The sequence below is a fragment of the Micromonospora sp. CPCC 206171 genome (assembly GCF_036906755.1).
Taxonomy (GTDB): Bacteria; Actinomycetota; Actinomycetes; order Mycobacteriales; family Micromonosporaceae; genus Micromonospora; species Micromonospora purpureochromogenes.
Genome location: NZ_JBAKHT010000032.1, coordinates 1 through 57,671, shown reverse-complemented (window position 1 = coordinate 57,671; position 57,671 = coordinate 1). Strand labels below are relative to the sequence as shown.

General features: G+C 75.9%; 29 protein-coding genes (1 of these 29 running past the window's edge). 15 read left to right on the top strand and 14 right to left on the bottom strand.

What is annotated here, in order from left to right:
• The 7 genes from V6U89_RS26470 to V6U89_RS26440 form a co-directional block, all read left to right on the top strand.
• On the top strand, nt 1-468 hold the 3' portion of the coding sequence (locus V6U89_RS26470; RefSeq protein ID WP_334574711.1) for a D-sedoheptulose-7-phosphate isomerase. Its footprint begins 351 nt before the window's first position; only the last 468 of its 819 coding nucleotides appear in the window; its start codon lies beyond the left edge, outside the window; it ends in the stop codon at nt 466-468.
• On the top strand, nt 465-1,880 hold the full coding sequence (locus tag V6U89_RS26465) for a PfkB family carbohydrate kinase (protein WP_334574709.1): 1,416 nt from the start codon (nt 465-467) through the stop codon (nt 1,878-1,880). The genes V6U89_RS26470 and V6U89_RS26465 overlap by 4 nt, the downstream gene beginning before the upstream one ends.
• Nucleotides 1,877-2,572 carry an SDR family oxidoreductase gene (locus V6U89_RS26460; protein WP_442933992.1) on the top strand — a complete coding sequence of 232 codons (696 nt, stop codon included), beginning with the start codon at nt 1,877-1,879 and terminating at the stop codon, nt 2,570-2,572. The genes V6U89_RS26465 and V6U89_RS26460 overlap by 4 nt, the downstream gene beginning before the upstream one ends.
• A complete protein-coding gene (locus tag V6U89_RS26455; RefSeq protein WP_334574707.1) occupies nt 2,569-3,510 on the top strand; it encodes a glycosyltransferase family 9 protein in 942 nt (313 codons plus the stop codon). The genes V6U89_RS26460 and V6U89_RS26455 overlap by 4 nt, the downstream gene beginning before the upstream one ends.
• A 20-nt stretch (nt 3,511-3,530) precedes the next feature.
• The gene (locus tag V6U89_RS26450) at nt 3,531-4,394 is read left to right on the top strand and encodes an alpha/beta hydrolase family protein (protein ID WP_334574705.1); all 864 of its coding nucleotides are present in this window, start codon (nt 3,531-3,533) and stop codon (nt 4,392-4,394) included.
• A 174-nt stretch (nt 4,395-4,568) separates the two neighbouring features.
• Nucleotides 4,569-5,201 carry a hypothetical protein gene (locus V6U89_RS26445; RefSeq protein WP_334574703.1) on the top strand — a complete coding sequence of 211 codons (633 nt, stop codon included), beginning with the start codon at nt 4,569-4,571 and terminating at the stop codon, nt 5,199-5,201.
• 108 nt (nt 5,202-5,309) lie between these two features.
• Nucleotides 5,310-5,699: a hypothetical protein gene (locus tag V6U89_RS26440; RefSeq protein ID WP_088964735.1), complete on the top strand. Its 390-nt coding sequence runs from the start codon at nt 5,310-5,312 to the stop codon at nt 5,697-5,699.
• 161 nt (nt 5,700-5,860) lie between these two features.
• Here the strand turns inward: V6U89_RS26440 and V6U89_RS26435 are convergent, their stop codons facing one another.
• Both V6U89_RS26435 and V6U89_RS26430 read right to left on the bottom strand, forming a co-directional pair.
• Entirely contained in the window at nt 5,861-6,091 is a 231-nt protein-coding gene (locus V6U89_RS26435) for a GTPase activator (RefSeq protein ID WP_334574700.1), read from the bottom strand.
• 58 nt (nt 6,092-6,149) lie between these two features.
• Nucleotides 6,150-7,046 carry a DUF72 domain-containing protein gene (locus tag V6U89_RS26430; RefSeq protein WP_334574698.1) on the bottom strand — a complete coding sequence of 299 codons (897 nt, stop codon included), beginning with the start codon at nt 7,044-7,046 and terminating at the stop codon, nt 6,150-6,152.
• A gap of 119 nt (nt 7,047-7,165) precedes the next feature.
• Here V6U89_RS26430 and V6U89_RS26425 point away from each other — a divergent pair, with 119 nt between their 5' ends.
• The 3 genes from V6U89_RS26425 to V6U89_RS26415 all read left to right on the top strand — a co-directional run bounded on the left by V6U89_RS26425 (nt 7,166) and on the right by V6U89_RS26415 (nt 9,403).
• Nucleotides 7,166-7,672, top strand: a complete 507-nt coding sequence (locus V6U89_RS26425; protein WP_334574696.1) for a DinB family protein — start codon at nt 7,166-7,168, stop codon at nt 7,670-7,672.
• 191 nt (nt 7,673-7,863) lie between these two features.
• On the top strand, nt 7,864-8,622 hold the full coding sequence (locus V6U89_RS26420) for a hypothetical protein (RefSeq protein WP_334574694.1): 759 nt from the start codon (nt 7,864-7,866) through the stop codon (nt 8,620-8,622).
• Between the two features lie 58 nt (nt 8,623-8,680).
• Nucleotides 8,681-9,403, top strand: a complete 723-nt coding sequence (locus V6U89_RS26415) for a Pr6Pr family membrane protein (RefSeq protein ID WP_334574692.1) — start codon at nt 8,681-8,683, stop codon at nt 9,401-9,403.
• Between the two features lie 50 nt (nt 9,404-9,453).
• Here V6U89_RS26415 and V6U89_RS26410 read toward each other — a convergent pair whose 3' ends face one another.
• Nucleotides 9,454-11,520, bottom strand: coding sequence for an amylo-alpha-1,6-glucosidase (locus V6U89_RS26410; RefSeq protein WP_334574690.1), 2,067 nt, complete (start codon nt 11,518-11,520; stop codon nt 9,454-9,456).
• Nucleotides 11,517-11,891 carry an SCP2 sterol-binding domain-containing protein gene (locus tag V6U89_RS26405; protein WP_334574688.1) on the bottom strand — a complete coding sequence of 125 codons (375 nt, stop codon included), beginning with the start codon at nt 11,889-11,891 and terminating at the stop codon, nt 11,517-11,519. Before V6U89_RS26405 ends, V6U89_RS26410 begins: the two co-directional genes overlap by 4 nt.
• Nucleotides 11,892-12,053: 162 nt before the next feature.
• Here V6U89_RS26405 and V6U89_RS26400 point away from each other — a divergent pair, with 162 nt between their 5' ends.
• Nucleotides 12,054-13,013 (top strand): glycoside hydrolase family 88 protein, encoded by a 960-nt coding sequence (locus V6U89_RS26400; RefSeq protein WP_334574686.1) that lies wholly within the window; start codon nt 12,054-12,056, stop codon nt 13,011-13,013.
• 7 nt (nt 13,014-13,020) lie between these two features.
• Here V6U89_RS26400 and V6U89_RS26395 read toward each other — a convergent pair whose 3' ends face one another.
• Entirely contained in the window at nt 13,021-13,530 is a 510-nt protein-coding gene (locus V6U89_RS26395) for a mycothiol transferase (protein WP_334574684.1), read from the bottom strand.
• A gap of 80 nt (nt 13,531-13,610) precedes the next feature.
• On the opposite strand from V6U89_RS26395, the gene V6U89_RS26390 reads away from it, so the two are divergent.
• On the top strand, nt 13,611-14,126 hold the full coding sequence (locus tag V6U89_RS26390) for a 2'-5' RNA ligase family protein (RefSeq protein ID WP_334574682.1): 516 nt from the start codon (nt 13,611-13,613) through the stop codon (nt 14,124-14,126).
• A gap of 131 nt (nt 14,127-14,257) precedes the next feature.
• Here V6U89_RS26390 and V6U89_RS26385 read toward each other — a convergent pair whose 3' ends face one another.
• Complete coding sequence (locus V6U89_RS26385; RefSeq protein WP_334574680.1) at nt 14,258-14,791, bottom strand: GNAT family N-acetyltransferase; 534 nt, start codon at nt 14,789-14,791, stop codon at nt 14,258-14,260.
• Between the two features lie 108 nt (nt 14,792-14,899).
• On the opposite strand from V6U89_RS26385, the gene V6U89_RS26380 reads away from it, so the two are divergent.
• Complete coding sequence (locus V6U89_RS26380; protein WP_334574678.1) at nt 14,900-15,292, top strand: MmcQ/YjbR family DNA-binding protein; 393 nt, start codon at nt 14,900-14,902, stop codon at nt 15,290-15,292.
• Between the two features lie 16 nt (nt 15,293-15,308).
• On the opposite strand, the gene V6U89_RS26375 is transcribed toward V6U89_RS26380, so the two are convergent.
• A complete protein-coding gene (locus tag V6U89_RS26375) occupies nt 15,309-15,764 on the bottom strand; it encodes an SRPBCC family protein (protein WP_334574676.1) in 456 nt (151 codons plus the stop codon).
• Nucleotides 15,765-16,439: 675 nt separating this feature from the next.
• Here V6U89_RS26375 and V6U89_RS26370 point away from each other — a divergent pair.
• Both V6U89_RS26370 and V6U89_RS26365 read left to right on the top strand, forming a co-directional pair.
• On the top strand, nt 16,440-18,011 hold the full coding sequence (locus V6U89_RS26370) for a phenylalanine aminomutase (D-beta-phenylalanine forming) (protein WP_334574674.1): 1,572 nt from the start codon (nt 16,440-16,442) through the stop codon (nt 18,009-18,011).
• Nucleotides 18,008-18,988 carry an ACP S-malonyltransferase gene (locus V6U89_RS26365; protein ID WP_334574673.1) on the top strand — a complete coding sequence of 327 codons (981 nt, stop codon included), beginning with the start codon at nt 18,008-18,010 and terminating at the stop codon, nt 18,986-18,988. The genes V6U89_RS26370 and V6U89_RS26365 overlap by 4 nt, the downstream gene beginning before the upstream one ends.
• A gap of 9 nt (nt 18,989-18,997) precedes the next feature.
• On the opposite strand, the gene V6U89_RS26360 is transcribed toward V6U89_RS26365, so the two are convergent.
• The 7 genes from V6U89_RS26360 to V6U89_RS26330 form a co-directional block, all read right to left on the bottom strand.
• A complete protein-coding gene (locus tag V6U89_RS26360; protein WP_334574672.1) occupies nt 18,998-20,569 on the bottom strand; it encodes an amino acid adenylation domain-containing protein in 1,572 nt (523 codons plus the stop codon).
• A gap of 16 nt (nt 20,570-20,585) precedes the next feature.
• Nucleotides 20,586-21,488 carry a proline iminopeptidase-family hydrolase gene (locus tag V6U89_RS26355; RefSeq protein ID WP_334574671.1) on the bottom strand — a complete coding sequence of 301 codons (903 nt, stop codon included), beginning with the start codon at nt 21,486-21,488 and terminating at the stop codon, nt 20,586-20,588.
• Nucleotides 21,488-21,790: a hypothetical protein gene (locus V6U89_RS26350; protein ID WP_179804074.1), complete on the bottom strand. Its 303-nt coding sequence runs from the start codon at nt 21,788-21,790 to the stop codon at nt 21,488-21,490. Before V6U89_RS26350 ends, V6U89_RS26355 begins: the two co-directional genes overlap by 1 nt.
• A 75-nt stretch (nt 21,791-21,865) precedes the next feature.
• On the bottom strand, nt 21,866-33,634 hold the full coding sequence (locus V6U89_RS26345; RefSeq protein ID WP_334574668.1) for a type I polyketide synthase: 11,769 nt from the start codon (nt 33,632-33,634) through the stop codon (nt 21,866-21,868).
• Nucleotides 33,631-49,641: a type I polyketide synthase gene (locus V6U89_RS26340; RefSeq protein ID WP_334574666.1), complete on the bottom strand. Its 16,011-nt coding sequence runs from the start codon at nt 49,639-49,641 to the stop codon at nt 33,631-33,633. The genes V6U89_RS26345 and V6U89_RS26340 overlap by 4 nt, the downstream gene beginning before the upstream one ends.
• A gap of 23 nt (nt 49,642-49,664) precedes the next feature.
• Nucleotides 49,665-54,503: a type I polyketide synthase gene (locus tag V6U89_RS26335; protein WP_334574664.1), complete on the bottom strand. Its 4,839-nt coding sequence runs from the start codon at nt 54,501-54,503 to the stop codon at nt 49,665-49,667.
• Nucleotides 54,504-54,509: 6 nt separating this feature from the next.
• Nucleotides 54,510-57,671 (bottom strand): type I polyketide synthase (locus V6U89_RS26330; protein ID WP_334574662.1); only part of this gene is annotated, 3,162 nt, incomplete at its 5' end.

The window sequence follows — 57,671 nt, the reverse complement described above, 5'->3', positions numbered from 1 at the left end:
ATGTCGACCAGCGGCACCAGCACCAACCTGCTGCGGGCGGTGGAGGCGGCCCGAGAGGTCGGGGTGCGCTGCTGGGCGTTCACCGGTCCCGCGCCGAACCCGCTGGCCGAGGTCTGCGACGACGTGCTCGCGGTGCCCTCGCCGGACAGCCAGGTGGTGCAGGAGCTGCACCTGGTCTCGCTGCACCTGCTCTGCGAGTACGTCGACGAGGCGCTGCCGCTGGTCCGCCGGCTGCCGCGCACGGCGGCCCCGCGGCAACGGACCGTCGAGTTCACCGGCCGGCTCCCCGGCGGCGCCGACGCACCCGCCCTCGCCGCCGCCGGCAGCGGCCCCGGGATCAACCGGCACGCCCTCAACGGCCACCCCACCAACGGACACGGCGCCAACGGACACAGCGCCAACGGACACGGCGCCAACGGACACGGGCCGAACGGACACGGGTCGAGCCGCCGCGGGTGCCCGTCGTGAGCCGGCCGCTGGTGGTCGTCGGCGACGCCCTGCTCGACCGGGACGTCGAGGGCGCGGTCAACCGGGTCTGCCCGGACGCGCCGGTGCCGGTGCTCGACGAGCGGACCAGCACCGACCGGCCCGGCGGCGCCGGGCTCGCCGCGCTGCTCGCCGCCGCCCAGGGCACCGAGGTGGCGCTGGTGACGGCACTCGCCGACGACGCCGCCGGAGCCCGCATCGCCGAACTGCTCACCACCGCCGGGGTACGCCTGTACCCGCTGCGGCTGCCCGGGGCGACGCCGGAGAAGATCCGGCTCCGGGCGGGCGGGCAGACCCTGCTGCGGCTGGACCGCGGCGGCGAGTCACGGCCCCCCGGCGAGCCGCCCGAGGCGGCGCTGGAGGTGCTCGCCTCGGCCGGCGCCATCCTGGTCAGCGACTACGGCCGGGGCCTGGTCCGGCAGCCCGCGCTGCGGGCCGCGCTCGCCGACGCGAGCGCCCCGGTGGTCTGGGACCCGCACCCCTGGGGCCCGGTCGCCGTGCCGGGCGCCCGGCTGACCACCCCCAACCTGGCCGAGCTGCGGCAGCTCACCGGCGACGCCGGTGCGGGATCGCCACTGTCCACCGCCACCCGCGCCGGGCACGAGCTGCGCCGGCGCTGGCGGGTCGGGGCGGTGGCGGTGACGATGGGCGCCGACGGCGCGGTGCTCTGCCACTCCGGCAGCACTCCGCTGGTGGTGCCGCCACCGTCCGACGTGGAACGGGCCGAGGACACCTGCGGCGCCGGGGACCGCTTCGCCGCCACCGCCGCCACCGCGCTGGCCGCCGGGGCGGTCACCTCGGAGGCGGTGCAGGAGGCGGTCGCCGCCGCGTCCGCGTACGTCGCCGCCGGCGGGGCGGCCGGCCTGGCCCGCCGGGAGCCCGACCCGGCCGGGTCGCGCCGCCCGGCGTCCGCCGCCGCGGAGCTGGTGGCCCGGGTACGCGCCGACGGCGGCACCGTGGTGGCCACCGGCGGCTGCTTCGACATCCTGCACGCCGGGCACGTCGGCACCCTCCAGGCGGCCCGCCGGCTGGGCGACTGCCTGGTGGTCTGCCTCAACTCCGACCGCAGCGTCCGCGTCCTCAAGGGTGCGGACCGCCCGGTCAACCCGGAGGCCGACCGGGCCCGGCTGCTGGCCGCGCTGGACTGCGTCGACGCCGTCGTGGTGTTCGACGAGCCCACCCCGGCCACCGCGCTGGCCCGGCTGCGCCCCGACGTCTGGGTCAAGGGCGGCGACTACGCCGGCGACGGCGCCCCCGAACTGCCCGAGGCCGAGCTGGTACGCGGCTGGGGCGGCCGGGTGGTGACCGTGCCCTACCTGGCGGGCCGGTCCACCACCGCGACGATCAGCGCCGCGCGCTCGCGCGGCGCCCGACTGGTCAAGGGAGCGAGATGAGCAGGGATCTGAACGGATCGGCGGTGCTGGTCACCGGCGGGTCGAGCGGCCTCGGCGCGGCGGTGGTGACCGCCGTGACGAAGGCCGGCGGGCGGCCGTACGTGCTGGACCGGCAGCCGCCGGCCGACGGGGTGCCGTGGGTCGAGTGCGACCTGGGCGACACCCGCGCCGCCGAGGAGGCCACCCGGCGCGCCGCCGAGCAGGCCGGCGGGCTGACCGGCCTGGTCACCGCCGCCGGGATGGACGTGCCCGGCAAGCTCGCCGACATCGACGGCGCGACCTGGGACCGGATCGTCGGGATCAACCTGCTCGGCACCGCCGCCGTCGTCCGGGCGGCCCTGCCGCACCTGGAGCGCGCGCACGGCACGGTGGTGACGGTCGCCTCGACGCTCGGGATCAAGGCGGTCAGCGACGCCACCGCGTACTGCGCGGCGAAGTTCGGGGTGGTCGGCTTCACCCGGGCGCTCGCCGCCGAGCTGGCCGGCCGGGTCGGGGTGACCCTGCTGATCCCGGGCGGCATGCGGACGGCCTTCTTCGACGACCGCGACGAGCAGTACAAGCCGGGTCCGGACGCGATCCTCAACGACCCGGCCGACACCGCCGCCGCCGTCATGTTCGCCCTCTCCCAGCCGCCCGGCTGCGCGGTACGCGAGCTGGTGGTCTGCGCCGAACAGGAGTCGTCGTACCCGTGATCCTGGTGTTACGGGCGCTCGGCGTCGGCGACCTCGCGACCGGGGTGCCGGCGCTGCGCGCGCTGCGGGCCGCGTACCCGGACGAGGAGCTGGCGCTGGTCGCGCCGCGCTGGCTGGCCCCGCTGGTCGACCTGGTCGGCGGGGTCGACCGGCTGGTCGAGGCGGACGGGCTGGGCCACCTGGGGTGGCCCGGCCCGCCGCCGGAGCTGGCGGTCAACCTGCACGGTCGCGGCCCGCAGTCGCACCGGATGCTCGCCGGGGTCCGGCCGGGCCGGCTGCTCGCCTTCGCCAACGCCGAGGCCGGGCACCGCGACGGACCGGACTGGCGGGCCGAGGAGCACGAGATCGACCGCTGGTGCCGGATGCTGGCCTGGTATGGCATCCCCGCCGACCGCACCGACCTGGCCCTGCGCCGCCCGGAACCGGGGCGGACGCCGACCGGGGTGAGCATCGTCCACCCGGGAGCGAAGGCGGCGCAGCGGCGCTGGCCGCCGGCGCGGTTCGCCGAGGTGGCCCGGGCGCTCACCGACCGGGGACACCGGGTGGTGGTCACCGGCACCGCCGGCGAGCGGAGCATCGCCGAGCAGGTGCGCGCCCTGGCCGGGCTGCCGGCCGGCGCGGTGCTCGCCGGGGCGACCGGCCTCGGGGAGCTGGCCGCGCTGGTCGCCCACGCCCGCCTGGTGGTCAGCGGCGACACCGGCATCGGTCACCTGGCCACCGCCTACGCCACCCCGTCGGTGCTGCTCTTCGGCCCGGTGCCGCCGGCGCAGTGGGGTCCCCCGCCGGACCGGCCCTGGCACCAGGCGCTCTGGGTGGGGCAGCGGCGACCGGTCGACGCCGCCGCCGTGCACCCGGCGCTGGCCGCGCTGGACGTGCCGGCGGTGCTGGCCGCCGTGGAGCGGGTGGAGCGGGGCACACCCCTTGCTACCCGCCGGTAGCTTCCGCTTAGGCTGGGGCGGTGAGCGGGGACATCGAGTACAGCCAGGAGTTCGTCGACGTCGACGGCGCGCGCATCGGGGTGCAGGTCTACCCCGAACCGGACGGGCCGGCCGGCGCGCCGGTGGTGGTGCTCTGGCCGGCGATGGGTGTCCGGGCCCGCTACTACCGCCCGTTCGCCGCCGCGCTGCGCGACGCCGGCCTGGCCGTGGTCGTGGCCGACCTGCGCGGCACCGGCGCCAGCACCCCCGCACCGAGCCGCGCCTGCCGCTACGGCTACGCCGAGCTGGCCGGTGACGTCGGCGCGGTGCTCGACGCGCTCAAGCCCCGGCTGGACGGGCGTACCCGGCTGCTGCTCGGGCACTCCCTCGGCGGGCAGGCGGCCCTGCTGCACCTCGCCCTGCACGGCGCGGACGCGGTCGACGGGCTCGCCCTGCTCGCCGTCGGCGTGCCGTACTGGCGCAGCTACCCGGGCGCCCGGCGGTACGGGGTGCTGCCGTACACCCAGGGCATCGCGGCGACCGCGGCGGCGCTCGGCGTCTGGCCGGGCTGGGGCTTCGGCGGCCGGCAGGCGCGCGGGGTGATCCGGGACTGGGCGTACACCGCCCGGACCGGGCGTTTCCCGCTGCTGGACGGGGTGGACGCCGAGGCTGCCGTGGGCCGGATCGGCACGCCCGTGCTCGCGGTGAGCGTCGACGACGACCAGTACACCCCGCACGGCAGCCTGGACCACCTCTGCGCCAAGCTGACCGCCGCGCCGGTCACCCGGGACCGCTACACGACCGCCGAGGCCGGCGCCCGGCTGGACCACTTCACCTGGGTCCGCGCCGGGCGGCCGCTGGCCGCCCGGGTGGCGGCCTTCGCGGCGGGCCTGCCCCGCCGCTGAGCGGCCCTCCCAGCCCGCGCCACCCCCGGATTCCCGGCGTCACCCCTGGATTCCGGCGTCACCGCCGGGACGAACGGCGCGTGCGGGGACGTCCCGACCGCCGGTGAGATCGGGTGCGTAGCCGCGCGTCGGGCGGGTATGCCGCTGCGCCCGAATACGGTGGAGGGGGATCAGATGTCCGAACGGCACACCGCACTGCGCTCGATGCACGATCTGGGCCTGGCAGCCTGGTTCGGTGGCTCCCTGATGGGAGCGCTCGGCGTCAACGGGGCGGCGGCGCGGATCAGCGACTCGACTCAGCGACTCCCGATCGCCTCGGCGGGGTGGTCCCGCTGGACGCCGGTGAACGCGGCGGCGATCGGCGCCCACCTGGCCGGGGCGGTCGGCGAACTGGCCACGGAGAGCCCGCGGGTGTTCGGCCAGCGGGGGGTGGGGAGGATCAGCGCGGTCAAGACGGCGCTGACCATCGGCGCGCTCGCGGTGACCGGATACAGCCGGTTGCTCGGCATGCGGTTGGAGAAGGCCGGCAACCCGCCGGTCCAGGGGACCACCGAGCCCAACTACCAGACCCCGTCCGACGTGGCCTCCTGCCAACGGCAGATGAAGCTGCTCCAGTGGGCCGTGCCGGCGCTGACCGGGGCGCTGGTCGTGGTCACGTCGTACATGGGCGAGCAGCAGAAGCCCGGCCAGGTGTTCCGCGGGATGCTGGGACGGGCCGGCGGGATCATGAGCGCGCCGACGTCGATCGGGAAGCTCGCGGCGATGGGTACGGCCAACCGTCAGCGCCGGATGGCGATGGCCGGCTGAACGCCGGGCCCGACCGGTGCGCCGGTGGCCGTCCGCGACGGCGGCCGTCGTACCGGTCGGGAGGGGGCGCGACAACGGCCGGTCGGGAAATCGAGCTGCGAGGTGGCCATGACGGCGAACAAGGGACCGAGGCGGGGCGCGGGGCGGGGACCGGAGTCGGCCGCCCCCTGGGGCACCACCGACGGCTTCGACGCGGACCCGCCCTGGGGCGCGGGCAAGCACGACCCGATGGACGAGGGCAGCGAGGAGACCGCCGTGCCGGAGGGCCGGCGCGGTGAGCGCCGCGCCGGCGCGCCGAGCGGGCCGTCCGGGCGGGAGGGCCGGCACGGCTTCGGTTCGGTGGAGCCGACCCGCTACACGGACGCGGGGCCGGGCGCGCCGCCCGATCCCGCGCCGTCGCGGCGTACCTTCCCGGACGACGTCGCCGACGGGGACCTGCCCGACAACCCGCTCGAGCGGGACACCGGCATGCACCCGGAGGGGATCACCCGGGACTGAGGTCGGGGCGACGGGCCGTGCCCGGGACAGGTGTCCCCGGCACGGCCCGACCGCACCTCGGCCCGATCACCGCCGGGTACGCGGACGGGACCGGCCACGGCGACCCGTGGCCGGTCCCGCCGGCGTGCGTCCCGGACCGGCCCAGCGGTCCGTCATCCGCCTCAGGAGCCGGTGCCGTCCTCCTCAGCGGCCGGTGGCGGCGGCGGCTCGGCGACGGGCCGCCCGGTCTCGTCCACCAGCCCCGGCGCCATGCTGCCACCGTGCGCCTCCTCCGCCTCGCGGACCCGGCGGGCCTCGGCGTCGTCCGGTACGGCCCTCATTCGGTCCGGAGCGCCGCCTAGCGGCGCGGAGGACGAATTATGGCCGTCGCCCGGCTGTTGTTCCTGCGTCATCGCGGCACCTTTCTGTCGTTGCCGGCGCGGTACCCGTGCCCCGGGACGACAAACCGCCTCACACGCCGGCGCGCTCCGGCGCGGGGGTCACGCCGAGCAGCTCGGCAAGCCGGGCGGCGTCGCGCTGGGCCTGCCCCTCGCAGCAGTTGTTGAACAGCACGTGCAGCTCGCCGGCGCTCTCCGCCAGGTCGGTCAGCAGCTCCGCCCAGCGGCGCAGCTCCCCGTCGGAGTAGGCGTAGCGGAACCGGTCCTCCTTGCTGCCGCCCTCCCAGTGGGCGCTGTGGCCGTGGAACCGGACCACCGCCGGCTCGGCCGTGGCGACCATGATCGGTGGCACCGAGGACGGGTGGCCCTGGGGCATGTCCACGCAGACCATGCCGAGGTCGTGGTCGCGCAGGAAGGTCACCGTCTCGGCGGCCGCCGTGTCCTCGAACCAGGAGGCGTGCCGCAGCTCCACCGTGACCGGCCAGGGCCGGCAGCGCCCCGCCAGTTCCACGATCCGTCGCCGGGCGGCCTCGCCCCGGGTCAGCCACGGCGGGAACTGCAACAGCACCGCGCCGAGCCGGTCGTCCGCCGCGAGCGGCTCCAGCGCCGCCCGGAACCGGCGCCACAGTTCCTCGTACGCCCGCTCGGGCAGCTCGCGGCGGCGGATCCGGGCCGGGCCGCCGGCCGGCCGCAGCTCCTTCGGCAGCATCGACACCGGCGTCGGGTGGCCGGTGAAGAGGCTGAACGCCTTGATGTCGAAGGTGAACCCGGGCGGGGTGGCCGCTACCCAGCCGGCGGTGGTCTCCGGTGCCGGTACCGCGTAGTACGAGGTGTCCACCTCGACCAGTCCGAAGTGGCGGGCGTAGAAGCCGAGCCGGTCGGCGGGGGTCTTCACCGACCGCGGGTACCAGCCGGAGCGCAGCAGGGTCTGGTCCGCCCAGGAGGACGTGCCTACCAAAATGTCACCCATGTAGTTCAGTGGACCGCCGAAGCGCCGGATCGGCAACCGCTGGCATCGCGTGGCGGGCGCGGAACTGTCGGTGCACCCGCCTAGCCTGAGCCTCGACGACATCGACGGAAGGTGCAGCGATGACCACTTCGGAGCGGGTTCTCACCGGCGAGCGGGCCGACCTGACCCAGACCCTCGGCCGGCACCGGGGTTTCCTGCGGCAGACGGTGCGCGGGCTGACCGACGAGCAGGCCGCGGCGCGCACCACGGTCAGTGAGCTCTGCCTCGGCGGGCTGATCAAGCATGTGGCGGTCACCGAGGATCGCTGGATGCGGTTCGCGGTCGGCGGCGCGGAGGCGATGCAGAGCGAGCCGCTGGACTGGGCGAACGGGTTCCGGATGGTCGAGGGCGAGACCCTCGCCGGCCTGCTCGACCACTACACCCAGGTCGCCGCCCGCACCGACGAGCTGATCACCACCCTCGACCTGGACGCCGCGCAGGCGCTGCCGGTGGCGCCCTGGTTCGAGCCGGGGGCGAGCTGGTCGGTGCGCCGGGTCCTGCTGCACCTCATCGCGGAGACCTCGCAGCACGCCGGGCACGCCGACATCCTCCGCGAGGCGATCGACGGCGCCAAGACGATGGGCTGACCCGTTCCGGATCCCGCCGGTCTCGCTGGCCTGCCGCTGCGGCGAATCCGGCAGCGCAACACCCTCATTGTCACGCACCGTAGGGGTGCTGGCGCGTCGCGGTTGACCTGACGGGTGTCGCCGCGTGATCAGCGCCACCCTCACGGCGGAGATGTGACGTCGGGGGGGTGCCCGGCGCTGAGGGACACGAGATGAACGCACATCGGATGGACCAGGAAACCGTCGAGCGGCTGCTCGTCGGTCCGGTCGTCGACCCGCACGACGGCCCGGAGCCGCTCGTCCGGCTGCTGACGGCGGTGCGTGCTGAGCCGCGCCCCGGCGAGCTGCGCGGGGAGAGCGCCGCGATGCACGCGTTCCGCAGCGCCCGCGCCGGGGCTCCGCTGCCGGCTCCGTCGCCCGCCCGCTCGTTCTCCCTGGCCCGACTGGCCGGGCTGAAGGTCGCGCTCGCCGGCCTCGCCGTGGCCGCCACCGGGGGCGTCGCCTTCGCCGCCGCCACCGGCACGTTGCCCGGACCGCTGCACCGCGACGCGCCGGTCACCCCGCCGTCCGCCGGGCCGGCGTCCGCCTCGCCCACCACCGCCGGGCCCGGCGGGTCCGCCGCTCCGTCCGGCGTGCCGACGCCGGAACCGAACAGGCCGACACCGGCCGCGTCGATCCTCGGGCTGTGCCGCTCCTACCGCGCCGCGATCGGGGAGAACCCCGGTCGGGCCCTGGACAACCCGGCCTTCGCCGGCCTCGTCACCAAGGCCGGTGGCCGGGACGAGGTGGCCGGCTACTGCGAGCGCGTGGTCCGCGACAGCGCGGTCCCGGCACCGCCCTCCGCATCCCCCTCGGCCGCCCGTTCGACGCCCACCGAGCGGCCGACCGGCCGGCCCTCGGCCGCGCCCTCCACCGCGGGCGGCAAGCCGGACGCCCCCGCCCGGAGCGCCCCGCCCCGCCCGGAGCGCTGACCATCGCCGGCAGCCGGCTCCCCCGGCTGGTGAGCGGCGGGGCTGGTAGCTTGCGCCGATGAGTGTGCGGCGTCGACGCGTGGCGGTGGCCTTCCGCCTGGCGATCGTCATCAGCGTGCTGGCCGGGATCGTGCTCACCGCGCTCGGTCCGGCCACGGTCACCGGTCTCCTGCCGTACTTCACCATCCAGAGCAACGTCGCGGTCGGGCTCTTCGCCGGCCACGCGGGCTGGCGGGCCCGGCGGGCCCGGCCCGAGCCGCCGTCGGCGCTCAAGGGCGCGGTCACCCTCTACATCACCATCACCGGGGTGGTCTACCACCTGGTGCTGGCCAACCCTGCCAGCCCCTTCGCGATGCCCCAGCCGGACCGCGCGCTCGGCGAGGCGCTGGGCAACCAGTTCCTGCACACCGTCGTGCCGCTGCTGGCGATCGCCGACTGGGCGCTGTTCGACCAGCGCGGCCGGCTACGGCTGCGCTACGCCGCCTGGTGGCTGGCCTTCCCGCTGGCGTACCTGGGCTTCGCGCTGGTGCGCGGGCTCGTCGTGCACCGGTACCCGTACCCGTTCATCGACGCCGGGCAGCTCGGCTACGGAGGGGTGTCGGTCAGCGCGGTCCTCTTCGCCTTCGCGTTCTGGCTGCTCGGCCTGCTCTTCGTCGGCGTCGACCGCGGACTCTCCCGGCGGGTCGCCGCCCGCCCGGCCGACGCCCCGGCACCCGCCGTTGCCGCGCCGGACCCGGTACCCGACGACGCCGCGACGGAGACAACCGCCGCCCAGCGGTGACCGCGCCGCGGCGACGGTCGAGGGCGGGTACGCGCGACGCGGTCGCGCGGTCAGCGCAGCCGGGGACGCCGCCCGTTCGCGAGGGCCGAGCGGTCCCGGCCGTACGCGTCGGCGTGGCCCCAGCGCCCGGGGACGTCCAACAGCTCCAGCCGGCCGAAGCCCTGCGGCACGGCCGGGGTGACCAGCAGTTCGTCCCCGCAGGGCCGCAGCCCGAGGATGGTGCCCAGCAGCATCAGCAGCGCCCCGGAGGCCCAGGACTGCGGGCGGCCCGCCATCGGCAACTGGACGGGATACCGGGTGATCTCACGTGGGTAGCCGGCGATCACCTCGGGCACCGGGCCGCCGAGCAGTTCCGCGACCGCGAGGACGCCGGCCGCGACCCGGGCCGCCTCGTCGTCGTGATGGTAGCGGCGCAGGCCGGCGGCGATCAGCGAGTTGTCCGACGGCCAGACGGCGCCGACGTGCGCCCCCACCGGGTTGTACGGCAGCTGCCCCTCGGCCAGCGTCCGCACGCCCCACCCGGTGAACATCTCCGGCCCGAGCAGGTGCTCCGCGACCTGCGCGGAGCGCTCCTCCTCGACGATCCCGCTCCACAGCAGGTGGCCGATGTTGGAGGTGAGCGTCTCGACCGGGGTGCCGTCCGGTTCCAACGCCAGCGCGTAGTGCCCGCGCCGGGGCAGCCAGAAGTCCCGGTTGAACCGCTCCTTGAGCGCCGCCGCCTCCCGCTCCAGCCGGTGGGCGTACGCCGGGTCGCCCCAGAACTCCCGCGCCAGCCGGGCGCCCCGCAGCTTCGCGTCGTACGCGTACCCCTGGAGTTCGCAGGTCGCCCGTGGGTGGCCGGGCTCGCGGCCGTCGCGGTGCACGATCGCGTCGGGCGAGTTCTTCCAGGTCTGGTTGACCAGCCCGTTGCGCGAGTTGCGCCGCTGGTAGCGCAGGTAGCCGTCGCCGGTCAGGTTCCCGTACGCGTCGATCCAGTCCAGCGCCATCCGCGCCGGGTGCTGCAGCTCCCGGGCCAGCGCGGCGTCGCCGGACCAGCGCTCGTACTCGTCGAGCAGCACGATGAAGAGCGGCGTGGTGTCGGCGGCGCCGTAGTAGAGCGCCGTCGGTTCCTCGCCGAAGCCGGCGGACTCGCCGTAGCGCAGCTCGCCGAGGATCTTGCCGGGCTCCTCGTCGTGGTAGTCGTCGAGTCGCCCGCCCTGGAGCAGGGCCAGCAGCCGCAGGGTGGCCGGGGCCAGTTCGGGGGTGAACGGCAGCGTCTGCAAGCAGGTGATCATGGCGTCCCGGCCGTAGAGCGCCATCGCCCACGGCAGGCCGCCCACCGGCACCGGCGCGGGGTAGGACAACGGTGTGTAGCGCAGCGCGGCCACGTCGGTCAGCGCGCCCTCGTAGACGTCGGACAGGACGTCGCGCTCGGCCACCAGGCGCGGTGCCCGACCCAGCCAGTCCCGCAGGTCATGACGCATGTCGTGGTCGACCCGCTGCCGGTGCGTTGCCAGGCTGGCCCGCACGTCCCGGCCGCCCGCGCCGCGGATGATCATGTTGACGTGCAGGTCGGTGACCCACCGCCCGTTCGGGGGCACGGTGATCCGATAGGTGAAGCCACCCTGGTCGACGTGGCCCGGGGCGGTCGTGGAGACCGCCGCCTCCCGGCAGAACCGGTCCCGCTGGTACCGCAACCGAAGCACTCCCTCGTCGGGGAAGGCGGTCGCGGTCGTCCGGCGGGGCCGGGGACTGCGGATCTCCGAGGTGTCCGCGAAGTCGGCGTCGATGTCCATCCGGACGACGAACTCAGCCGGGCCGGCGGAGTGGTTGAGCACCGTGATCCGCTCGTTGAAGCTGTCGTCGATGGAGCGGTACCGGATGATCGAGACGTCCGCGTCGACGTAGTGGCTGGCCGCACCGGGGACCAGGAAGAACTGGGTCTCGAAGTGGCTGATGTCGTCCCGGGACAGGGCGTCCAGCCGCTGACCGTCGACGGTGAGCACCCAGCGGGACAGGAACCGGGTGTCGAACGAGAAGAGCCCGACCGGCGCCCGCGGATCGACCTCCATGTCGCCCTGGGCGTCACTGGCCGCGAAGGCGTTGCCGGCGACGACGTGGACCCGTTCCTGCCTCACCGGCGCAGGCTCTCTCGGGCGACGTCGCGGGGGTGCCGGGCGTCGGCCGGGCCCGGGAAGATCCGCCGCAGGATCAGTAGTAGCCGCATCTCGCCCTGCACGGTCAGCTCGTTGCGCATCAGCGACTGCACCACCTCCGTCCTGCCGTCGGCGAGCCGGCCGAAGACCTCCCGGTCGGCCCGCACCACCAGGTCGGCGTCGTCGGGCGAGCGGGTCACGTCGACACGCTGGTCGTGCACGGTGAGGTACCAGTGCTCTGTGCTGCCCCCGTCGTGCAGGTCGAGCCGGATCGTGCCGGTGAGGGTCTCGGGCAGTTGCGGGCGGCGGCGCGACGTCAGCCGCTCCAGGAAGTCCGCCCCCGACGTCGCCATGGCACCCTCCCCCGTCTGGTCCGCAGCCCGGTGAGCACGATCGCAGCCGTCGGGGTGAGGCCGCCTCACCCGCACCGGGTGAACCGGTCCCTCCCCTCGGAAGCCGGGCAGCCCGGGGGTGCGCCGCCGGATCCCGGGTAGCAGAAGCAGAGGGAGGCGACAATGCGGGAACTGGACGACCCCCGGGTGGGTCGGGTGCTCGCGGCGCTGCTGGCCATGCAGCGGCAGTCGTGGGAGCAGGGGGTGACCGGCCAGGCGCTGCTCGACCTCGGGCTCGACCAGCAGGCGGTGCTGGTCGCCGACGCGGCGGTGACCCGTCAGCACCCCGACGGTCGCCTCGGTGACGTGTCCGGGGAGGACGGCGCGGTCAACGGCGCGGCCTGCGGGGAGGCGCTGCGGCACGCCGTCCGGGCGCACCCCGACGAGCACTGGGCGGCGGCGCTGGACCGGCAGCTCGACTGGCTGCTGACCCGGGCGCCCCGGGCCGGCGACGGCACCCTGTTCCACCTGCTCGGCAACCGGCAGGTCTGGGCGGACACGGTGTACATGGTGGTGCCGTTGCTCGCCCTCTGCGGGCATCCCGGACCGGCGGCGGCCCAGGTCGACGGTCACCGTCGCCGACTGTGCGACGAGCGCAGCGGGCTCTACGCGGCGCGCTGGGACGCCGACCGGGCACGGCTGGACCACCCGCAGCACTGGGGCACCGGCAACGGCTGGGTGGTCGCCGGCATCGCCCGCGCGCTGCGGCTGCGGCCCGACTGGCCGACCGGGCAACGCGAGGAGCTGGCCGGACACGCGCGGACGGTGCTCGACGCCTGCCTGACCCATCGCCGGCCGGACGGGCTCTTCCACGACGTGCTCGACGACCCCGGCAGTTTCGTCGAGGTCAACGTCGCGCAGATGCTGGCGTACGCGGCGCTGACCGGGGTCGCCGACGGCTGGCTGCCGGCCGCGTACCGGGACGTCGGGCGGGACCTGTTGGCCGCCGCGACCCGGCAGGTCGACCGGCACGGGTTGGTCCGGCCGGTCAGCGGTGCGCCGGACTTCACGCGCCCCGGCACCTCCCCGGAGGCGCAGGCGTTCCACCTGCTCGCGTACGCCGCCCTGCGCCGGGCCGGGTGACGGGGGCTCAGCCGGCGCGGAGCAGGCCCCGGACGTAGCCGGCCTGGCCGGCGTGCTGAAGGCCGTCGTCGGCCACGCTGACCAGCCGTACCCCGAGGGTCACCGGCGGGTCCCACGCCTCGTCCACCACCCGGTCCAGGTCCGCCGGCCGCAGCCCGGCCAGGAACGTCCGGGTACGCCCCGCGACCGCGTCGTAGTAGTCGACCAGGGCGCGGGCGCTCTCCGGGCGTACCGAGGCGACCCGCTGCGCGGTGTGGCCGTAGCCGGTGTCGTCGGGGTCGGGGTCCAGCCCGAACCGGGCGGCCCAGTCACCGGCGGTCCACACCTGCTCCGTGCCGAGCAGGTCGGCGACATGGTGGTCCTGGATCCGGGTCAGGTGCCACACCAGCCAGCCGACCGGGTTGGCGCCGGGCGTCGGCGACCGGTGCAGCTCCGCCGGGCTCAGGCCGTCCACCGCCGCGCGCACCAGGTCGGGCAGCCGGTCGTAGATCTCGGTCAGCAGGTCGTTCACGTCCACCGGGCACTCCTTCGCGGGCCGCTGTCTCCCGTCGGGTACCGCCGGCCGGGGCCGGTAAACCCGGCATCTAGGGTGATCACGTGGTCGCGGCGTTGGAGCTGTATCTGGACACCGACGCCACCCGTCGTATCCGGGTCCTCTGGGAGGCGCTGGAGGCCGAGGGCGTACAGAGCATGCGCTCGCTGCTGGAGCAGCGACACCGGCCGCACGTGTCCCTCGCCGTGGCGCCCCGCCTCGACCCGGAGCGGGTGGCCGACGCGCTGCGCGGGACGGTGGTCGCCGCGCCGCTGCGGCTGGGGTTCGACCACGCCGGCCAGTTCGTCGGCCGGGTGCTCTGGCTCGGTGTCACCCCCACCGTCGAGCTCCTGGCCCACCACGCCCTGGTGCACGAGCGGTTGACCCGGGCCGGGATCACCCTGTCCGAGCAGTACCGCCCGGGGCGCTGGGTGCCGCACTGCACCCTGTCCATGCGGGTGCCGAACGTGCTGATGGCCGCCGCCGTCCGGCGGTGCCTGGAGATGCTGCCCCTGGCGGGGACGGTGGTCGCCGCCGCCGTCGCCGACCACGCCCGCAACATCTCCCACCCCCTCCCCTGACCCCCTCCCCGCCGCCCTCCCCCGCCTCCCCGGCGAGTTGATCAAGAGGTTCGCGTCGGGATTCCGCCTCGGGAAGACCAAAACTTCTTGATCACGAGGGGGAGAGGCCGGGCGAGGGGGCGGGGAGGGGGTCAGGAGGGTGGGTCGAAGTGGATCTGGAAGGTGGGGTGGTCGGGTTGGGGGCACGGGTCGCCCCGGTGGCCCAGGCGCTCGTAGAAGGGGGCGGCCCGCTCGTGGTGCGCCTGCCATTCCAGGTGACGTACCCGGCCGGCGGCCCACTCGCGTACCGCCGCCAGCAGTGACCGGCCCACCCCGCCTCGCCGCAGCTCCGGGCGGACGTACAGGTCGTGCAGCCGGGCCGTCCGGTGCTCGTCGCCGCCGCGCAGGTGCGGGCCATGGTCCTGGACGGCGGCGTAGCCGAGCAGGTCACCGCCGGCCTCCGCGCCGAGGATCACCCAGCGCGGGTCGGCGAGCAGACACAGGTACCGGGCCCGGTGCGCCTCGGGCGGCTCGTCAGTGACCCCCATGTCGCGCAGCATCGGCCACAGCGCCGGCCAGTCCGCCGGGGCCAGCGACCGTACGGTGACCGGCACACCCGGCCGTGCCCCGTCGGCCTCGCCGTCCAAGGTGGAGGCCGCCGGCCGTTCCCGCCGCTCACCGTGCACTGTCTCCCCCGTCCGTCGGAGCCGTGGCCGACCGGCAGCACAACACATCGGGACGACAACGCGATGACCCCCTGCCCCCCCGGCCCGCGAAGGTCGTATGGTCGGACCGTGGCCACCTGGGACGAGGTACGTCGGCTCGCGCTCGCCCTGCCGGAGACGACGGAGCGGCCGTCGTACGACGGCGCGCCGGCCTGGCGGGTACGCGACAAGCCGTTCGTGTGGGAGCGGCCGCTGCGCCGGGCGGACCGGGAAGCCCTTGGCGACGCCGCTCCTGACGGTCCGATCCTCGGCGCCCAGCTGCCCGACCTGGGCGCCAAGGAGGCGTTGCTCGCCGACGACCCGGCGATCTACTTCACCACCCCGCACTTCGACGGCTACCCGGCGGTGCTGGTCCGGTTGGACCGGATCACCGTGCCGGAGCTGACCGAGCTGGTCCTGGACGCCTGGTACGCCCGCGCGCCGAAACGCCTCGCCGCGGCCCACCGCGCCGGCGAGGCGTAGGCACACCGGGGAAAGGTCAGCGGCGCCAGTCGCGGAACACGAACCGGTGCACCGCCTTGAGCCCGATCCCGACGGCCAGGGCCCGGGCCCACCGGAACCGACCGCGTACCTCGACCCGGGTGCTGCGGGTGAGCCGGGTCGCCCGGCCGCCGGCCGCCGGTGTCAGCTCGAAGGTGTCGCTCAACGCGCTGACGCACGAGTCGAACGGCAGGTCGGTGCGCTCCATCCGGAACGCCAGCCGGGTCGGCGGCGACCACTCGGTGATCCGCTGGTACACCACACCCTGGTCGGAGACGCACTGCCGGGGCGCGCCCACCGCACCGGGCCCCGCCGGCAGGATGCACTCGACCGGGGTGGGCGTGCCGAGCCGGAACACCGGGCAGCGGGGCGTCGAGGTGATCCGCGAGTCGCAGAGCAGCGGCCAGACCGCCTCCGGCGGCCGGCGTACCAGGGTGGTGGTCCGCACCAGCATCAGCGTCCACCCCCGTCGGTGAGCGGGGCGGGCGCGGCGGCACCTGTCGTATCCATGCCGGTGACGCTACGAACCCGCCGCCGCCGGGGCCTCCCCCGGCGGAGGGAACCGACTCCCCCCAGGCCGGTGTCGCCGCGGTCGTTCGGCGCCATGGTCTTTCACTCGCCGGTCGGCCGGCGTGGCGCGTTGCAGGCACCGCCAAGGTCGGCGCCCGGACCAGTAGGGGTTTCTGCGCCTTTCGAGCTGATGTCGTAGACGACTCAGTCCGATTGGACCGTAGTCGCCGTCACACAAAGGTGATGCTCATCCGCCTGGTGGTGGCCCGCAGCGGCCGAGCGACACCACTTCCAGAACGGAGCGCAACCTCTGCCCGTCGCGGCGTCCACCCCGACAGCGGCTGGTTCGGTTACGTCATCAGCTCTGAAGGGCCGCATGACACCACCCCGCTCCCGCAGCGACTGCGCGGTCTCGCCGGACGCGGGTTAGGGGCCGGTCGCGCCCTTCTAGGGGTACGCCCGGTCTGTTCCAGCCGCGACGGAGGCGGCTTGACTGACCCTGCGCACCCGTCGGGTTCCACGGGACACCTGCTCAGAGGCAGTGCGACACCGCGCTGCCCGATGGTCCCGCCCGACGCGGACAACGCTGACATCCGTCCCGCGGAGGGGGTTCGATCTCGTGGAATTCACTGTGGCAGCCGACCAGTGGGTCCGGCTGGAGCAACTGGAGGCGGCGGCCACGCACTCGGTGCCGGTCGGCCTCGACGACAAGGTCTGGCAGCGCGTGCAGACCTCCCGGGAGACGCTGCAGCGTTTCGTCGACGAGGGCCGGGTCATCTACGGCGTCAACACCAGCATGGGCGGCTTCGTCGACTGGCTGGTGCCGGTCACCATGGCCCAGCAGCTCCAGGAGAACCTGATCAACGCGGTGGCCACCAACGTCGGGCCGCACCTGGACGACCGGACGGTCCGGGCGATCATGCTGTCCCGGATCGTCTCGCTGGCCCGGGGCAATTCGGCGATCTCGCCGGCGAACCTGGAGAAGCTGATCGCCGTGTACAACGCCGGGATCATCCCGTGCGTGCCGGAGAAGGGGTCGCTGGGCACCAGCGGGGACCTCGGCCCGCTCGCCGCGATCGCGCTGGCCTGCGTCGGCCAGTGGCGGGCCCGCTACCGGGGCGAGACCATGCCCGCCGCGGAGGCGCTGCGGCTGGCCGGCATCGCGCCGATGACGCTCAGCTTCAAGGAGGGGCTGGCGCTGATCAACGGCACCTCCGGCATGGTCGGCCTGGGCGGCCTGGTCTTCTCGCAGGCCAGCCGGCTGCTGGAGACGTACCTGACGGTCTCGGCGCTGTCCGTGGAGGGGCTGCGCGGGATGACCAAGCCGTTCGACCCGCGGGTGCACGAGCTGAAGCCGCACAAGGGTCAGCGCGAGATCGCCGCCCGGCTCTGGCGCACCCTGCAGGAGTCCACCCTGGCGGTCAACGAGCAGGAGACCGAGGCGGCGCTGGCCGCCGAGATGGGCTCCTCGGCCAAGGCCGGCTCGCAGCCCATCGAGGACGCGTACTCGATCCGGTGCACGCCGCAGATCCTCGGTCCGGTGCTGGACAGCTTCGTCCGGATCGGCGAGACGCTGGAGGCCGAACTCAACTCGTCCAACGACAACCCGCTGGTGGTGCCGGACGAGAACGACGTCTTCCACAACGGCCACTTCCACGGCCAGTACGTGGCGATGGCGATGGACCACCTGGTCATCTCGCTGACCACCCTGACCAACCTGGCCAACCGGCGGATCGACCGGTTCCTCGACAAGAGCAACAGCAACGGGCTGCCGGCGTTCCTGTGCCGGGAGAACCCCGGCCTGCGGCTCGGCCTGATGGGCGGGCAGTTCATGACCGCCTCGCTGACCGCCGAGACGCGGGCGCTGGCGGTGCCGATGTCCGTGCAGTCGCTGACCAGCACCGGCGACTTCCAGGACATCGTCTCGTTCGGCTTCGTGGCCGCCCGGCGGGCCCGGGAGGTGCTCGCCAACGCCACCTACGTGGTCGCCTTCGAGCTGCTCTGCGCCGCCCAGGCGGTCGACATCCGGGGCAACGAGGGGCTCTCCCCGGTCACCCGTGAGCTCTACGAGCGGACCCGCGAGCTGGTCCCCTACCTCGACCGGGACGTCACCATCACCGACTACGTCGAGGCGATCGCCACCCAGATCCTGGCCGCGCCGCCGGCGTACCGGTCGGAGGTCCTGCTGTGACCGGCCCCGCTCCCGACGGCACCCTGGCCGAGCCCGGCGGTGGGGCCACGGCGGTGGTCTTCCCCGGGATCAGCCCCAGCTCGTTCGCGCAGGTCGGGCGCTTCCTGCTGATCAACCCGGAGGCCCGCCGGCTGACCGCGCAGGCCGACGAGGCCCTCGGCTGGTCGCTGGTGGACCGGTACCGGCAGGCCGAGGGGGGCTACTCGGAGAGCGAGCGGGTGGCGTTCCTGGTGGTCTGCCTGGCGCTGGCGTACTGGGCCGAGGACGCGCTGGACGTCCGGCCCGACATCGTCGTCGGGCCGAGCTTCGGCGGCACGCCGGCGGCCGTCTACGCCGGGGCGCTCAGCTTCCCCGACGCGGTACGGCTCACCGTCGGCTGGAACCGGCACCTGGACGAGTACTTCGCCCACGCGCACAGCGACGTGGTCACCCAGTCCTTCGCCCGGACGCCCCGGGCCCGGCTGGCGGAGATCCTCGGCGAGTTGGACGAGGCCGGCGAGTGGTACGAGACGGCCTGCCACGTCGACGACGACTTCTGGATGCTCTCGGTGCGCCGGCGCCGGCTGGAGTGGCTCCAGGCGGCCGTGCGGGCGCGCGGCGGGCTGCCGCTGTACACGATGAGCCCGCCGATGCACTCGGCCGCGTTCGCCCCGCTGCGGGCCACGGTGGAGCGGGAGCTGGTGGCCGGGCTGCCGTTCACCGACCCGCGACTGCCGATGGTCTCCGACCACGACGGCGCGGTGCTGACCCGGGGCGAGCAGGTGCGCCGGCTGCTGCTGGACGGGATCGTCCGGCAGGTGCGCTGGCCCGGGGCGCTGGGGACGCTGCGCGCCCACGGGGTGTCCCGGCTCTGCGTCTCCGGTCCGGACGGGCTCTGGGGCCGGGTGGACGCGGCGCGGCGGCCGTTCGACGTGCTGACCCTGACCCCGGCGCTCGCGCTGCGGCCCCGGCCGCGGCAGCGGAGCCTGGTGGGATGATCCGGCGGCCTACCGGGCCGCGCGGGCCAGTTCGGCCAGCGCGGTCCGGTTCGCCTTTCCGTTGGCGGTCAGCGGCAGCTCGGTGAGGAAGTGGAACCGCGCCGGGACCATGTACGCCGGCATGGTGCGCCGGCACCGCTCCACCAGCTCGGCCGCGCCGACGGTGGCTCCCGGCCGGGGCACCACGAAGGCGTGCAGGCTCGGCTCGCCGTCGGTCACCGGGGCCGCCACCGCCACCGCCGCGCCGACCGTCGGATGGTCCAGCAGCCGGCGTTCCACCTCGCCCAGCTCGATCCGGTTGCCCCGGATCTTCACCATCGAGTCGGTCCGGCCGCAGAAGTACAGCTCCCCGTCGGCCCCCCGGTACGCCAGGTCGCCGGAGCGGTAGACGAGCTGCCCGGAGCGGGGCTCCAGGGGGTCGGGCACCAGCACCTGCCGGGTGGCCGCCGGGTCGTCCCAGTAGCCGCTGAACAGCGACGGGCAGCGGACGTGGATCTCGCCGACCGCGCCCGGGGCGTCGACCACGCCGCCGTCGGAGTCGACCAGCAGCAGCTCGGCGCCCGGGTAGCCGTCGCCGATGGAGAGCCGCTCGGCGTCGACGGGCAGCGGGTCGGGCACCTCGGCGAAGGAGCAGGCCACCGTCTCGGTGGCGCCGAACGCGTTGACCACCCGCAGTCGCGGGTGCAGCTCGCGCAGCCGGCGCAGCTCCGCGAGGGGGAAGTTCTCGCCGGCGAAGAGGATGCCGCGCAACCGGCCCAGGGCGGCAAGGCCGTCGGGCTCGTGGCGCAGCAACGGCCGCCACAGCGACGGCACGCCGTGCACCACGGTCGCGCCGGCGTCGCGGAGGAAGCCGAGCAGCCGGCGCGGGAAGCTCAGGAACTCGCGGGGCACCGGCGCGAGGGTCGCCCCGCTGCCCAGCGTGACCCCGAGGTCGAACAGCGAGACGTCGAAGGCCAGCGGCGAGGTGCTGGCCACCACGTCGTCGGCGGCCACCACGCCGAAGCGCTGGGCGCCCCGGTAGAAGGCCAGCGCGGCGTGGTGACTGAGCACCACACCCTTGGGCTGCCCGGTGGTCCCGGAGGTGAAGATCAGGTACGCCGGGTCGGTGCCCACCACCGCGCGGCGGCGGCGCTGCCGGGGCTTGCCGGCGGGGGCGACCAGCCCGTCCGGGCTGAACTCGGCGACGGCGGTGCTCGGTGGTAGTTCCCGGGCCGGGCGGCCGGCGGGCCGGAGGTGCAGCACCGGGTCGGTCGCCTCGACGATGGCGCGTACCCGCAGGTCCGGGGTGTCCGGGTCGACCGGCACGAACGCCGCGCCGAGCCGGGAGCAGGCGAGCAGCAGCGCGATGGCGGCGGCGGAGGTCTGCGACTCGATGACGACGCGGTCGCCGGTGCCGACGCCCGCCTCGGCCAGCGCGGTGGCCCGCGCGTCGACCGCGCGGGCCAGCTCGCCGTACGTGACCGTCACCAGCGCACCGCCGGCCCGCTCGATCACCGCCGGCTTGTCCGGAGTGCGGGCGGCGGGGCCGAGTACGAACTGGTCCAGGGTGTCGGCGGGGAACCGCCCGACCGCGTCGGTCATCGATGTCCGTCCTTCGTCACACCTGCGCGACGGTCTTGAGGTAGTCGCCCACCGTCTGGCGGAACCGCTCCGGCTCCTCCAGGTGCGGCACGTGGCTGGAGTCGTCGAACAACTCCCAGCGCGCGTCCGGGATGAGGTCGACGAAGGGCCGGACGGTGGCCGGGGTGGCCTCGTCGTGGCGGCCCGAGATGACCAGGGTGGGCACCGCGATGTCGGCGAGACAGTCGGTGACGCCCCAGTCCTTCAGCGACCCGATGACGTGGAACTCGCTCGGTCCGTTCATCGCGAGGTACACCGTCGGGTCGTTGTAGAGCTCGTAGAAGGAGGCCTGGTAGTCGCGGGGCCACGGGTCGAGCCGGCACAGGTGCCGGTCGTAGAAGACCTTGGTGGCGGCGTGGTACTCGTCGCTGTCGGTGGTGCCCGCCGCCTCGTGGCGGCGCAGCGTGTCGTCGACCCCGGCCGGCAGCGCGGCGCGCAGCTCCGCCATCGCCGCCAGCCACAGCGGGTACGACGCCGGCGCGTCGGCGATGATCAGGCCCTTCAGGCCGGCCGGCGCCGCCGCCGCGTGCTTCGCCACCAGCAGGCCGCCCCAGGAGTGTCCGAACAGGGCGTAGTTGTCGGCGATCCCGAGGTGGCGCAGGAGGTTGTCCAGCTCGTCGAGGAAGAGCTGGACGGTCCAGAACTCGGCCGGCCGGCCCGGCAGGTGGGTGGAACCCCCGTTGCCCAGCTGGTCGTAGTGGACGACGGGGGTGCCGCCGTCGGCGAACACCGACAGGCTGGTCAGGTAGTCGTGGGTGCTGCCGGGGCCGCCGTGCACGACCACCAGCGCGGTGCGTTGCGGCGACAGCTCCCCCGTGACCCGGTACCAGGTCCGGAATTCGCCGAACGGCGCCGTCCCCTTGGTCGTCGGTGCGGTCACTAGACGCGGCGGCCGGTGACCGGGAAGGTACCGAACATGCCCGGCTTGGCCTTGCCGGTCATGGTGTCGCCGTTGACGGTGACGGTGACCTTCATGGTCAGCGGGACCGGCTTTCGGCACTTGATCTTCCACGAGGCGACGTCACCGACCTTCTCACCGTCGATGATGTCGGGGTCGATGACCTGGCCGTTGGCTCGGGCCTTGCCGATCAGCTTCTCGCCCTCCTCGGTCAGTTCGACCCAGAGGCTCTGCTTGCCGAGCGGGCTCTCGATGTCCAGCTGCCAGCTGCCGTCGGTGCTCATCCGTTGCTCCCTATCGTGCGTCGGTCGCTTCCCGTGGCAGACACTATGGATCCCGGCGGGCGGTCCATACCCCTATCAGCCCCTAGGGGTGAGCGTCCCGAGCCACTCCTCGACGACCTCCGCGGCGACCGCCGCCCGGTCCTCGATCATGGTGAAGTGGGTGGCCGCGACGGTGCGGTAGTCGTGCGTCGGCTCCCAGGGCCGGGCCTGCCAGGAGCCGTCGTCGGCCGCGTCGGGCCGGAACGGCTCGGCCGCGCCGACGAAGAGCACCGGCGCCTCGACCGGGTCCAGCCGGAACCGGGGCACCAGGTCGAAGTAGCGGTTCATCCCCGACAGGGCGGCGCTGTTGAGCATCCCGAAGCGGGCGTCGGCCTGGACCAGCCCCACGGTGAGCTGCTCCATCAGGCGGGACTGGTCTCGGTCGTCGGTGTCGACCCGGTAGGTGTCCATCAGCACCACCCCGGCGGGGCGCACCCCCAGACTCCGTTCCAGGTGCCCCGCGGTGGCGTAGGCGAGCGTCCCGCCCGAGGAGTAGCCGATGAGGACGAACGGGCGTCCGGCGGCGGCCCGGACGACGCTCTCGGCGAGCACGTCGACCACCGCGTCCACCGAGTCGGGCAGCCGCTCCCCGGCGACGAAGCCCGGGTTGGTCAGCGAGACCATCGGACGCCGGCCCCGGAACGCGGCGGCCAGCCGGGCGTGCTGGTGCGGGCCGCCGGTGGCCATCGGGGTGCTGATCCCGATGAGTACGGGTGAACCGGGTCCGTCGGCCATGATGACGCCCGGCGGCACCGCCCCGAAGTCGGCGACGGAGGTGAACCGGGGTCGCAGGTCGGCCACCGCCCGCAGCAGGTTGAAGCCCTTGAGCACCTCGTTGCCCAGCACCGCCGCCCGGAACAGCCCGGCCAGGGTGTCCGGCTCGCCGGTCGGCTCCGGGGCGGGCACGCCACCGGCGGCCGGGGCCAGTTCGGCGCGCAGGTGCCGGGCCAGCGCGGCAGGGTTCTTGTTGTCGAACACCGCCATCGGGGCCAGCCGCAGCCCGGTCGCCGCGTTGAGCCGGTTGCGCAGCTCCACCGCGGCGAGCGAGTCGAAGCCCAGTTCGAGGAAGTCCCGCTCGGGGTCGACCGCCTCGGGACCGTCGTGGCCGAGCACGGCGGCGGCGTGGCCGCGTACCAGCTCGGTGACCTGGCGCTCCTGTTCGGCCGGGGGCTGGCCGGCGAGCCGGCGGGCGAACCACTCCGGGTCGACGGCGGCCGCGGCGCTGCGCCGGCGCACCCGGGGCAGCAGGCCACGCAGCAGCGCGGGCGGCTCGTCGGCGCGGGCGCGCAGCGCCGCCACGTCGACCTTCACCGGCACCAGCGTCGCCCGGGGGCTGCGCAGCGCGGTGTCGAGGGCGGCCAGCCCCTCCGGCACGGTCAGCGCGGGCAGGCCCTGCCGGGCCATCCGGTGCAGGTCCGCCTCGGTGAGCCAGGCGCCCAGGCCGACGTCGGTGCCCCAGAGCCCGTAGGCGACCGAGGTGGCGGGCAGGCCGGCCGCGACCCGGTGCTGCGCGAGCGCGTCGAGGAAGACGTTCGCCGTGGCGTACCCGCCCTGCCCGGCGGCGAGCACCAGCCCGCCGGCCGAGGAGAAGAGCACGAACGCGGCCAGACCGGCGTCGCGGGTCAGCTCGTGCAGGTGCCAGGCGGCGTCCACCTTCGGGCGCAGCACCCCGTCGATCCGCTCCGGGGTCAGCGAGCCCACCACTCCGTCGTCCACCACCGCCGCCGCGTGCACCACGGCGGTCAGCGGACGCCGGTCGGGCACGCCGGCGAGCAGCGCGGCGAGCTGGTCGCGGTCGCCCACGTCGCAGGCCACCACGTCGGCGGTGGCGCCGAGCGCGGCCAGGTCGGCGCGGAGCTCGTCCACCCCGGGCGCCGCCGGCCCGCGCCGGCTGGTCAGCAGCAGGTGCCTGATCCCGTACGCCCCGGCGAGGTGCCGGGCCACCAGCGCGCCCAGCCCACCGGTGCCTCCGGTGATCAGCACGGTGCCGTCGGGGTCCAGCCCGGCCGGGGCGTCGGCCGGGGCGTACGGCTCGCGGACCAGGCGAGGCACCAGCACCCGCCCTGAGCGGATCATCAGTTCCGGCTCGTCGGTGGCCAGGGCGGGCCCGAGGGCGTCCCGGGAGGCGGCGGTCCGGTCGGTGTCGAGCAGCACGAAACGGCCGGGGTTCTCCGCCTGGGCGGCCCGGAGCAGGCCCCAGACCGGCGCCTGGGCCAGCGCCACGTCCGCCCCGTCGGCGCCGACCGCGCCCTCGGTGAGCAGGACCAGCCGGGCGGCGGTGAAGCGGGGGTCGGCGAGCCAGCCCTGGACGAGGTCCAGGACCTCGTACACGCAGCCGCGGACGCCGGCCAGGACGTCGGCGTTCGGCTCGCTCCGGTCGGAGCGCCCGTCGGTGGCGGGTGTGGTCTGCGGGCGGGGGACCCGGAAGAGCACCACGCCGGGCGCCGGAAGGCCGGCGTCCACGGCGGCGCCGAGCGCGGCGAGATCCGGGTAACCGGGAAGGCTGCCCTCCCCGCCGGGCGCGGCGAGATCCAGGTCGTTCGCCGGGCCGCCGTCCCCGTCGTGCAGGACGAGATCCCCGTCGTCCGCCGGGCCACCGTTCCGGCCGAGCGCCGGCAGATCCAGGTCGTTCGCCGGCCCGACGGCCCGGCCGAGCGCGTCGAGGTCTGGGTCGGTCGCCGGAACGGCGTCGATGCCGGAAGCGGCAGGGGCCGGGGCGTTCGCCGGACCCGTGTCGGCGCCGGGGATGGCACGGTGAGGGCCCGGCTGGCCGATGAGGGCCCAGCCGGTGCCGGTGGTGGCGCTCGGCAGTTCGGCGGCGGGGGTCCAGGCGAGCCGGTACAGGCCGTCCTGCCGGCCCGGCGCGGCGGCCCGGAGCTGCGCCGCGTCGACCTCCCGCAGGGCGAGGGAGCCGACGGCGGCGACCGGCGCGCCGGAGAGGTCGGCCAGGTCGAGCGAGACCTCGCGGGGGCCGGTCGGGCGGATCGCCACCCGCAGCCCCCGGGCGCCGGTGGCATGCGGGGTGACGGTGTTCCAGGAGAAGGGCAGCATGGTGCCGCCCTGGTCGTCGGCGTCGCCGTCGGCGAGTCCGAGCACGTGCAGCGCGGCGTCGAGCAGGGCCGGATGCAGCACGAACTGCTCGGCTTCGGCGTGCGCGGCGTCCGGCAGGCTGATCTCGGCGTACAGCTCGTCGCCGCGCTGCCAGGCGGCCCGCAACCCCTGGAAGGTGGGCCCGTAGCCGTAGCCGCGCTCGGCCATCCGCTCGTACGCGTCGCCGGTCGGCAGCGGGGTCGCGCCCGGCGGCGGCCAGGCGGTCAGGTCCACGGCGGGCGCCGTGCCACCGGCACCGATCCGGCCGTCGGCGTGTCGGGTCCACGGGTCGGCCTCGCCGGCGCGGGAGTGGACGGTGAGGGACCGGGAACCGCCCTCGTCGGGTGGGCCGACGGCGACCTGGAGGGTGACCGCCGTGTTCTCGGGCAGCATCAGCGGGGCGTGCAGGATCAGCTCCTCGACCACCGGCGCGTCGGTCCGCTCGCCGGCGGCGACCGCCAGCTCGACGAAGCCGGTGCCGGGGAAGAGGACGGTGTCGCCGACCGTGTGGTCGGCGAGCCAGGGCTGGGTGTCGACGGAGAGCCGGCCGGTGAAGAGCACGCCGTCGGTGTCGGCGAGGGTGACCGACGCGCCGAGCAGCGGGTGCTCGGTCGCGGCGAGACCGGCCGGGGTGGCTGCCTCGCTGCCGGGCCGTTCCGGACGCCAGTAGCGCTGCCGCTGGAACGGGTAGGTGGGCAGCTCGACGCGGGTGCCGGTGAGCAGTGCGGTCCAGTCGGCGGTGGTGCCGGTGACGTGCAGCCTGGCCAGGGCGGTCAGGGCCTGCCGCTGTTCGTCGTGTCCCCGCCGCAGGCTGGGGATGATCGTGACGTCGTCGGTGAGGATGCCCTCGATCAGCGGGGTGAGCGCGGCGTCCGGGCCGAGTTCCAGGAACGTGGTCGCTCCCGCCTGGTGCAGGGCGGTGATGCCGTCGGCGAAACGCACTGCCTCACGGACGTGCCGCACCCAGTACTCCGGGTCGGTCAGCTCGCTGGTGGCCAGGGCGCCGGTCAGATTGGACACGACCGGAAGCTGGGGCTCGGTGTAGGTGAGGCTCGCCGCGACGGCCCGGAAGTCGTCGAGCATCGGGGCCATCAGCCCGCTGTGGAACGCGTGACTCACTCGCAGCCGCGTGGTTTTCCGCCCCAGGTTGGTGAAGTGCTCGGCCAGGTGCAGCACGGCGACCTCGGAGCCGGAGATGACCACGGACCGGGGGCCGTTGACGGCGGCGATGTCCACCCCGGCACCTGCCGCCAGACCGCCAGCATCACCCGTGCCGACGCCGACGCCGACGCCGTCGCCGTTGGCATTGGCGTTGGCGGCTGAGTCGTTTACGACATCAGCTCCAAAGGACCCGACCACCACACCCTCACCCGCCAGCGCCGCCCGCACCTCCTCCTCCGACGCCCGCACCGCCACCATCGCCCCACCAGCCGGCAACGCCTGCATCAACCGCCCACGCGCCGCCACCAGACGCGACGCATCCGCCAACGACAACACCCCGGCCACATGCGCGGCAGCCAACTCACCGATCGAGTGCCCGGCCACGAAATCCGGCCGCACACCCCACGACTCCACCAGCCGGAACAGCGCTACCTCGACCGCGAACAACCCCGCCTGCGCATAACCCGTCCGCCGGATCAACTCCTCATCGTCACCCCAGACGACCTCACGCAACGGCCGATCCAGGTGTGCGTCCAGCTCCGCCACCACCGCGTCGAACGCCGCCGCGAACACCGGGAACGCCGCGTGCAACGAGCGACCCATGCCAAGCCGCTGCGCGCCCTGACCGGTGAACAACACCGCCAGCCGACCGGACCGGGCCACCCCCGACAGGACGGTCGCCGACGTCCCGCCGTCGGCCAGGGTGGCCAGCCCGGCGAGGAGTTCGTCGCGGTCGGCGCCCAGCACGGCGGCCCGCTGTTCCAGAGCGGCGCGGCCGGTCGCCAGCGAGTACGCCACGTCCGACGGCCGCAGCTCCGGCCGGCCCGACAGGTGCCGGTGCAGCCGAGCGGCCTGGGCCCGCAGCGCCACCTCGGAGCGGGCGGAGAGCAGCCAGGGCAGCGGTCCCGGCGTCCCGCTGCCCGACTCCGCGGGGGTGGTCGGGGGCGGTGGGGCCTGTTCGAGGATGACGTGGGCGTTGGTGCCGGAGAGTCCGAAGGACGAGATGCCGGCCCGGCGCGGATGCCCGTTCGCCGACCATTCGCGGGGCCGGTTCAGCAGCTCGACCGCGCCGGCGGACCAGTCCACCTGCGGCGAGCGCTCGTCGGCGTGCAGCGTCGGCGGCATCAGTCCGTGCCGCATCGCCTGCACCATCTTGATCACGCCGGCGACACCGGCGGCGGCCTGGGTGTGCCCGAGGTTCGACTTGATCGAACCCAACCACAGTGGCCGATCGGCGGGCCGGTCCTGGCCGTAGGTGGCCAGCAGCGCCTGCGCCTCGATCGGGTCACCCAGGGTCGTACCCGTGCCGTGGGCCTCGACCACGTCGACCTCGGCGGCCGGCACGCCGGCCGACGCCAGGGCGGCCCGGATCACCCGCTGCTGCGACGGGCCGTTCGGGGCGAAGAAGCCGTTCGACGCACCGTCGGAGTTGACCGCCGAGCCACGTACCACGGCGAGCACCGGGTGGCCGAGCCGCTGGGCGTCGGACAGGCGCTCGACCAGCAGGAAACCGGCGCCCTCGGCCCAGCCGGTCCCGTCGGCGCCCGCCCCGAAGGAGCGGCACCGGCCGTCCGGCGAGAGGCCGCGCTGCCGGGAGAACTCGATCAGGATCTCCGGGGTGGCCATCACGGTCACGCCGCCGGCGAGCGCCAGCGAGCACTCGCCCGACCGCAGCGCCTGGACCGCCAGGTGCAACGCCACCAGCGACGACGAGCAGGCGGTGTCCACCGCCACCGCCGGGCCCTCCAGGCCCAGCACGTACGACACCCGGCCGGCCGCCGCACTGCCGCCGGCGGAGCTGCCGTACCCGTAGTCGTGGTACATCAGGCCGGCGAAGACGCCGGTGGGACTGCCCTTGAGCGTGCCCGGACCGATCCCGGCCCGCTCGAACGCCTCCCAGGCACACTCCAGCAGCAACCGCTGCTGAGGGTCCACCGCGTACGCCTCGTTCGGGCTGATGCCGAAGAAGCCGGCGTCGAAGTCGGCGGCGTCGGGCAGGAACCCGCCGGCCCGGGCGTAGCAGCGGCCGGGGCGGCCCGGCTCCGGGTGGTACAGGTCGTCGGCCCAGCCCCTGTCGGTGGGCAGCGGCGCGATCGCGTCCACCCCGTCGGCGACCAGCCGCCACAGCTCCTCGGGCGAGCCGACCCCGCCGGGGAAGCGGCAGCTCATCCCGACGATGGCGATCGGCTCGTCCACCGGGCGCGGCCCGGCCAGGGCGAGGGCGTCGGTCGAGGCACCGCCGAGCAGCGAGTCGAGGTACGCCGCCACGGCGTCGGCGGTCGGGTAGTCGAAGACCAGCGTGGCGGGCAGCCGCAGGTCGGTCGCCGCGCCCAGCGCGTTGCGCAGTTCCACCGCCGACAGCGAGTCGAAGCCCAGCTCGGAGAAGGCGCGGTCCGGCTCCACCGCCTCGGCGGAGTCGTACCCGAGGACGGCGGCGACCTGGGCGCGGACCAGGTCCCGCAGGGCGCGGAGCCGGTCGGGGCCGGACAGGCCGGCGAACCGCCCGGCGGCGGCCGGGGTGTCGGTGGCCCGGCGCAACCGCCGGGGCGTCCGGACCAGGGCGCGCAGCAGCGCGGGAATGCCGGCGTCGGTGCGCACGGCGGCCGGGTCGATCCGCAGCGGCACGAGGGTGACCGGCCGGTCCCGCAGGGCGGTGTCGAACGCGGCCAGCCCGTCGGCCTCGGTGAGCGCGGGGAAGCCCTGGCGGGCCATCCGTTCCAGGTCGGCGTCGCTGAGCACGGCACCCAGTCCCGCGTCGGTACCCCACAGCCCGTACGCCAGCGATGTCGCCGGCAGCCCCTGCGCGGCCCGGTGCTCGGCGAGCGCGTCGAGGAAGACGTTCGCCGCCGCGTAGCCGGCCTGGCCGGCGGCGAGCACCAGCCCGCCCGCGGAGGAGAAGAGCACGAACGCGGACAGGTCCGCCTCGCGGGTCAGCTCGTGCAGGTGCCAGGCACCGTCCACCTTGGGCGCGAGGGTGGCCGCGAGCCGTTCCGGGGTGAGCGTGGCGGCCACGCCGTTGTCGGCGACCCCGGCGGCGTGCACCACGATCCGCAGCGGATGGGCGGCGGGGATGTCGGCCAGCAGGGTGGCCAGGGTCTCCCGGTCGGCGGCGTCGCAGGCCGCGACGCGTACCGTCGCGCCGAGCGCGGTCAGGTCGCTGACCAGCGCGTCCACGCCGGGGGCGGCCGGCCCGCGTCGACTGGTGAGCACCAGGTGGCGGACGCCGTGGTCGGTGACCAGGTGCCGCGCGATCAACGCGCCGAGCCCGCCGGTGCCCCCGGTGACCAGCGCCGTGCCGGCATCCGTCGCGGTGTCGGCGGGGACGGCGGCGTCGGAGGCGGGGGCGGCGGCGTCGGAGGCCGGCACGAGCCGGGGCACGAACAGGCGGCCCGCGCGCAGCGCCAGCTCGGGCTCCCCCGCCGCGAGGGCCGCCGGCAGCGCGGCCCAGGACTCCGGCCGGCCGTCGGTGTCGGCGAGGACGAACCGCTCCGGGTTCTCCGCCTGCGCCGCCCGGACCAGACCCCAGACCGGCGCCTGGTCCAGCGCCACCCGGTCGTCGGGGCCGGTGACCACGGCCTTCCGGGTGAGCAGCACCAGCCGCGAGTCGGCGAGCCGGTCGTCGGCAAGCCAGGCCCGCACGGCCGCCAGCGCCGCCCCGGTCACCTCCCGGACCGCCGCCGGCACGTCGCCGTCGCCGGCCGCGAGCGGCAGCAGCACCACCTCCGGTACGGCGTCCGCCGCGCCGACCGCGTCCAGATCGGCGTACGACGGCACCCCCGGCACCGCGACGGCGTCGCCGACCACCGCCCAGCGGGACGGGTCCGGCGCCCCGTCCGGGGTGGCCGCCGACTGCCACCGCACCCGGTGCAGCACCTGGTCGCGGCCGGCCCGGACACCGTCGAGTTGCGCGGCGGAAACCGGCCGGGACACCAGCGACCCGACAGTGAGCACCGGCTGCCCGGACGGGTCGGCGACGGTGAGGGTGACACTGTCCGGGCCGGTGGGCGCCATCCGCAGCCGCAGCGCGGTGGCGCCGACGGCGTGCCGGGAGACGCCGTTCCAGGCGAACGGCAGCAGCGTCGCCCCGGAACCGTCGTGGTCCTGGAGCAGGGAGGCGTGCATGGCGGCGTCGAGCAGCGCCGGGTGCAGGCCGAACCGGGTCGCGTCCGGGTGCGCCTCGTCGGGCAGGGCCACCTCCGCGTACAGCTCGTCGCCGCGTTCCCAGGCGGCCCGCAGCCCCTGGAACGTCGGCCCGTACGCGTACCCCCGCCCGCGCAACCGCTCGTACGCGCCCTCGGTGGCCAGCGGGGTCGCGCCCGGCGGCGGCCACGCGGTCAGGTCGACGGACGGCTCGGCGGCGTCGGCGACGAGCAGCCCGTCGGCGTGCAGTGCCCAACGGCCGCCGGGGGCCCGGGAGTAGACGCCGACGGTACGACGCCCGGCGCTGTCGGGGTCGCCGACGACCACCTGCACCATGACGTCGCCGCGTTCGGGCAGTACCAGCGGCGCGGTGAGGGTCAGCTCGTCGAGGCGGTGGCAGCCGGCCTCCTCGCCGCCGCGCAGGGCGAGTTCGACCAGGCCGGTGCCGGGCAGCAGCACGGTGCCGAGCACGTCGTGGTCGGCGAGCCAGGGCTGCGCCTGCCGGGACAGCCGGCCGGTGAGGACGAGGCCGTCGGCCTGGGCGGTGGCCACGGCGGCCCGCAGCAGCGGATGGTCGACGGGGGTCAGGCCGAGCGCGGCCGGGTCGTCGCCGAGCGCGCCGGCCAGCCAGGATTCGGCGAGGTAGTCGAGGGTGTGCAGCCAGTACCGCTGCCGCTGGAACGGGTACGTGGGCAGGTCGACCGTGCGACCGGTCTGCGGGAGCAGTGCGGTCCAGTCGACGGTGGTGCCGGTGACGTGCAGCCTGGCCAGGGCGGTCAGGGCCTGCCGCTGTTCGTCGTGTCCCCGCCGCAGGCTGGGGATGATCGTGACGTCGTCGGTGAGGATGCCCTCGATCAGCGGGGTGAGCGCGGCGTCCGGGCCGAGTTCCAGGAACGTGGTCGCTCCCGCCTGGTGCAGGGCGGTGATGCCGTCGGCGAAACGCACTGCCTCACGGACGTGCCGCACCCAGTACTCCGGGTCGGTCAGCTCGCTGGTGGCCAGGGCGCCGGACAGGTTCGACACGACCGGGAGCTGCGGCTCGGCGTAGGTCAGCCCCGCCGCGACGGCCCGGAAGTCGTCGAGCATCGGGTCCATCAACCCGCTGTGGAACGCGTGGCTGACCCGCAGGCGGGTGGTCTTTCGACCCAGCGTGGCGAAGTGCTCGGCCACGTGCAGCACGGCGGCTTCGGGGCCGGAGATGACCACCGACCGGGGGCCGTTGACCGCCGCGATGTTCACAGCAGCATTCGCCACCGAGTCGGTGCCGGTGGCGGTGGCGGTGCCGGTGGGGGCTGAGTCGTTTACGACATCAGCTCCAAAGGATCCAACCACCGCACCCTCACCCGCCAGCGCCGCCCGCACCTCCTCCTCCGACGCCCGCACCGCCACCATCGCCCCACCAGCCGGCAACGCCTGCATCAACCGACCCCGCGCCGCCACCAGACGCGACGCATCCGCCAGCGACAACACCCCGGCCACATGCGCGGCAGCCAACTCACCGATCGAGTGCCCGGCGACGAAGTCCGGCCGCACACCCCACGACTCCACCAGCCGGAACAGGGCTACCTCGACCGCGAACAAGCCGGCCTGCGCATAACCCGTCCGCCGGATCAACTCCTCATCGTCACCCCAGACAACCTCACGCAACGGCCGATCCAGGTGCGCGTCCAGCTCGGCCACCACCGCGTCGAAGGCCCCCGCGAACACCGGGAACGCCGCGTGCAACGAGCGACCCATGCCAAGCCGCTGAGCGCCCTGACCGGTGAACAACACCGCCAGCCGACCGGACCGGGCCACCCCGGAGACGGCGTGCGGCGCCCGCTCCCCGGCCGCCACCGCCGCCAGCCCGGCGGACAGCTCGGCCGGGTCCGCGCCCAGCACCACCGCCCGGTGGCCGAACGTCGCCCGACCGGTGACCAGGGTTCGGGCCGCGGCGCCCAGCTCCACCGGCGCGAGATGCGCGGCGACGCCGGCGAAGCGGTCCGCGAGTTCGCGTAGCGCCGGGTCGGACTTCGCCGACAGCACCCAGGGCACCAGCGACGAGGGCACGCCGGCGTCCGGCTGCGGGGCGGACTCCGGGGCCTGTTCGACGATGACGTGGGCGTTGGTGCCGGAGAGGCCGAACGACGAGATGCCCGCCCGGCGCGGATGCCCCTCCGCCGGCCACTCGCGTGCCTCGGTCAGCAGCTCGACCGCGCCGGACGACCAGTCCACCTGGGGCGAGCGCTCCTCGGCGTGCAGGGTCCGGGGCATCAGCCCGTGCCGCATCGCCTGCACCATCTTGATGACGGCGGCGACACCGGCGGCGGCCTGGGTGTGCCCGAGGTTCGACTTGATCGACCCGAGCCGGAGCGGCCGGTCCGCGGGCCGATCCTGCCCGTACGTGGCGAGCAGAGCCTGGGCCTCGATCGGGTCGCCGAGGGTGGTGCCGGTGCCGTGCGCCTCCACGACGTCCACCTCGGCGGCGGGGACGCCGGCCGAGGCGAGGGCGGCGCGGATCACCCGCTGCTGGGCGGGGCCGTTCGGGGCGAAGAAGCCGTTCGACGCGCCGTCCTGGTTCACCGCCGTGCCGCGGACCACCGCCAGCACCGGGTGGCCGAGCCGCTGGGCGTCCGAGAGGCGTTCCACCAGCAGGAAGCCGGCGCCCTCGCCCCAGCCGGTGCCGTCGGCGCCCGCCCCGAACGACTTGCACCGGCCGTCCGGGGCCAGCCCCCGCTGACGGCTGAACTCGACGAAGGCCTCGGGCGTCGCCATCACCGCCGCGCCACCGGCGAGCGCGAGGGTGCACTCCCCCGACCGCAGCGCCTGCACCGCCAGGTGCAACGCGACCAGCGACGACGAGCAGGCGGTGTCCACGGTCACCGCCGGCCCCTCCAGCCCCAGCGCGTACGCCACCCGGCCGGAGGCGACCGAGCCGGTGGCGTGGCTGCTGGCGTAGTCGTGGTACATCAGCCCGGCGAACACCCCGGTACGGCTGCCGCGCAGCGTGCCGGGGTCGATGCCCGCCCGCTCGAACGCCTCCCAGGCGCACTCCAGCAGCAGCCGCTGCTGCGGGTCCATGATGGTCGCCTCGTTGGGGCTGATCCCGAAGAACGCCGGGTCGAAGGCGGCGGCGTCGGTGAGGAACCCGCCCTGCCGGACGTAGCTGGTGTGCGGGCGCTCGCCGGTCGGGTCGTACAGCTCGTCGACGTTCCAGCCCCGGTCGGCGGGGAAGTCGCCGATCGCGTCGACCCCGTCGGCGACCAGCCGCCACAGCTGCTCCGGCGTGCTCACCCCGCCGGGGAACCGGCAGCTCATCCCGACGATCGCGACCGGCTCGCGGGCGGCCGCGGTGAGCCGCCGGTTCTGCGCGCGCAGCCGCTCGGTCTCCTTGAGCGAGCTGCGCAGCGCGGCGACGAGCTTGTCGTCGGTCATCGAGGGTCTCCCGTCATGAGGTCGTCGAGGTCCTGGTCGCCCAGCGCCATGCTGATCAGGTCGTCGGCGTCCATCTCGTCGATCGAGCGGCCGGCCCCGTCGTCCGTCGTGGCCGGGTCCGGCGTGGGGGCGAGCCCACCGAGTTCGAGCAGCCGGTCCAGCAGTCCGGCCTCCCGCAGCCGGTTCAGCGGGATGCCCTGGAGGACCTCCCGCACCCGGTCCTCGGGCAGCCCGTCGGCCGACGCCGGGGCGAGCGCGGTGACCAGTTCGGCGGCGAGGACCCGCGCGTTGGGGTGGTCGAAGACCAGCGTCGCGGGCAGCCGCAGGCCGGTGGCGGTGTTGAGCTGGTTGCGGAACTCCACCGCGCTCAGCGAGTCGAAGCCGAGTTCCTGGAACGCCCGGTCCGGGTCGACGTCCTGCGGGCCGGCGTGCCCGAGGATCGCCGCCGCCTGGGTGAGCACGACGTCGAGCAGCGCGGCTTCGCGCTCGTCGGCCGGCAGCGCGGCGAGCCGCCGGGTCAGCGCCGCGGCGTCCGGTCCGGCCCCGCCACCGGCGCGCGCCGGTCGCCGCACCACGCCGCGGAAGAGCGGCGGCAGGTCGGGTACGCCGGCCAGCGCCGCCAGGTCCAGCGCCACCGGTACGACCACCGCCGCGTCGGTGGCGGCGGCCGCGTCCAGCAGCGCGAGCCCTTCGGCGGGCGCGAGCGGGCGAACGCCGGTCCGCTCGACGCGGGCCCGGTCGCCGGCGGTGAGGTCGGCGGCCATTCCCGCGTCGCCGGCCCAGGCTCCCCAGGCGAGCGACTGGGCGGGCAGGCCGACGGCTCGGCGGTGCGCGGCGAGCGCGTCGAGGCAGGCGTTGGCGGCGGCGTAGCTGCCCTGACCCGGGTTGCCGACCACCCCGGCGGCGGAGGAGAAGAGCACGAACGCGGTGAGCGGCAGGTCGGCGGTCAGCTCGTGCAGGTGCAGCGCCGCGTCCACCTTGGGGCGGAACACGACGTCGACGCGGTCCGGGGTGAGCGACCCGATCACCCCGTCGTCGAGCACACCGGCGGAGTGCACGATCCCGGTGAGCGGGTGCGCCGGGTCGAGCCCGGCCAGCAGGGCCGCCACCGCGTCCCGGTCACCCATGTCGCAGGCGGCGAGCCGGACGTCCGCGCCGAGCGCGGTCAGCTCGGCGACGAGGTCGTCCGCCCCGGCCGCCGCGGCGCCCCGCCGGCTGGTGAGCAGCAGCCGGCGTACGCCGTGCGTGGTGACCAGGTGCCGGGCGACGAGCCGGCCGAGCAGGCCGGTCGCGCCGGTGACCAGCACCGTCCCCTCGGCGCCGAACACGCTGGCCGGCGGAGCCTCCGGGGTGACCGCGAGCCGGGCGAGCCGGGCGACGTGGGCGACGCCGGCGCGGACGGCGACCTGCGGTTCGCCCGCGGCGACGGCCAGGGCGAGCGCCGCCGGGTCGTCCGGGTCGTCCAGGTCGGCCAGGACGATCCGGTCGGGCTGTTCGGACTGCGCAGAGCGGACCAGCCCCCAGACGGCGGCACCGGCCAGGTCGGCGGCCTCCTCGTCGGCCACCGCGACCGCCCCCCGGGTGACCACCACCAGGGTGGACCGGGCGTACCGGTCGTCGGCGAGCCAGGCCTGGACCCGCGCCAGGGCCTGGTGGGTCGCCCGGTGCACGGCGGCGGCGTCCCGGCCGGGCTCCGGCCGCAGCACCACCACCTCGGGTACGTCCTCGCGGACGTCCTCCCACGCCGCCCAGCGCACCGGGGGCGCGGCCACCGGGGCGGCGGGCTGCCAGACCAGCCGGTACAGCGGTTCCTGCCGGCCGGCGGTGAGCTGGGCGGCGGAGAGTTCCCGCAGGGTGAGCGACTCCACCGAGGCGACCGGCAGGCCGGCGGCGTCGGCGATGTCGAGGCGTACCCCGTCGCCGGCCGGGGTGACCCGGACCCGGACGGTGGTGGCGTCGGGCACCGCGACGGTGACGCCGGCGAAGGCGAACGGCAGCCGGACCGGCCCGACCTGGCCGGCGTCGAGGCCGACCGCCTGGAGGCAGGCGTCGAGGAGGGCCGGGTGCATCCGGTACCCGTCGTCGGCGCCGTCCCCGGTCGGCAGGGCCACCTCGGCGTACACCTGCTCGCCGGCGGTCCACGCGGCGCGCAGCCCCTGGAACGCCGGCCCGTACGCCAGTCCGGCGGCGGCCTGGGCGGCGTACCGTCCGGTGAGGTCGACCGGGACGGCGCCCGGCGGCGGCCACGCGGCCAGGTCGAACGACGGCGGCCGGGTGGCCGGGGCGACGGCGCCGGTGGCGTGCCGGGTCCACGGCTGGTCCGGTCCGCCGTCGCGGGAGTGGACGGTGACCGGCCGGCTGCCCGCCTCGTCGGCCGCGCCGAGCAGCACCTGGACGGTCACCCCGCCGCGTTCCGGTACGACCAGCGGCGCCTCGAGGACCAGTTCGGTGAGGGCGTCGCAGCCGACCTGCCCGCCGGCGCTGAGCGCCAGCTCCACGAAGCCGGTGCCCGGCAGCAGGATCGCGTCGCCCACCACGTGGTCGGCGAGCCAGGGCTGGCTGTGCACGGAGAGCCGGCCGGTGAGGACGGTACTGTCCGAGCCGGCGAGGGTGACGGCGGCGCCGAGCAGCGGGTGGCGGGCGGCGTCGACCCCGACCGCGCCGAGGTCCCCGTCGGCGGTGCTGGTCCGCTGCCAGTAGCGCTGCCGCTGGAACGGGTAGGTGGGCAGGTCGACCGTGCGACCGGTCTGCGGGAGCAGTGCGGTCCAGTCGACGGTGGTGCCGGTGACGTGCAGCCTGGTCAGGGCGGTCAGGGCCTGCCGCTGTTCGTCGTGTCCCCGCCGCAGGCTGGGCACCACGACCGCGTCGGTCACGATCCCCTCGATGAGCGGGGTGAGCGCGGCGTCCGGGCCCAGTTCCAGGAAGGTGGTCGCGCCCGCCTGGTGCAGGGTGGTGACGCCGTCGGCGAAGCGGACCGCCTCCCGGACGTGCCGCACCCAGTAGTTCGGGTCGGTCAGCTCGGCGGTGGCCAGGGCGCCGGTCAGGTTCGAGACCAGCGGGAGCTGCGGCTCGGTGTAGCTCAGCTCCGATGCGACGGCCCGGAAGTCGTCGAGCATCGGGTCCATCAGCCCGCTGTGGAACGCATGGCTGACCCGCAGTCGCGTGGTCTTGCGGCCCAGCGTGGCGAAGTGCTCGGCGACCGCCAGCACGGCTGCCTCCGGGCCGGAGATGACCACCGACCGGGGGCCGTTGACCGCGGCGACGTCCACACCGTCAGCGGCCGCCGGGCCGCCGCCATTGCCCGTGCCCGTGCCGTTGGCCGCGACCTGGCCGACGGCGTCCTCGGTGTTGGTGCCGGTGACCGGACCGTTGCCGGTGCCGGTGCCGTTGCCAGCTGAGTCGTTTACGACATCAGCTCCAAAGGACCCGACCACCACACCCTCACCCGCCAGCGCCGCCCGCACCTCCTCCTCCGACGCCCGCACCGCCACCATCGCCCCACCAGCCGGCAACGCCTGCATCAACCGACCCCGCGCCGCCACCAGACGCGACGCATCCGCCAGCGACAACACCCCGGCCACATGCGCGGCAGCCAACTCACCGATCGAGTGCCCGGCGACGAAGTCCGGCCGCACACCCCACGACTCCACCAGCCGGAACAGGGCTACCTCGACCGCGAACAACCCCGCCTGCGCATAACCCGTCCGCCGGATCAACTCCTCATCGTCACCCCAGACGACCTCACGCAACGGCCGATCCAGGTGTGCGTCCAGCTCGGACACCACCGCGTCGAACGCCGCGGCGAACACCGGGAACGCCGCGTGCAACGAGCGACCCATCCCGAGCCGCTGCGCGCCCTGACCGGTGAACAGCACCGCCAGCCGACCACCCGGCCGAGCCACGCCGGTGACCAGGCCGGGAGCGCCGGTGCCGGCGGCCAGGGCGGTCAGGCCGGCGGACAGCTCCGCCGGGGCCGCACCCAGCACCACGGCCCGGTGACCGAAGAGTGCCCGTCCGGTGGCGAGCGTCCGGCCCGCCGCCGGCACGTCGGCCGGCTCGATCCGGGCGGCGAGGTCGGCCAGCCGTCCGGCCAGGTCGCGCACGGCGGTGTCGGACCGCGCCGACAGCAGCCAGGGCACCGGGCCGTCGACCGGTCGGGGCGTGGCCGCGTCACCGTCGGCGGGGGCCTCCTCGATGATCACGTGGGCGTTGGTGCCGGAGAGCCCGAAGGAGGAGATCCCGGCCCGGCGCGGATGCCCGTTCGCCGGCCACTCGCGTGCCTCGGTCAACAGCTCGACCGCGCCGGCGGACCAGTCGACCTGCGGCGAGCGCTCCTCGGCGTGCAGGGTGCGGGGCATCAGCCCGTGCCGCATCGCCAGGATCATCTTCATCACCCCGGCCACCCCGGCGGCGGCCTGGGTGTGGCCGACGTTCGACTTGACCGACCCCAGCCAGAGCGGCCGGTCCCCCGGGCGGTCCTGGCCGTAGGTGGCCAGCAGCGCCTGCGCCTCGATCGGGTCGCCGAGAGTGGTGCCGGTGCCGTGCGCCTCGACCACGTCCACCTCGGCGGCCGGCACCCGGGCCGAGGCGAGCGCCGCGCGGATGACCCGTTGCTGGGCGGGGCCGTTCGGCGCGGTCAGGCCGTTCGACGCACCGTCGGAGTTGACCGCCGAACCGCGCACCACCGCCAGGACCGGGTGACCGTTGCGGCGGGCGTCCGAGAGGCGTTCCACCAGCAGCAGGCCGGCGCCCTCGGAGAAGCCGGTGCCGTCGGCACCGGCGCCGAACGACTTGCACCGGCCGTCGGGGGAGAGCCCGCGCTGCCGGCTGAACTCGACGAAGGTGTCCGGGGTCGCCATCACGGTCACCCCGCCGGCGAGCGCGAGCGTGCACTCCCCCGATCGCAGCGCCTGGGCGGCCAGGTGCAGCGCCACCAGCGAGGACGAGCAGGCGGTGTCGACGGTGACCGCCGGCCCCTCCAGCCCGAAGGCGTACGCGACGCGGCCGGAGGCGATCGAGCCGGTGTTCGTGTTGTCCTGGTAGTCGTGGTACATCACGCCGGCGAAGACGCCGGTGGAGCTGCCCTTGAGGCTGCCCGGGTCGATGCCGGCCCGCTCGAAGGTCTCCCAGGCGCACTCCAGCAGCAATCGCTGCTGCGGGTCCATCGCCACCGCCTCGTTCGGGCTGATCCCGAAGAAGCCGGCGTCGAACTCGGCGGCGTCGGCGAGGAAGCCGCCGGACCGGGAGTAGGTCCGCCCCTCGGCGCCCCGCTCCGGGTGGTAGATGCCGTCGACGTCCCAGCCCCGGTCGGCGGGGAACTCGCCGATCGCGTCCACGCCGTCGGTGACCAGCCGCCACAGCTGCTCGGGTGAGCCGACGCCGCCGGGGAAGCGGCAGCTCATCGCGACGATGGCGATCGGCTCGTCGACCGGCCGCGCCGCCGGGGCGTCGGTGGTCGCAGCCGCCTCGCCGGGGGTGAGCACCACGTCGAGGTGCGCGGCCACGGCGAGAGCCGTGGGGTGGTCGAAGACCAGGGTGGCCGGCAGCCGCAGCCCGGTGACCGCGGTCAGCCGGTTGCGCAGTTCCACCGCCGAGAGCGAGTCGAAACCGAGGTCCTTGAACGCCTGGTCGGGCTGGACGGCGTCCACCGTGGCGTGGCCGAGCACGGCGGCGATCTCGACGCGTACCAGATCGAGGAGGGCCTCGCGGCGCTCGGACCCGGACCGGCCGGCGAGCCGGCGGCGCAGGTCGTCACCGCCGGCCGGCGCGGTCGCGCCGGCTCGCGCGACCGGCCGGGCCGGCGGGACGAGGCCGCGCAGGGCGGCCGGGAGGGGTTGACCGGCGGCGACCGCGCGCAGGGCCGGCAGGTCGAGCCGGACCGGCACCCGTAGCGGCTCGGCGGCGTCGAGCGCCGCGGTGAACAGGGCCAGCCCTTCGGTGCGGGTGAGCGGGGGGAAGCCGTTGCCGCCCAGCCGGCGCAGCTCGGCGGCGGTCAGCCGATCGCCCATCCCGTCGGCCGCCCACAGTCCCCAGGCCAGCGACACGGCGGGCAGCCCGGCGGCGCGGCGGTGCGCGGCCAGGGCGTCGAGGAAGACGTTCGCGGCGGCGTAGCCGCTCTGGCCGGGCGCGCCGAGCACCCCGGCCGCCGACGAGAAGAGCACGAACATCCGCAGGTCACGGGTGAGTTCGTGCAGGTGCCAGGCGGCGGTCGCCTTGGGAGCGAGGATGGCGTCGACCCGCTCGGGGGTGAGCGCGGCGAGAACGCCGTCGTCGAGCACGCCGGCGGCGTGCACCACCCCGGTCAGCGGACGCGCAGCGGGCACGCTGGCCAGCAGCCGGGTCAGCGCGTCCCGGTCGGCGACGTCGCAGGCGGCGACGGTGACGTCGCCACCCAGGTCGGCCAGCTCCGCGACCAGGTCGCGGGCGCCGGGCGCGTCGATGCCGCGCCGGCTGGTCAGCAGCAGGTGCCGCACGCCGAGATCGGTGACGAGGTGCCGGGCGACCAGCGCGCCGAGGCCGCCGGTGCCGCCGGTGACCAGGACGGTGCCGTGCTCCTGCGGCGCGACCGGGGTGGCGGCCTCCGCCGCGCGGACCAGCCGCGGCACCCGGATCTCGCCGCCGCGCAACGCCAGCTCCGGCTCGCCGCAGGCCAGCGCCGCGGTCAGGCGGCGACCCGATTCGACGGTACGGTCGACGTCCAGCAGCGCGAACCGGCCCGGGTGCTCGGCCTCCGCCGACCGGACCAGACCCCACAGCGGCGCGGTGGCGAGGTCGAGTTGGCCGCCACCTACCGGGACGGCGTCGGTGGTGACCAGCACCAGTCGGGCCGTGCCGAAGCGGGCGTCGGCGATCCACTCCTGGGTCAGCCGCAGCGCCCACGCCACCGCCGCGCGCAGCCGCGCCGGCACGTCGTCACCGGTGAACGCCGGCACGGTGACCAGCACCCGGTCGGGCACCGGGGCGCCCCCGTCGACGGCGTCGGCGAGCGCGGCGAGGTCCGGGTGGGTCGGCAGCTCCGCCGCCCCCGCCGGGGGCGTACCGACCAGGACGACCGACCCGGCCCCGGCCGGCGGGACCGGCGTGGTCAGCGGCACCCAGTCGAGCCGGCACATCGCCTCGGGTCGGGTGCCGGGGTCGAGCTGGTCGGCGCTGACCGCGCGGTAGTCCAGCGAGTCGACGGTGAGCACCGGCTGCCCGGCCGCGTCGGCCACCGTGACGGTGGCGCTGCGGGGGCCGCGGCGGGTGATGCGCACCCGCAGTGCGGTCGCGCCGGCGGCGTGCAGGGACACCCCGCTCCAGGAGAACGGCAGCAGCGCGTCCCCGCCCGACGGGTCGGCGGCGTCGCGGTCGGCGGCGTCGAGGAGGGCGGCGTGCAGGCCGGCGTCGAGCAGCGCCGGGTGCAGGCCGAAGCGGGCGGCGTCCGGGTGGGCCGGCTCGGGGAGCACGACCTCGGCGTACACCTCGTCGCCGTGCCGCCAGGCCGCCCGCAGGCCCTGGAACGTCGGCCCGTACGCGTAGCCGTCGGCGAGCAGCCGCTGGTAGCCGTCGTCCACCGAAAGCGGGCTCGCGCCGGCCGGCGGCCAGGCGTCCAGCGGCGCGGCCGGTGCGGGTACGGACGGCGAGAGCAGACCGGTGGCGTGCGCCGTCCAGGCGGTGTCCTCGGCGTCGTCGCCGGAGTAGACGGCGACGGTGCGGTTGCCCGCCTCGTCCGTCGCGCCGACGACGACCCGCAGCACGACCGCCGCGCGGTCGGGCAGCGGCAGCGGCGCCTGGAGGGTCAGCTCGACCAGGTGGGGGCAGCCGACCCGGTCACCGGCGTGCACGGCCAGGTCGACCAGGGCGGCGCCGGGCAGCAGCACCGTTCCGGCGACGGCGTGGTCGGCGAGCCACGGGTGGGTGGCGATCGAGACCCGTCCGGTCACCACCACCTCGCCGGAGTCCGGTACGACCACCTCGGCACCGAGCAGCGGGTGGCGCAGCGCGGCGAGGCCGGCGGCGACGACCTCGCCGTCACCCGCCCCGGCCCAGGCGTCGGCCCAGTACTCCCGCGCGTCGGCCCAGTAGCGCTGCCGCTGGAACGGGTAGGTGGGCAGGTCGACGCGGGTGCCGGTGAGCAGCGCGGTCCAGTCGGCGGTGGTGCCGGTGACGTGCAGCCTGGCCAGGGCGGTCAGGGCCTGCCGCTGTTCGTCGTGTCCCCGCCGCAGGCTGGGGATGATCGTGACGTCGTCGGTGAGGATGCCCTCGATCAGCGGGGTGAGCGCGGCGTCCGGGCCGAGTTCCAGGAACGTGGTCGCTCCCGCCTGGTGCAGGGCGGTGATGCCGGCGGCGAAACGGACCGCCTCCCGGACGTGCCGCACCCAGTAGCCCGGGTCGGTCAGCTCGCTGGTGGCCAGGGCGCCGGTCAGGTTGGACACGACCGGGAGCTGCGGCTCGGTGTAGGTGAGGCTCGCCGCGACGGCCCGGAAGTCGTCGAGCATCGGGTCCATCAGCCCGCTGTGAAACGCGTGGCTGACCCGCAGGCGGGTGGTCTTTCGACCCAGGTTGGCGAAGTGTTCGGCGACCGCGAGCACGGCGACCTCGGGGCCGGAGATGACCACGGACCGGGGGCCGTTGACGGCCGCGATGTCCACACGGGCAGCTGCCAAGTGACCGCCACCATTGCCGGTGCCCGCACCGCTGCCGTTGCCCGCACCGTTGCCGATGCCGATGCCGGTCCCGGCTGAGTCGTCTACGTCATCAGCTCCAAAGGATCCGACCACCGCACCCGATCCCGCCAGCGCCGCCCGCACCTCCTCCTCCGACGCCCGCACCGCCACCATCGCCCCACCAGCCGGCAACGCCTGCATCAACCGACCCCGCGCCGCCACCAGACGCGACGCATCCGCCAGCGACAACACCCCGGCCACATGCGCGGCAGCCAACTCACCGATCGAGTGCCCGGCGACGAAGTCCGGCCGCACACCCCACGACTCCACCAGCCGGAACAGGGCTACCTCGACCGCGAACAACCCCGCCTGCGCATAACCCGTCCGCCGGATCAACTCCTCATCGTCACCCCAGACGACCTCACGCAACGGCCGATCCAGGTGTGCGTCCAGCTCCGCCACCACCGCGTCGAACGCCGCCGCGAACACCGGGAACGCCGCGTGCAACGAGCGACCCATCCCGAGCCGCTGAGCGCCCTGACCGGTGAACAGCACCGCCAGCCGACCACCCGATCGGGCCACGCCGGACACGAGCGCCGGGTCGGGCGTGCCGGCCGCGAGGGCGTCGAGGCCGCGCCGCAGCTCGGTCCGGTCGGTGCCGAGGACGACGGCTCGCCGTTCCCATCGGGTCCGGCCGGTGGCGAGGGACCACCCGATGTCGCCGTCGCGCAGGTCGGGGTGCTCGCCCGCGTACGCGGAGAGCCGCCCGGCCTGGGCCCGCAGCGCCGCCGCCGACCGGGCGGACACCGGCCAGGGCACGACCGGCCCGGCGGTGTCGCGGGCAGGGCCGGCCGGCGCCGGGGATTCGTCCGGGGCCTGCTCGATGATGACGTGCGCGTTGGTGCCGCTGATGCCGAACGACGACACGCCCGCCCGGCGCGGATGCCCGGTCACCGGCCACTGACGCGCCTCGGTCAACAGCTCCACCGCACCGGCGGACCAGTCCACCTGCGGCGAGGGCGCGTCCACGTGCAGCGTCCGGGGCATCGCCCCGTGCCGCATGGCGAGGACGACCTTCATCACCCCGGCCACCCCGGCCGCAGCCTGGGTGTGGCCCAGGTTCGACTTGACCGAACCCAGCCAGAGGGGCCGGTCGGCGGGGCGCTCCCGGCCGTACGTGGCGAGCAGGGCCTGCGCCTCGATCGGGTCGCCGAGGGTGGTGCCGGTGCCGTGCGCCTCGACCAGGTCGACCTCGGCGGCCGGGACGCCGGCCGAGGCGAGGGCCGCCCGGATCACCCGCTGCTGCGAGGGGCCGTTCGGCGCGGTCATGCCGTTGGACGCGCCGTCCTGGTTGACCGCCGAGCCGCGCACCACCGCGAGGACCGGGTGACCGTTGCGGCGGGCATCGGAGAGCCGCTCGACCAGCAGGAACCCGGCACCTTCGGCGATGCCGGTACCGGCCGCGGCGGCGGCGAAGGCGCGGCAGCGGCCGTCCGGGGACAGTGCCCGCTGCCGGCTGAACTCGACGAAGATCTCCGGGGTGGCCATCACGCTGACCCCGCCGGCCAGCGCCAGGTCGCACTCCCCCGAGCGCAGCGCCTGCGCGGCCAGGTGCAGCGCCACCAGGGACGACGAGCAGGCGGTGTCGATGGTCACCGCCGGCCCCTCCAGACCGAGCACGTACGCCACCCGGCCGGAGGCGACCGCGCCGGTGCCGCTGTTGGCCGGGTAGTCGTGGTACATCAGGCCGGCGAAGACCCCGGTGGGGCTGCCCTTGAGCGTTCCCGGGTCGATGCCGGCCCGCTCGAAGGTCTCCCAGGCGCACTCCAGCAGCAGCCGCTGCTGCGGGTCCATGCCCAGCGCCTCGTTCGGGCTGATCCCGAAGAACGCGGGGTCGAAGTCGGCGGCGTCGTGCAGGAAGCCGCCCGAGCGGGTGTAGCTGCTGTTCGGCGTGGCGAAGTCGGGGTCGTGGAGCTGGTCGACGTTCCAGCCCCGGTCGGCGGGGAAGTCGCCGATCGCGTCCACCCCGTCGGCGACCAGCCGCCACAGCTCCTCGGGCGAGCTGACCCCGCCGGGGAAGCGGCAGCTCATGGCGACGATGGCGATCGGCTCGTCGAGCAGCTTCGTCGCCGCCACGGCGGACGTCACGGCGGCGGTACCGGAGAGCTCGTCGAGCAGGAAGCGGGCCAGCCCGGCCGGTGAGGGGTAGTCGAAGACCGCGGTGACCGGCAGCCGCAGGCCGAGGGTCTGGTTCAGCCGGTTGCGGAACTCGACCGCGGTGAGCGAGTCGAAGCCCAGCTCGCGGAACGCCCGCTCCGGGGCGACGGCGGTGGCGGAGGTGAAGCCGAGCACCAGCGCCACCCGGTCCAGCACCAGGTCGAGCAGCGCCTGCTCGCGGTCCGCCTCGGGCAGCCGGAGCAGCCGGTCCACCAGGGAGCCGGCGTCGGCGCGTACCCCGGCGGCGCTGCGCCGGGCGACCGGCAGCAGGGTACGGAACAGCGCCGGCACGTCGCCCTGGGCGCGTACGGCGGCGAGGTCGAAGCGGACCGGCAGCAGCAGGGGGTCGGGGCGGTCCAGGGCGGCGTCGAGCAGGGTCAGCCCCTCGTCGACGGTGAGGCCGGTCATGCCGCTGCGGGAGATGCGCGCCCGGTCGACGCCGCCGAGCCGCCCGGTCATGCCGGTGGCCTGCGCCCAGAACCCCCAGGCCAGGCACTGGCCGGCGAGCCCGTGGGCCCGGCGGTGCCCGGCGAGGCCGGCGAGGAACGCGTTCGCCGCGGCGTAGTTGCCCTGCCCGGGCGCCCCGACCACGCCGGCCGCGGAGCCGAACAGGACGAACGCGCCGAGGTCCGCGTCGCGGGTCAGCTCGTGCAGGTGCAGCGCCGCGTCCACCTTCGGGGCGAGCACGGCGTCGAGCTGGTCGGGGGTGAGCGAGGCGATGGTGCCGTCGTCGAGCACGCCGGCGGTGTGCACCACCGCGGTCAGCGGGCGCGCGGCCGGCACGTCGGCCAGCACGGCGGCGAGGGCGTCGCGGTCGGTGACGTCGCAGGCGACCTGGTCGACCGAGGCGCCGAGGCCGGTCAGCTCGGCGGCCAGGTCGGCCGCGTCGGGGGCGGCCGGTCCACGCCGGCTGAGCAGCAGCAGGTGGCGTACCCCGTGGGCGAGGACGAGGTGCCGGGCGACGATGGCGGCGAGGGTGCCGCTGGCGCCGGTGACCAGCACGGTGCCGGCCGGGTCGATCCGGCCGGCGGGCGGCTCCTCGCCGGTGGCCGGCGCGCGGACCAGCCGGGTGGCGAACAGGTCACCGTCGCGTCGCAGCAGTTGCGGCTCACCGGCGGCGACGAGGGTCGGGGCGAGCGCGACCGCGTCGGTGACCTCGAGGTCGGTGTCGGCGAGGACGATCCGGTCCGGGTGCTCCGACTGGGCGGAGCGGACCAGGCCCCAGACGGCGGCGCCGGCCAGGTCGGTGACGTCCTCGCCGTCGCGGCCGACCGCGCCCCGGGTGAGCACCAGCAGGGTGCTGGCGGCGTACCGGTCGTCGGCCAGCCAGGTCTGGAGGTCGGCGAGCACGCGGCGGGTGGTGTCGTGCACCGACGCCGCGTCGGCGCCGCCGGTGACCGGCAGCACCACCACGTCGGCGACCTCGCCGGCGTCCCACCGTCCGACCTGGACCGGCGCGGGCGACGGCGTGGGCACGGGCGTCCAGGCGGTGCGGTAGAGCGCCTCGGCGACGGGCCCGGCCGGCGCCGGGGCGAGGTCGGCCGGGAGCGGCCGCAGGACGAGGGAGTCCAGCGAGAGCACCGGCGCGCCGGTGGCGTCGGCAGCCTCGACGGCGACCTCGCCGGCGCGCAGCGGGGTGATCCGCACCCGCAGGCTGGCCGCCCCGACCGCGTGCAGGGTGACCCCGGTGAAGGCGAACGGCAGCAGCGCCCGGTCGTCGACGGCGTCGGTGAGGGCGACCGCGTGCAGCGCGGCGTCGAGCAGGGCGGGGTGCAGGTCGGCCCGCTCGGCGTCGGCGGTGGCCTCCTCGGGCAGCTCCACCTCGGCATACACCTCGGCGCCGGCCCGCCAGGCGGCCCGCAGCCCCTGGAACACCGGCCCGTACGCCAGCCCGGCGTCGGCGAGCTCGGGGTAGAGGCCGGCGACGTCCAGGGCGGTGGCACCGGCCGGTGGCCACTGCCGCAGGTCGTCGGCGGGGCGGGCGGTGGCCGGGGCGAGCTGGCCGGTGGCGTGCCGCTGCCAGGGCGCGTCGGGGGTGGCGTCCTCGGCCCGGGACCAGACGCTGACCGGACGCACGCCGCACTCCCCCGCCGCGCCGACGGCGACCCGCAGTTGCACGCCGGCGCCGTCGGCGAGCACCAACGGCGCGCCGATGGTCAGCTCACTGACGGCCGGGCAGCCGACCTCGTCGCCGGCGCGCAACGCCAGCTCGACCAGGCCGGTGCCGGGGACCAGCACGGTGCCGGCGACGGCGTGGTCGGCCAGCCACGGGTGGGTGCCGGTGGAGATGCGCCCGGTGAGCACCACCCCGTCGTCGGCGGGGGTGGCGACGACCGCGCTGAGCAGCAGGTGGTCGGCGGGGCGCTGGCCGGCGCCGGTGACGTCCCCGGTGCCGGTGGCGGCCGCGTCCAGCCAGTGCCGGCGGCGCTGGAACGGGTACGTCGGCAGCTCCACCCGCCGCCCCGGCCGCCCCTCGAACAGCGGCAGCCAGTCCACCGCGACGCCGTGCACGTACGCCTCGGCGAGCGAGGTGGCGAGGCGGTCCGGTCCGCCGTCGTCGCGGCGCAGGGTACCGATCACGACGGCCGGGGCGCCGGCGTCGGTGACGGTCTCCTCGATACCGACCTTGAGCGTCGGGTGGGCGCTGGGCTCGACGAAGACGGTCAGCCCGTCGGCGAGCATGGCCCGGGTGGCGTCGGCGAAGAGCACGGTCTGCCGCAGGTTGGTGTACCAGTAGCCGCCGTCGAGGGCGGTGGTGTCCAGCAGGGCACCGGTGACCGCAGAGTAGAACGGCACCTCGGCGGTGCGGGGGCGGACCGGGGCGAGCAGTTCGGCGAGCCGGTCGCGGATGCCCTCGACGAAGACCGAGTGCGAGGCGTAGTCCACCGGGATCATCCGGGTGCGGATCTCCTCGGCGGCCAGTTCGCCCTGGAACGCGGTGAGGGCGTCCACCTCGCCGCAGACGACCACCGAGCCGGGGCCGTTGACGGCGGCGAGGGAGAGCCGGCCCGCCCAGCCGGCGAGCCGCTCTCGGGCGGCGTCGGCGGGCAGCGACACCGACATCATCCCGCCCAGGCCGGCCAGCTCGGCGGCGATGACCTGGCTGCGCAGGGCGACCACCCGGGCGCCGTCGTCGAGGGTGAGCGCACCGGCGACGCAGGCGGCGGCGATCTCGCCCTGCGAGTGGCCGACCACGGCGGCCGGCTCGACACCGTGGCTGCGCCACAGCTGGGCCAGCGAGACCATCACCGACCAGAGCACCGGCTGCACCACGTCGACCGGGTCGAGGGTGGGCGCGCCGGGAGCGCCGCGCAGGACGTCGACCAGGTCCCAGTCGACGAAGGGTGCCAGCGCGCGGGCGCACTCGGCGATCTTCGCGGCGAAGACCGGCGACGAGTCGAGCAGCTCGACCGCCATCCCGGCCCACTGCGACCCCTGGCCGGGGAAGACGAACGCCACCGGGGTGTCGGCGTGGGCGGTGCCGCGGACCAGGGTGGCGGCGTCGCGGTCGTCGGCGAGGGCGGCCAGGCCGGCCAGCAGCGCGGCGGGGTCCGTACCGGTGACGACCGCGCGGTGTTCCAGCGCCGAGCGGCCGGTGACCAGGGCGTGCCCGACGTCGGCCGGGTCGGGCCCGGCCGCGACGGCGGTGAGCCGCGCGGCCTGCGCGCGCAGCGCCTCCGGGTCGCGGGCCGACAGGACCCAGGCGAGGGTACGCCCCGACGGCGCCGGCTCCGGCGCCGTGGCCTCGGCCGGCTCCTCCTCGGGAGCCTGCTCGATGATGGCGTGCGCGTTGGTGCCGCTGACCCCGAAGGAGGAGATCCCGGCGCGGCGGGGGTGGCCCGACTCGGGCCAGGGCAGCGCCTCGGCGAGCGGCCGGACGGTCCCCGGTGTCCAGTCCACGTGCGAGGACGGGGTGCCGACGTGCAGGCTCTTCGGCAGCAGGCCGTGCCGGATGGCCTGCACCATCTTGATCACACCGCCGACCCCGGCGGCGGCCTGCGCGTGCCCGAAGTTGGACTTCAACGAGCCGAGCCAGAGCGGCCGGTCCGCCGGCCGGCCCTGCCCGTACGTGGCGAGCAGCGCCTGCGCCTCGATCGGGTCGCCGAGGGTGGTGCCGGTGCCGTGCCCCTCGACCACGTCGACCTCGCCGGGCGGCAGCTGCGCGTTGGCCAGGGCGGCGCGGATGACCCGCTGCTGGGCCGGTCCGCTGGGGGCGGTGAGGCCGTTGGACGCGCCGTCCTGGTTGACCGCGCTGCCGCGCACGACGGCGAGCACCGGGTGGCCGTTGCGGCGGGCGTCGGAAAGCCGTTCGAGCAGTAGCACGCCGGCGCCCTCGGCCCAGCCGGTGCCGTCGGCGTCGTCGGAGTACGCCTTGCAGCGGCCGTCGGGGGCGAGCCCGCGCTGCCGGCTGAACGCCACGAACGGCGCCGGGGTGGACATCACCATCACCCCGCCGGCCAGGGCGAGGGTGCACTCGCGGCGGCGCAGCGCCTGCACGGCCAGGTGCAGCGCGACCAGCGACGACGAGCAGGCGGTGTCCACGGTCAGCGTGGGCCCCTCCAGCCCCAGCGTGTACGCGACCCGCCCGGCGATCACCGAGGCCGCCGCCGCGGTCCCCAGGTACGCCTCGGCCGCCTCCGGGGCGGCGTTGAGCAGGTCGCCGTAGTCCTGGTAGCCGGAGCCGGTGAAGACACCCACCGGCTTGCCCCGGACGGCGTCGGGGGCGATGCCGGCGCGTTCCAGCACCTCCCAGGAGACCTCCAGCATCAGCCGCTGCTGCGGGTCCATCGCCGCCGCCTCGCGGGGGGAGATGCCGAAGAAGGCGGCGTCGAACTCGGCGGCCTCGGCGAGGAAGCCGCCCTCGGCGACGTAGCTGGTGCCGATCCGGTCGGGGTCGTCGGCGAGCAGCCGGGCGAGGTCCCAGCCCCGGTCGGTGGGGAGCGGCCCGACCGCGTCCACGCCGCCGGCCACCAGGTCCCAGAGCTGCTCCGGGGTCCGCACGTCCCCCGGGTAGCGGCACGCCATCGCCACGATCGCGATCGGGTCCCGCTCGACGCCCTCGACCTCCTGGAGCCGCTGGCGGGTCTGCGTGAGATCCGCCGTCACCCGCTTCAGGTAGTCGAGAAGCTTGCCGTCCTCCGCCATGTGAGTCCTCACCCCTGTGCGGGTCAGCGCAACCCGAGTTCGTTGTCGATGAAGTCGAAGATCTCGTCGGCGGTCGCCGCCTCGCCGAGCCGGTCGTCGCCGGCGGAGGGGTCGACCAGCCCGATCAGGGCGCGCAGCCGGGCGGCGAGCGCGGGCCGGTCGGCGTCGTCCGCGGGCAGCGCGGCCAGCGACGCCTCCAGCCGGTCGAGGTCGGCCGCCGGCCCGGTCGTCGCGTCGGCGCCGCTGATGCCCAGCTCCGCACCGAGGAACTCCGCCACGGCGGCCGGCGTCGGGTGGTCGAAGACCAGCGTGGCGGGCAGCGCCCGGCCGGTGGCGGCGGTGAGCCGCTGCCGCAGGTCCATCGCGGCGACCGAGTCGAAGCCCAGGTCGGCGAAGGGGCGGGCGGGGTCGAGGGCGGCCGGGCTGTCGTAGCCGAGCAGCGCGGCCACCTCGGCACGGACGGTGTCCAGCAGGGCCCGCGACCGCTGGGCCGGCGGCAGCCCGGCGAGCCGGTCGGCGAGCCCGGTCGGGGCGGTCGTGGTGTCGCCGGCGACCGCCTCGGCCACCTCGGGCAGCGCGTCGAGCAGCGGCCGCCGCCGGGCCATGGTGTAGACGGGGGCGAAGCGCGACCAGTCGATGTCGGCGACGACGAGGTCCCCGGCGTCGGCCCGGTACGCCTCGGGCAGCGCGGTGATCGCCAGCTCCGGTCGCATCGGTGGCGCGCCGAGGCGGCGCATCCCGGCGGCCAGCTCGGCGTCGACCATGCCGCTGTCCCAGGAACCCCAGGCGATCGCGGCGGCGGCGAGGCCCCGGGCCCGGCGGCGGGCGGCCAGCGCGTCCAGGTAGGCGTTGGCGGCGGCGTAGCCGGCCTGCCCGGCGCTGCCCCAGACGGCGGCGCCGGAGGAGAAGAACACGAACGCGTCCAGCTCGGTGTCGGCGAGCAGGTCGTCGAGGTGGGCGGCGCCGGCCACCTTCGCGGTGGCCACCTCGGCGATCTCGGCCAGGGTCAGCTCCCCGACCGGGGCGATGCGCTGCATGGCCCCGGCGGCGTGCACCACGGCGGTCAGCGGCCGCCGGGCGGGCAGCCCGTCGAGCAGGTGCCGGAGCTGGTCGCGGTCGGCGACGTCGCACGCGGCGACGGTAACCTCGGCGCCGAGGTCGGTCAGCTCGGCGGCCAGCGCGTCCGCGCCGGGGGTGTCCGCGCCGCGCCGGCCGACCAGCACCAGGTGCTCGGCGCCGGCCTCGGCCAGGGCACGGGCCACGTGCGCGCCGAGGCCGCCGGTGCCGCCGGTGACCAGCACGGTGCCGCGCGGCCGCCACGACGGCGGCGCCACCGGCCGGGCGGCCCGGACCATCCGGCGGGCCCGCACCCCGCCGTCGCGGACGGCCACGTGGTCCTCGCCGCCGGTGGTGGTGAGCAGGGCGCGCAGCCGGCGCAGGGCGGCCGGGTCGGGGAACTCGGGCAGGTCGACCAGCCCGCCCCAGTGCCGGGGCAGGTCGAGGGCGAGGCCGGTGCCGAGGCCGTGCACGGCGGCCTGGGCCGGGTCGGCCGACTCGCTCGGGTCGACGGCGACCGCGCCGGTGGTGAGGCACCAGATCGGGGCGTCGAGCTGGGCGTCGCCGAGCGCCTGCACCAGCGCCACCGTCCCGGCCAGGCCGCAGGTCAACGCCGGGTGGTCGGCGTGCGGCCGGTCGTCGAGGGCGAGCAGGGAGAGCAGCACCGTGCCGGGGCCGGGCAGCTCACGCAGCCGGGCGGCGAGGGCGTCCCGGTCGGCGTCGGCGACCGGCAGGCGGACCACCTCGCCGCCGTGCTCGGCCAGGGTGGCCGCGATCATGCCGACCCGCAGGTCGTTGTCGTACCCGTCGGGCACGGCGACCAGCCAGCGGGCCGGTGCCGGGCCCGGTTCGGGGTCGGCGACGGACTCCCACACCACCCGGTAGCGCCAGCCGTCCACCGCGGACCGGTCGGCGTGCCGGCGGCGCAACGCGGACAGGGCGGGCAGCACCTGGCCGAGGGCGGCCGGGTCGACGCCGAGGTCGGCGGCGAGGGCGGCGGGGTCGGCGGCGGCGAGGTCGTCGAGGAAGGTCGGGTCGGCGGTGACCGGCTCGGGCGCCTCCCACCAGTACCAGCGGCGCTGGAACTCGTAGGTGGGCAGCTCGACCCGGCGGGCGCCGGGGTGCACCGCCGCCCAGTCGACCGCCGTGCCCCGGGTGTGGGCGCGGGCCAGCGCGGTGACCAGCTCCCGCTCCTCGTCCCGGTCCCGGCGCAGCAGCGGCACGAAGACGGCGTCCCGGCCGTCGCCGACGCAGTCCGGTCCGGTGGCCGAGAGCGCCGCGTCCGGGCCGAGCTCCAGGAACGTGGTGACCCCCTGCTCGGCGAGCCACCGTACGGAGTCGTTGAAGCGGACGGTGCCGCGCACCTGGCGTACCCAGTGCGCCGGGTCGGTCAGCTCGCCGGTGACCGGTTGCCCGGTCAGGGTGGAGACCACCGGCAGGGCCGGCGCGGTGTAGCGCAGTGACCGGGCGACCTCGGCGAAGTCGGCGAGCATGGGTTCCATCAGCGGGCTGTGGAAGGCGTGCGAGACGGCCAGCCGCCGGCTCCGCCGGCCGAGGCCGCGCAGCTGCTCGGCGACGGCCAGCGCGGCGGCTTCCACGCCGGAGACCACCACGGCGGTCGGGCCGTTCACCGCGGCCAGGTCGACCCGCTCGTCGAGCAGCGGCCGGACCTCCGCCTCGGTCGCCTCGACGGCGACCATCGCCCCACCGGCGGGCAGCGCCCTCATCAGCCGGCCGCGGGCGGCGACCAGCGCCGCCGCGTCGGGCAGGGTGAGCACGCCGGCGACGTGCGCGGCGGCCAGCTCGCCGATGGAGTGCCCGACCAGGTACGCCGGGCGCACCCCCCAGCTCTCCAGCAGCCGGTACAGCGCCACCTCCAGCGCGAAGAGCGCCGGCTGGGCGTACCCGGTGTCGTTCAGCGGGTCGGCGTCGGCGCCCCACACCACCTCGCGCAGCGGCCGGGCCAGGTGCTCATCGAGGGCGGCGACGGCGGCGTCGAACGCGTCGGCGAAGGCCGGGAAGGCGGCGTGCAGCTGCCGGCCCATGCCGGGGCGCTGGGCACCCTGCCCGGTGAAGCAGAAGGCGGTGCGGCCGTCGACGTGGACCGTGTCGCGGATCAGGTGGGCGGCGGCGGTGCCGTCGGCGAGCGCGGCCAGGCCGGCGCGGAGCGCGGCGTGGTCGGCGCCGACGACGGCGGCCCGTTGCTCCAGCGCGGCGCGGGTGGTGGCCAGCGAGTACGCCACGTCGGCCGGGGCCTGGTCGGCGTGCTCCTCGAGGTGGCCGGCGAGCCGGCGGGCCTGTGCCCGCAGCGCCGGCTCGTCCCGTCCGGAGACCAGCAGCGCCACCGGCCGCGCCGGCCGCGCCCCGGCGCCGTCCCCGGTCGGGGCGGCCGTCACCTGGGCCTGGGCGGGCTCGGCCCGGTTCGGAGCGGCGTCGTCCTGGACTCCGGCGACCTCGGTGGGCGGCTCCTCGACGATGACGTGGGCGTTGGTGCCGCTGAGGCCGAACGCGGAGACCCCGGCCCGGCGGGGGCGGTCGCCGCGCGGCCAGGGCCGGGCCTCGGTGAGCAGCCGCACGTTGCCGGTGGACCAGTCCACGTTGGGCGTCGGTTCCTTGACGTGCAGGGTCTGGGGCAGCGTGTCGTGCCGCATCGCCGCCAGCATCTTGATGATCCCGCCGACCCCGGCGGCCGCCTGCGCGTGCCCGACGTTGGACTTGAACGAGCCCAACCAGAGCGGCCGGTCCGCCGGCCGGCCCTGCCCGTACGTGGCCAGCAGCGCCTGCGCCTCGATCGGGTCGCCGAGGGTGGTGCCGGTGCCGTGCGCCTCGACGGCGTCGACCTGGTCGGCCGTGAGCTGCGCGGCGGCCAGCGCGGCCCGGATCACCCGTTGCTGGGCCGGCCCGTTGGGGGCGGAGAGGCCGTTGCTGGCGCCGTCGGAGTTGACCGCGCTGCCGCGGACCAGCCCGAGCACCGGGTGGCCGTGGCGGCGGGCGTCGGCGAGGCGTTCCAGCAGCAGCAGGCCGATGCCCTCGCCCCAGGCGGTGCCGTCGGCGTCGGAGGAGAAGGACTTGCACCGGCCGTTGGGGGCCAGCCCCCGGTCCTGGCTGAACCCGACGAACGAGTCCGGGGTGGACATCACCGTCACCCCGCCGGCCAGGGCCAGGCCGCACTCGCCGGCCCGCAGCGCGTGCGCGGCCAGGTGCACCGAGACCAGCGACGAGGAGCAGGCGGTGTCCACGGTGACCGCCGGCCCCTCCAGGCCCAGCGCGTACGCGACCCGGCCGGAGGCGACGCTGGCCAGGCTGCCGACGCCCTTCGCGGCGTAGTCGTGGTAGACGACGCCGGCGAAGACGCCGGTGGCGCTGCCCTTGAGCGAGGCGGGGTCGATGCCGGCCCGCTCGACGACCTCCCAGGCGGTCTCCAGCAGCAGCCGCTGCTGCGGGTCGGTCTCCCGCGCCTCCCGTGGGCTGATCTTGAAGAAGTCGGCGTCGAACTCCCCCGCGTCGTGCAGGAACCCGCCGTTGACACAGTACGTTCGCCCGGGCGTCGCCGGCTCCGGGTCGTACAGGCCGGCGACGTCCCAGCCGCGGTTCTGCGGGAAGCCGCTGATCGCGTCGCCGCCGGAGGCGACCAGCTCCCACAGGTCGTCGGGGGTGCGCACCCCGCCGGGGAACCGGCAGGCCGCGGCGACGATCGCGATGGGTTCGTGCCAGCGCTGCTCGGCGTCGTGCAGCCGTCGCCGGGTCTGCTGGAGGTCAGCCGTGGCGCGCTTGAGGTAGTCGCGCAGCTTGTCGTCGGTCGCCATCGCCGCTCAGCCCATCCCCAGGTTGTCCAGCACCGCGAACAGTTCGTCGTCGGTCGCCGTGGTCAGGTCGTCGTCCGTGCCGTCCGGTCCGGCCGGGTCGTGCCGGGTCCGCCACTCGCGCAGCACCGCCTCCAGCCGGGCGGTGACCCGGGCCGGGTCGCCGTCGGTGGGGCCGGCGAGCACCGCCGCGAGCCGGTCCAGTTCGGTCAGCACCGGGTCGTCCCCGGGCACGTCCCGCGCGCCGAGTTCGGCGGCGAGGTGGGCGGCGAGTTCCCGCGAGGTCGGGTAGTCGAAGACCAACGTCGGCGAGAGCCACCGCCCGCACGCCTCGCTGAGCGTCCTGCGCAGCTCGACGGCGGCCAGCGAGTCGAAGCCGAGGTCCTGGAACGCCCGGTCCGGCTCGACCGAACGCCAGTCGGGGTGGCCGAGGACGGCGGCGACGTGAGTGCGGACCAGCTCCAGCAGGAAGCGGTCCCGCTGGTCGTCGGGGAGCCCGGCGAGCCGCTGCGCCAGGTCGGGACCGGTCGGCGCGACGCGGCGGGCCGGTACCCGGATCACCTGCCGTAGCAGCGCGGGCAGTGCGTCGCCGGTGGCGCGCAGGGCGGCGACGTCGAGGCGTACCGGGACCAGGGCGGGGGTGGCCTGCCCGAGCGCCCGGTCGACCAGGGCCAGCCCCTCGGCGACGCCGAGCGGGTGCAGGCCCATCCGGTCCAGCCAGGGCGGTCCGGCCTCCCACGCGCCGAAGGCGAGGGCGGTGGCGGGCAGTTCGCGGGCGGCCCGGTGGGCGGCGAGCGCGTCGAGGAAGGTGGCCGCCGCCGCGGTGGCGGGCCGGCCGGCGCCGAACATCAGCCCGGCGGCCGAGGAGACCAGCACGAATGCCGCGAGCGGCCGGTCGGCGGTCAGCTCGTGCAGGTGCCAGGCCGGGTCGACGGTGGCCCGCAGGGCGGCGGCGAACGCCTCCGGCGCGGTGGTGGCGAGCAGGCTCTCCTGGCGTACGGCGGGGGCATGCACGACGGCGGTGAGCGGGTGCTCCTCGGGGATCGAGTCGAGCAGCGCGGCCACGGCGCCCCGGTCGGTGAGGTCGCACGCGGCGACGGTGACGTCGGCGCCGAGGTCGGCCAGCTCGGCGAGGAGGTCCTTGTCGGCGTCCTCGGCCGGGTCGACGGCGAGCAGCAGGTGGTCGATCCGGTGCTCGGCGACCAGGTGCCGGGCGATGGCCGCGCCGGGTCCGCCGGTCCCGCCGGTGACCAGCACCGTGCCGTCGCTGTCCCAGCGCGGTGGCGCGCCGGCCCCGGCGGAGGTCCGGGTCAGCCGGGGCAGCAGCGCGCGGCCGTCGCGGATCGCCAGCTCCGGTTCGTCGTACGCGAGCAGCGCCGGCAGGGCCACGCAGGAGGGTCCGCTGCCGTCGGTGTCGACGAGTACCAGCCGCCCCGGCTGCTCGGACTGGGCGGCGCGGACCAGCCCCCACACCGGCGCGAGCACCGGGTCGGCGGGCAGCTCCCCCGCCCCGACCGCGCCCTGGGTGAGCAGCACCAGCCGGGTCCGGGGCAGCCGGCCCTGGGCCAGCCAGTCCCGCAGTGTGCCGAGCAGCTCGGTGAGCAGGGCGCGGACCGCCTCCGGCCCCTGCCCGGCGGGGGCGGCCGGGGCATGCAGCACGTACGCCGGTTCCGGCGCCCCGGCGTCCACGGCGGCGAGCAGCGCGGCCAGGTCGGCGTACGCGGGCGCGTCGGGCGCCACCCCGAACCGGTCCTCGCCGAGCACCGCCCAGGTTGCCGGAGCGGTGTCGGGCGCGGGCTCGGGCGCGGGCACCCAGTCGAGCCGGAGCAGGCTCTCGTCGCCGGCGCCGGTGACGGCGGCCAGTTCGTCGGAGCCGACCAGGCGGCTCTCCAGGTGCCCGACGGTGAGCACCGGGCGGCCGTCGGCGTCGGTGGCGGTCAGCGTGACCCCGCCCCCGACCGGCACCAGGTGCACGCGCAGCGTCGCCGGGGCGGCGGCGTGGCGGGTGACGTCCCGCCAGACCGACGGCTGGACCGGTCCGGCGGCGTCGTCGAGGCGGTGCGGGTGCAGCGTCGCGTCGAGCAGCGCGGGATGCGTCTCGTGGCCGTCGGCGGTGACCCCCTCGGGCAGGCTCACCTCGGCGAACAACTCACTGCCCCGACGCCACACCGCCCGCAGGCCCTGGAAGCTCGGGCCGTACCCGTAGCCCTGGCGCAGCAGGCCGCAGTGGACGTCCTCGACGTCCGCGCGGACCGCGCCCGGGGGTGGCCAGGCGGCCGGCGGCGGGGGCGGGGTGGGTCCGCCGGGGGCGAGCAGGCCGCTGGCGTGCCGGGTCCACGGCAGTTCCTCGTCGGCGCCGCGGGTGTGCACCCCGACCGGCCGCGCGCCGTGGTCGTCGGGCGGCCCGACCACCACGCGTACGGTGACCGCCTCGTCGGTGAGGACCAGCGGGGTCTCGGCGGTCAGCTCGACCAGCCGGTCGCAGCCGACCTGCGCCCCGGCGTGCAGGGCGAGGTCGAGCAGGCCGGTGCCGGGGAAGACGAGCCGGCCGTGCAGGTCGTGGTCGGCCAGCCAGGGCTGACCGGGTACGGAGATCCTGCCCGTGAGCACCAGCAGGTCGTCGTCGGGGACGCTCACCTTGGCGCCGAGCAGCGGATGGCCGGTGGCGACCTGCCCGAACCCGGAGAGGTCGGCGGTGGAGGGGGCGGCGAGCCAGTACCGCTGCCGCTGGAACGGGTAGGTGGGCAGGTCGACCGTGCGACCGGTCTGCGGGAGCAGTGCGGTCCAGTCGACGGTGGTGCCGGTGACGTGCAGCCTGGCCAGGGCGGTCAGGGCCTGCCGCTGTTCGTCGTGCCCGCGCCGCAGGGACGGCACGACGGTGACGTCGTCGGGGAGGATGCCCTCGATCAGCGGGGTGAGCGCGGCGTCGGGACCGAGTTCCAGGAACGTGGTCGCGCCGGCGGCGTGCAGGGCGGTGATGCCGTCGGCGAAACGCACTGCCTCACGGACGTGCCGCACCCAGTAGTCGGGGTCGGTCAGCTCGCTGGTGGCCAGGGTGCCGGTCAGGTTCGACACGACCGGGAGCTGCGGCTCGGCGTAGGTGAGGCTCGCCGCGACGGCCCGGAAGTCGTCGAGCATCGGGTCCATCAACCCGCTGTGGAACGCGTGACT

Excerpts from the sequence above, each read along its gene's own strand:
- V6U89_RS26460 (WP_442933992.1), top strand. The coding sequence starts at position 1,877 with ATGAGCAGGGATCTGAACGGATCGGCGGTGCTGGTCACCGGCGGGTCG.
- V6U89_RS26445 (WP_334574703.1), top strand. The coding sequence starts at position 4,569 with ATGTCCGAACGGCACACCGCACTGCGCTCGATGCACGATCTGGGCCTG.
- V6U89_RS26440 (WP_088964735.1), top strand. The coding sequence starts at position 5,310 with ATGACGGCGAACAAGGGACCGAGGCGGGGCGCGGGGCGGGGACCGGAG.
- V6U89_RS26435 (WP_334574700.1), bottom strand. The coding sequence starts at position 6,091 with ATGACGCAGGAACAACAGCCGGGCGACGGCCATAATTCGTCCTCCGCG.
- V6U89_RS26430 (WP_334574698.1), bottom strand. The coding sequence starts at position 7,046 with ATGGGTGACATTTTGGTAGGCACGTCCTCCTGGGCGGACCAGACCCTG.
- V6U89_RS26425 (WP_334574696.1), top strand. The coding sequence starts at position 7,166 with ATGACCACTTCGGAGCGGGTTCTCACCGGCGAGCGGGCCGACCTGACC.
- V6U89_RS26420 (WP_334574694.1), top strand. The coding sequence starts at position 7,864 with ATGAACGCACATCGGATGGACCAGGAAACCGTCGAGCGGCTGCTCGTC.
- V6U89_RS26415 (WP_334574692.1), top strand. The coding sequence starts at position 8,681 with ATGAGTGTGCGGCGTCGACGCGTGGCGGTGGCCTTCCGCCTGGCGATC.
- V6U89_RS26405 (WP_334574688.1), bottom strand. The coding sequence starts at position 11,891 with ATGGCGACGTCGGGGGCGGACTTCCTGGAGCGGCTGACGTCGCGCCGC.
- V6U89_RS26400 (WP_334574686.1), top strand. The coding sequence starts at position 12,054 with ATGCGGGAACTGGACGACCCCCGGGTGGGTCGGGTGCTCGCGGCGCTG.
- V6U89_RS26375 (WP_334574676.1), bottom strand. The coding sequence starts at position 15,764 with ATGCTGGTGCGGACCACCACCCTGGTACGCCGGCCGCCGGAGGCGGTC.
- V6U89_RS26360 (WP_334574672.1), bottom strand. The coding sequence starts at position 20,569 with ATGACCGACGCGGTCGGGCGGTTCCCCGCCGACACCCTGGACCAGTTC.
- V6U89_RS26350 (WP_179804074.1), bottom strand. The coding sequence starts at position 21,790 with ATGAGCACCGACGGCAGCTGGCAGCTGGACATCGAGAGCCCGCTCGGC.
- V6U89_RS26345 (WP_334574668.1), bottom strand. The coding sequence starts at position 33,634 with ATGACCGACGACAAGCTCGTCGCCGCGCTGCGCAGCTCGCTCAAGGAG.
- V6U89_RS26340 (WP_334574666.1), bottom strand. The coding sequence starts at position 49,641 with ATGGCGGAGGACGGCAAGCTTCTCGACTACCTGAAGCGGGTGACGGCG.
- V6U89_RS26335 (WP_334574664.1), bottom strand. The coding sequence starts at position 54,503 with ATGGCGACCGACGACAAGCTGCGCGACTACCTCAAGCGCGCCACGGCT.